We start from the raw sequence: 57,104 nt of genomic DNA on the forward strand, positions 1-57,104 counted from the left end.
GCAGGATTGTCCGGGTGCAGAATTTTATAGTCAGGACTGGAACCCACCCGCTCCACCCGGTAGTACGCGTTGTTTTCTCGCAGGTACAACCCTCCCTCATGCTCAAACAGTCCTTCCTCATTGACCGTGAGCTCATCGGGTATCGCAACCTGTCGCTGGTAGGGCCTTAAGTCCGGTGCGTACAAACGGACAGCGCCGTCAGGGCAACGCACATGGGCCAAACTCTCAACCAATGGCGTCTTGATCATCGGTAGCAACTTGGCGCCAATGACCGCCGACGCCACATTAAAGGCAATCGCCGAAACGTGGGCCCATGCCGCTTTTGTATCCCCGTCTTCCCAAGCCTCGATTCCCGATACGACCTCTTGCAGCATTTGCGCCGCCCCGATCAGCAACATGACGGGAGCCAACTGAGGAACGACAAAGGCGGCAACGTTCAATACATTCAAGGCGATACTGCCCAAGGAAGCCAGCCACTCGTTGCGCGCACGCTCATCCGCCGCCTCTGTGGAAACCGCCATCGCCTGCGCATTACTGAGCATCAGATCGATTTTTTGCCGTGTGTGGTCGCGCCACAACAACGAAAAACGAGTGCCATAACTAGCGGTGAGCGGTCTTATATTTTTTTTGGCGGAATCATAGTTTTCAGATTCAGCCAACTTGCCAGAGGGATCAAGGTGCCGCTTGAGCTTGGCAAAAAAATGACCTTGCTGCGCGTAGGGTATGAACTGACTGAAAAACTGCCGATAACTGGCCAGGCACAATCGCTCCAACAAATCTAACTTGAGCGCCGCCAAGTCTGCATACTCCTTCAACATACACACCGGGTCTCCCGGAATGAATGCCAAACACGGCTCGCTCAAATACACCACATTGCCACGCGTAGGGTAGTGAATGTTGATATGCCCGATAACAATAATTTGCTCCAGCGGCTGCCCCAGAAAGTTCAAATGCGAAAAGCTCACTAACTTATCGCGCCACTTCAACTCCGGCTGGTTAGCCGCCAATTGTTGTATCAACTGGTAGGCATCTTGATGGATATCCTTACGCCCAACTGCCACCTCGGCGGTAAATAGCAACTGATGCCTGGTCGCCCCCGTCATCACATTGCGCACGGCTGTTGCCATTGTGCCCATGTTGGCCTTGGGAGGGTCGGCAGGGCTGACAAACGACTCGACATGCGCCAGATAGCGCGCCCCCAGGTCCAATGTTCGGCACAGCCTGGCGAACACATGGGGCTCTATCGAGACTTTACGGTTGACAACTTCTACTTGATTAGGCCTCTCGGAAGAGGGGTACTGATGAAAATCATAGCGCGTGACAAGACTGGCATTTTTATTCGCAACCTCAAGGGTGTCTTCGATTGGAAAGTTATTTAATGCCGCCTCTATCAGACTGAGGCCTTTGTAGTAGCAATAACCAGAAGCCTGCTGCCCGAAGACCTCTGAACGGTCAGCCGGCATAAAGGCCTCACGCGCAAAAAACAGGCGCTTGACGTCGTAGTCTTCACCAAACTCTTCTTTCATTGCCGCCACTAAAAGCGGCTCGGAAAACGCCACGGCGCCTTTTAAGTCGTTAAAAATATCATCCAGTCTATTCAACGACTCGACACTACGTTCATAAGCTGCATTGAGGAAAGATTTTCTCTCGGACGATAAATCTTTATACCATTGAGGTATGACCAATAACGTTTCAGAAAACTCCTTTTTGCGCTTCAGGTCGGCGGCGTGAAACCAGGATGGCAACCGGTCCTTTATCACGCGTGCATGAACGCTCTGCAGCGCCGTTGATCGGTTACCGCTCAGTTGAATAAGATCACTCATTTGCCGAATACTCTTTGATAGAACAAACAATCACTATGAATCGTTCGTTCATCAAACAGCGATATTCACTTACCCCACGCCATAAGGTTAGTACTGACTGGCACACCGCGGACGCGCTTTCCCTCAGTCGTTGCGGGACGCCAACTCCTCGATACTGATCTCGCGCATGCGAAATTTCTGGACCTTGCCCGTCACCGTCATCGGAAACTCATCCACGAACTTGAAGTACTTGGGCGTCTTGAAGTGCGCGATACGTCCCTTGCACCACGTCTGGAGTTCCAGCTCACTGGCCACATGGCCCGGATGGAACTTGATCCACGCAACGATCGCTTCACCGTAGCGCTCATCCGGAATGCCGATGACCTGCACATCCGCTACCGCCGGATGGGTGAAGAAAAATTCTTCCAGCTCACGCGGGTACACGTTCTCGCCGCCACGAATGATCATGTCCTTGTTGCGCCCGGCGATGCACACGTAGCCATGGGCGTCCATGCTCGCCAGGTCGCCGGTGTGCATCCAGCCGGCGGCGTCGATGGCCTCGCGGGTGGCGTCGGGGTTGTTCCAGTAGCCGAGCATCACACTGTAGCCACGGGTACAAAGTTCGCCGATCTCGCCGCGCACAACGGTGTTGCCGTCGGCGTCGATGATCTTGTTTTCAAGTTGCGGCTGAGTGCGGCCAACCGTGGTCACGCGGCGCTCCAGATCGTCATCCGCGCCGGTCTGCAAGGACACCGGGCTGGTTTCCGTCATGCCATAGGCAATTTGCACTTCACTCATGTGCATCTCGCTGATCACGCGGCGCATGACTTCGATAGGGCATGTGGCGCCGGCCATGATGCCGGTGCGCAAGGTGGACAGGTCGAACTCACCAAGGCGCGGGTGATCGAGCATGGCGATGAACATGGTGGGCACGCCGTACAGACCGGTGGCGCGTTCTTCGGCGACGGCAGTGAGTGTCAGCAGTGGGTCGAAACCATCATTGGGATAAATCATGGTGGTGCCGTGGGTGATGCAACCCAGGTTGCCCATGACCATGCCAAAGCAGTGGTACAGCGGCACCGGGATCACCAGTCGGTCCTGCGCGGTCAGGCCCAGGCTTTCGCCGACCATGTAGCCGTTATTGAGGATGTTGTGGTGGCTGAGGGTGGCGCCCTTGGGGAAGCCGGTGGTGCCGGAGGTGTACTGGATATTCACGGGTTGGTCGAGATGCAGGCTGGCCTGGCGGCTGTGCAACTGTTCGGGAGGGACGCCTGCACCGAGGGCCAATAGCTGCGACCAAGGCATGAATCCTGGGGGAGGACTGGGGTCGAGGCTGATCATGCCGCGCAGGTCGGGTTTCAATTCCTGCAACATCGCATGGTAATCGGACGTCTTGAACGACCCGGCGCACACCAGCCACTGACAGCCGGATTGCTTGAGCACGTAGTCCAATTCACTGCTGCGGTAGGCCGGGTTGATATTCACCAGGATCACGCCGAGCTTGGCACTGGCAATCTGGCTGATGCACCACTCGGCGCAATTGGGTGCCCAGATGCCCAGACGATCGCCGGTCTGCATGCCCAGAGCGAGAAACGCACGGGCGTGCACATCGACCGCTTCGGCCAATTGCCGCCAGGTGTAGCGGTGCTGCTGATGACGCACCACCAAGGCCTCACCCTCGGGGAATTGCGCGACGGTTCGGTCAAAGGCTTGGCCAATAGTCATGGCCAGCAAGGTCTTGTCCTGGGAGCCACGGCTGTAGCTCTGGTTTGGTTGATCCATAACGACCCCTGTTGTCTTTTTTGTAGGTTGACGTAAACGTAAACTACGATTGACAGCGCCGCAACGCAAGCTTACGTTAACGTAAAGGTGAGCGCCCTCCCCTGGCGCACCCTCCACACAAAAACAACGCTCACATTAAGGTGCCTGTCCATGAGTTACCCGTCCCTGAACTTCGCCCTCGGTGAAACCATCGACATGCTGCGCGACCAGGTGCAGTCCTTCGTGAGCAAGGAAATAGCGCCGCGCGCGGCACAGATCGACAGTGACAACCTGTTCCCCGCCGACCTGTGGCAGAAATTCGGCGACATGGGCCTGTTGGGCATCACCGTCCCGGAAGAATACGGCGGCGCCGGCCTGGGTTACCTGGCCCACGTGGTGGCGATGGAAGAGATCAGCCGTGGCTCGGCCTCGGTGGCGTTGTCCTACGGCGCACACTCGAACCTATGTGTGAACCAGATCAATCGCAACGGTAACCACGCACAGAAACTCAAGTACCTTCCCAAACTCATCAGCGGCGAACACGTCGGCGCCCTGGCCATGAGCGAGCCGAATGCCGGTTCCGATGTGGTCTCGATGAAACTGCGCGCCGACAAACGCGGCGATCATTATGTGCTCAACGGCAGCAAGACCTGGATCACCAATGGCCCCGACGCCAGCACCTACGTGATCTATGCCAAGACCGACCTGGAGAAAGGCCCTCACGGCATCACCGCCTTCATCGTCGAGCGTGACTGGAAAGGCTTCAGCCGCAGCAACAAGTTCGACAAGCTGGGCATGCGCGGCTCCAACACCTGCGAGCTGTTTTTCGATGACGTTGAAGTACCCGAAGAAAACATCCTCGGCGTGCTCAATGGCGGCGTGAAAGTGCTGATGAGCGGCCTGGACTACGAACGCGTGGTGCTGTCCGGCGGCCCCACCGGGATCATGCAAGCCTGCATGGACCTGATCGTGCCCTATATCCACGACCGCAAGCAGTTCGGCCAGAGCATTGGCGAATTCCAGCTGATCCAGGGAAAGGTGGCCGACATGTACACCCAGCTCAACGCCAGTCGCGCCTATCTGTACGCGGTGGCCCAGGCTTGCGAGCGTGGCGAAACCACGCGCAAGGATGCGGCCGGGGTGATCCTTTACAGCGCCGAACGCGCCACGCAGATGGCACTCGACGCGATCCAGATCCTGGGCGGTAACGGCTATATCAATGAATTCCCTGCCGGTCGGCTGCTGCGGGACGCCAAGCTGTATGAAATCGGCGCCGGCACCAGTGAGATACGCCGGATGCTGATCGGTCGCGAACTCTTCAACGAAACCCGCTGAAGGAGCGCACCATGGCCACCTTGCATACCCAACTCAACCCACGTTCGGCGGAGTTCGCCGCTAACAGCGCGGCGATGCGCCAACAGGTCGACGCGCTGCACAGCCTGCTCGCTCACGTGCAGCAAGGCGGCGGCGCCAAGGCCCAGGAGCGGCACACCTCACGCGGCAAACTGTTGCCCCGCGAGCGCATCAACCGTTTGCTCGACCCCGGCTCGCCGTTCCTTGAACTCAGCCAACTGGCCGCCCATCAGGTGTATGGCGAAGACGTGCCTGCCGCCGGGGTGATTGCCGGGATCGGCCGGGTGGAAGGCGTCGAATGCATGATCGTCGCCAACGACGCGACGGTGAAAGGCGGCTCCTACTACCCGCTCACCGTTAAAAAACACCTGCGCGCCCAGACGATCGCCGAGCAGAACCGCCTGCCGTGCATCTACCTGGTGGACTCCGGCGGCGCCAACTTGCCGCGTCAGGATGAAGTGTTCCCCGACCGCGAACACTTCGGGCGGATCTTCTTCAACCAGGCCAACATGAGCGCCCGAGGTATCCCGCAGATCGCAGTGGTAATGGGCTCGTGTACCGCCGGTGGCGCCTATGTGCCGGCCATGGCCGACGAAGCGATCATGGTGCGCAACCAGGCCACCATCTTCCTTGCCGGCCCGCCGCTGGTGAAAGCCGCGACGGGTGAAGTGGTCAGCGCCGAAGACCTCGGCGGTGCCGATGTGCACTGCAAGATCTCTGGCGTGGCCGACCACTATGCCGACAGCGACGAACACGCGCTGGCACTGGCCCGGCGCAGCGTGGCCAACCTCAATTGGCGCAAACAGGGCGAGTTGCTGCAACGCCCGCCCGTGGCGCCGTTGTACAGCAGTGAGGAGCTGTATGGCGTGATCCCGGCCGATGCCAAGCAGCCCTTTGATGTGCGTGAAGTGATCACGCGGCTGGTGGACGGTTCAGTGTTCGATGAGTTCAAGGCGCTGTTCGGGACCACGCTTGTGTGCGGCTTTGCACACCTGCATGGTTACCCGATTGCGATCCTGGCCAACAACGGCATCCTGTTTGCCGAAGCCGCGCAAAAAGGCGCGCACTTTATCGAACTGGCCTGCCAGCGCGGCATTCCGCTGTTGTTCCTGCAGAACATCACCGGGTTCATGGTCGGCCAGAAATACGAAGCCGGTGGCATCGCCAAGCACGGTGCCAAGCTGGTCACCGCAGTGGCCTGCGCCAAGGTACCGAAGTTCACGGTGATCATCGGCGGCAGCTTTGGCGCCGGTAACTATGGCATGTGCGGCCGCGCCTATGACCCGCGCTTCCTGTGGATGTGGCCGAATGCACGCATCGGCGTGATGGGCGCCGAACAGGCGGCCGGCGTGCTGGTGCAGGTCAAGCGCGAGCAGGCTGAACGCGCCGGCGTGGGGTTCAGCGCCGAAGAAGAGTCCGCCATCAAGCAGCCGATCCTCGACCAGTACGAAACCCAGGGCCACCCCTACTACTCCAGCGCGCGCCTGTGGGACGACGGTGTGATTGACCCGTTGCAGACCCGTGACGTGCTGGCCCTGGCCTTGTCCGCTTCGCTGAATGCCCCCATCGAGCCGAGCCGCTTCGGCGTGTTCCGCATGTAAATGGAGCTGTATCCCATGAGCGACTTCAACACCCTCGAACTGATCACCGACCGCCGTGGCTTTGCCACGCTGTGGCTCAGTCGTGAAGCCAAGAACAACGCGTTCAACGCAGAGATGATCCGCGAACTGATCATCGCCCTCGACCACGTACAGGGTGATCCATCCCTGCGCTTTCTGGTGCTGCGCGGGCGCGGCAAGCATTTCAGCGCCGGGGCCGACCTGGCCTGGATGCAGCAATCGGCCGAGCTGGATTACCACACCAATCTGGACGATGCCCGTGAGTTGGCCGAGTTGATGTACAACCTGGCCAAGTTGAAAATCCCGACCCTGGCGGTGGTGCAAGGTGCGGCCTACGGCGGTGCGCTGGGCTTGATCAGTTGCTGTGACATGGCGATTGGTGCGGACGATGCGCAGTTCTGTCTGTCAGAAGTGCGCATTGGCCTGGCGCCGGCGGTGATCAGTCCGTTCGTGGTGCAAGCCATCGGCGAGCGTGCAGCACGGCGCTATGCGTTGACCGCTGAGCGCTTTGGTGGCCAACGGGCACGGGAGATCGGTTTGTTGGCGGAAAGCTATCCGATCAGCGAGTTGGATCAACAGGTCGAACAGTGGATTGCCAACCTCCTGCAAAACAGCCCGGCGGCCATGCGCGCCAGCAAGGACTTGCTGCGCGAAGTGGGCCACGGTGCCCTCACCCCGGCCCTGCGCCGCTATTGCGAAAACGCCATTGCGCGCATCCGTGTCAGCGCCGAAGGCCAGGAAGGCCTGCGCGCCTTCCTGCAAAAACGTCCACCCAGCTGGCAATCGCAGGAGCCGCGTTCATGAGCATGTTGACGACCCTACTGGTGGCCAACCGTGGCGAGATTGCTTGCCGAGTGATGCGCACCGCCAAGGCCATGGGCCTGACCACCGTGGCGGTGCACAGCGCCACTGACCGCGATGCGCGCCACAGCCGTGAGGCGGATATCCGCGTCGACCTGGGCGGCAGCAAGGCCACTGACAGCTACCTGCAAATCGACAAACTGATCGCTGCAGCCCAGGCCAGCGGTGCCCAGGCGATCCATCCGGGTTACGGTTTTTTGTCGGAGAACGCAGGTTTTGCCCGCGCGATTGAAGCGGCCGGATTGATCTTTCTCGGCCCGCCCGCCTCGGCCATCGATGCCATGGGCAGCAAGTCGGCCGCCAAGGCCTTGATGGAAACCGCCGGGGTCCCCTTGGTACCGGGTTACCACGGCGAAGCCCAGGACCTGGAGACCTTCCGCGCAGCCTGCGAGCGCATCGGCTATCCCGTGCTGCTCAAGGCTACGGCGGGTGGAGGCGGCAAGGGCATGAAGGTGGTCGAGGATGTCAGCCAGTTGGCCGAAGCCCTGGCCTCGGCACAGCGCGAGGCACTGTCGTCCTTCAGCAATGGGCAGATGTTGGTGGAAAAGTACCTGCTCAAGCCACGCCATGTGGAGATCCAGGTGTTTGCCGATCAGCATGGACATTGCCTGTACCTCAATGAACGTGACTGCTCGATCCAGCGTCGTCACCAGAAGGTCGTCGAAGAGGCGCCAGCACCGGGACTGAGTGTTGAACAGCGCAAGGCCATGGGCGAAGCCGCCGTGCGCGCCGCCCAGGCCATCGGCTATGTCGGCGCAGGCACCGTGGAGTTCTTGCTGGACGCACGCGGTGAGTTCTTCTTCATGGAGATGAACACTCGGCTGCAAGTGGAGCACCCGGTGACCGAGGCGATCACCGGCCTGGACTTGGTGGCCTGGCAAATCCGTGTCGCCCAGGGAGAGGCGTTGCCGATCACCCAGGAGCAGGTGCCGCTGGTCGGCCATGCGATCGAAGTGCGGCTGTATGCCGAAGACCCGGCCAATGACTTCCTGCCTGCCACCGGTCACCTGGCGCTGTACCGCGAATCCGCACCGGGCCCTGGGCGCCGCGTGGACAGCGGTGTGGAGCAAGGCGACAGCGTGTCGCCGTTCTACGATCCCATGCTCGGCAAGCTGATTGCCTGGGGTGAAGACCGTGAACAGGCGCGATTGCGATTGTTGGCCATGCTGGAGGAGTTTGCCATCGGCGGGCTCAAGACCAACCTGGGCTTCTTACGGCGGATTATCGGACACTCGGCATTTGCGGCAGCCGAGTTGGATACCGGGTTCATTCCGCGCTATCAGGAACAGTTGCTGCCGGCGCCTGGGGAATTGAGTGATGAATTCTGGCAAGCGGCGGGCGCGGCCTTCATTCAGAGCTTGCCGAAGGGTGATGGACCTTGGGGGGAGACGCGAGGGTTTCGTGCCGGGTTGCCTGCCGAAGTTTCGCTGCATCTGAGCTGCAATGGCCAGGATCGGTTAGTCACGCTGGCCGCGGATGCGCCGAACTTGCGAGGCGAACAGTTGCTGATCGAGCAACAAGGCGTGCGTCGCAGCCATCTGGCAGTTCGCAGCGGCACCCGCGTATTTTTGCGCTGGGACGGCGAGATGCAGGGCGTGACAGTGTCCGACCCGATTGCGGCGGTTGAGGCCAACCAGTCCCATCAAGGCGGCCTGACGGCGCCGATGAACGGCAGTATCGTGCGGGTGCTGGTGGAGGTCGGCCAAAACGTTGAGGCCGGCACGCAACTGGTGGTGCTGGAGGCCATGAAGATGGAACACAGCATCCGCGCGCCTCAAGCCGGGGTGATCAAGGCGCTGTTCTGCCAGGAAGGTGAAATGGTCGCAGAAGGTTGCGCGTTGGTGGAACTCGAACCGGCCGGCTAGAACTTTGCCGTGGCTTGCACAACGACGCCCAGGATATGGCAGTCATCAGTGAATGGCTGCTTTGGGTAGGTGGGATTGAGCGGCACCAGGTAGAGCTGGCCGCTTTCTTCCAGCAATTGGCGGAAGGTCGCCTGGGGGCACGCGGCCCATTGGGCGACCACCAGCTTGCCAGGCTCGGCCTGAATGGCCGGGTCGACCAGGATCAGCATGCCCGCGCTGATGCTCAGTCCGCTGGGCGCGGTCATAGCGTCGCCGCTGACCGGCAGCCAGAACGCTTCGCCCTGGGCATGGTAATCGGTAAGTTCAAAGCGGGCAGCGCCATAGGCCGCACGCTCTTCACGGACCTCGCACAGCCCGCTCCAATCGCTGACCGGGTAGCGGAAATACGGGGTGTAGTGCTTCTGCACAGGCACTTCCTCGGCCCGCTCGCGAATGTCCAGCGCGACTTCCAGATACCCCAACCCCAACGCCGCCAACACCCGGTTCATATCCACGACGCTAGGCGCACGGCGTTTATTGAGCCAATGCCCCACGCCGCCTTGAGACATGCCCAGGCGCTCAGCCAATTCACCCTGCGTGACCCTGCGGTCTTCCATGTTGGCCTTGACCAACGCTATCCAGTTATCCATGGGCGCTGACAATACGTCACGCAGTTTTCAGGGCAATAAACAGTTTGTAGTAATCCATAAAACGACATTAATACGATACGTACTATCATCGGACATAAGGTTTTTGACACCCACAACAGAGTACCGCCCCTTATGACGACCAGCCCGTATCCCCTACCCGAAACCTCTGAAGACCACGACCTGCGTAGCAGCGGTGCCGTCCGGCGCGCATTGGACTTTTACTTGAAAGAAGATATGTCGACGACAGCCCCTGACGACGCCCTGTTCGCCATCAAACCAGGCATCAGCCAGGAGGAAGCCCTGGTGCACGCCTCGGACCTGTTGCGCAGTGCCGCAGCCACGGCCTATGAATCTGCGAGCAGCCACCAGGGCAATCATCGCGACCTGGCGTTTTCGGTGGTGTACTTGATTGATATGGCGAAGGCGATGGTGGAGCGGTCGTTGCAGGCGCCAGCGGCTCGAGCGAACGGATAACAGGCGCAGAAGAAAAATATTTCTATCTAACGGATAAAAACATTTGACTTGCAAATGATAATGATTATTATTGGACCTAGCTGATCGCGAGATCAGTCGATAGACCAAGGGACCTTAGGTCGGACTCTTGGAATATCTCCTCATCAGGCTAATCACGGTTTTTGACCCGGCTCTTTGGCCGGGTCTTTTTTTTGCCAGTTTCCCTGGCATGGCTTCAGGCTAATGAAGACTGTGTGTTGCTCGATGGCACGCATGGTAGCAAAAGACCATCGTCAAAAGAAAGCCAGTCGAACGCTCTAGTCCAAACCTTTGCGAAATAGCGCTTGAGAATCAATCTCATAGATTCTAAGCTGCTGCGGCGTCAAGGATGACGCCCCCTCCCCCGTGCAATAATTTTGCGTCCAGTCTTTACCAGACTCCTGTGTAATATAGCCGCCACAACACTCATATTCAGGCAACCAGACTATGACCGTGGCCTTGACCTCCATTAAGATCAGCACCGACTTCGACAGTGGCAATATCCAGGTACTGGATGCCCACGATTCCCACCAGTTGTTGCTGGCGATCAAACCCGACACCCGTAGCCAGCATTTCCAATGGTTCCACTTCAAGGCCGAAGGCATGCACGTGGGCCACACCCACACTTTTCGCCTGAGTAACGCGGGTAAGTCTTCCTACCCACACGCGTGGAGCGGCTACAACGCCGTGGCGTCATACGACCATATCAACTGGTTTCGGGTGCCCTCGCGCTTTGATGGGGAAATCCTGCATATCAGCCTTGAGACCCGTGAGAGGCACGCCTGGATCGCCTATTTCGAACCCTACAGCCGTGAGCGTCACGACTGGCTGATCGAGCAAGCCTTGAACCGCGCCGGTACCCAACTGCTGGCCACCGGTAAAAGTGTCGAAGGCCGTGATATCCAACTGCTGCGTCGCGGCAAAGGCGGCGCCGGTCGACGCAAGGTCTGGATCATCGCCCAACAGCATCCTGGCGAACACATGGCCGAATGGTTTATGGAAGGCATCATCGAACGCCTGCAACAGGACGGTGATGACGAGTTGAAAAACCTGCTGAAAGTCGCCGACCTGTACCTGGTGCCCAACATGAACCCGGACGGCGCGTTCCACGGCCATCTGCGCACCAACGCCATGGGCCAGGACCTCAACCGCGCATGGCAGAGCGCCAGCCAAGCGATCAGCCCAGAAGTGTTGTTCGTGCAACAACAGATGGAAAAATACGGCGTCGACCTGTTCCTCGATATCCATGGCGACGAAGAAATCCCCTACGTCTTTACCGCCGGCTGCGAAGGCAATCCCGGCTACACCCCACGCATCGAGAGGCTGGAAAAACACTTCCGCAGCCACTTGAGCGGCCTGACCCGCGACTTCCAGACCACCTACGGCTACACCCGCGACCTGCCCGGCGAGGCCAATATGACCCTGGCGTGCAACGCGGTAGGCCAGCAATACGACTGCCTGTCACTGACCCTGGAGATGCCCTTCAAGGACAACGACGACGCCCCCAACGTTACAACCGGCTGGTCCGGTGAACGCTCCAAGCAACTGGGCAAGGACGTATTGAGCACGGTCGCCGATATCGTGACAGCCCTACGCTAACCCCAAGGAGCCGGCATGCCGGCTCCTACACACTCAGCGTTTACTGCCAGTCATGCTTTGCAACACACCATCGCGGCGGATGAACCCATGGAACAGCGCCGCCGCCAAGTGCAACAGCACCGTCAGGAACAGCAGGTACGCCAGAAATCCATGGGCCCTGCGCAGCACCGCGAACAACGGCGCATTCGCCCCCACCAGCGCCGGCAACTGCACCGAACTGCTGAGCATCACAGGGTCGCCCGCCGCCGAAATCATCGCCCAGCCCAGCAGCGGCAACACCAGCATCAGCGCATACAACACCAGATGGGACGCCTTGGCCGCCAGTACTTGCCACAGCGGCAAGTCGGCAGGCAACGGCGGTTGGCGCGTGGCGAAGCGCACGACCAAGCGCACGATCACCAAGGCCAGGATCGCGATCCCCAACGGCTTGTGCAGGTGGATCAACCATTCATGGCGCTCCGAAACAGAAGCCGCCAGGCCCGCGCCGATAAACAGCATGGCGATGACCATCAGCGCCATCAGCCAGTGCAGCAGGCGCGCCAGGGGTGCGAAAAACCGCGGTTGGGCATTCATGGTTTCGACTCCTGAGGGGCGTTGTGCAACGGGCTGACTTCACCGGCACGACGCAGGTACGAACTGGCGTACGCCGCCGACCGAGCTGCCAGCAACGGGTCATTGGAGGCTTCGATGCCGCTGGGCAGAATCAGTGGATCAAAATTGATATCGCGGCAATCGCCATCAGCCTGCGGCTGGCTGCTTTGCAGCACCAAGGTGCCGGCGTTGATGACTTTATGCTCGCCAGTCCAGGCCTTGCTTGCATCGTCCACCGGGTCGCCGGGGTTGGCCAGGGTCATGTTCAATTGCCAGCGCAACGGCCCGATCGCCAGGCGCTGGACCAGGTCCTTCTCCAGGAAATCACTGCCGGCGGCGGCGAGATCGCCCGCCGCATCCTGACGCTGCGGCACCACGCCCCAACGCACGGCCTGGCGCTTGCCATCGGCCCCTACCAGGAAGAACGCGTTGATACCGTTGTAGGTTTCGGTGGCATAACTGGCCGAAGGCTTGGCGGTCTTGACCCACGCCAGGAACGGCGCAGTCTCGGGATGGGCGGCAAAAAATGCCGGCATGCTCGCAGGGTCCGGCTTGCCGGTGGCAGGCTGCGGCGCACCGGCCTTGAGCATTTGGTAGAACGCCTCGGGCGTGCCCACCGGAAACACTGGCATGCTGTTCATGCCGGTGCGCCACTGCTGGCCGTTGGCCTGGCTGAATTGCACGGCAAAACTGCGGATCGGCACACTGCTGTCCGGCGCGTAGGGGTTACCGCTCGGCAAGGCGAACCGACCGATCAACGGCGTCCTGGGCTCGCTGAATACCTGGGCGCTGGAATAGGCACGAACTTGGGCACTACTCTCGAAATACCCGGCCACGCACACACCCTTGGCGTGGTTACGCCGGAAGCCAGGGTGCACGCCGTTGTTGGTTTCCAGGGCATTGACCAGGGTTTTAGGACGCAGGCGCTGTGGGTCGAGGGTGCCATTGACGTAGGCGAAAGCCCCCGCCACAACCGCAACCACGGCACCGATACCTGCCAGGCGCGCGATCAGGCTCGCAGTGCTCAGCGGAGGACGGGGCGGTGATGAGTGATCTACCATGAAGGAACTCCAGGGCCGAAGGCCTTAGGGGTGAACATAATGAGAGGTGAACATAAGGTCGGAGCATTAAGACGAACGTCGATCGGCTCTATTCCCTGGCCTTTGATTTATTTCCCAGGATCGGGAATAACCGTACACGCCGCACGTCTCTCTAGTCCCAGCGTAGTGACCAGCCAGATTCCCATGCATGAACTCGACGAACAGTTACGTGAACTCATCCCCAGGCTGCGGCGTTTTGCCGTGTCCCTGACCCGTAACGCCAGCAGCGCCGACGACCTGGTGCAGTCGACCCTGGAGCGGGCGATCATCAGCTGGGCCGACAAACGCGTTGAAGGCGACTTGCGCGCCTGGCTGTTTTCGATCCTCTACCGGCAGTTCCTCGATGCCCACCGTCGCACCCGGCGCTATGCGCGCATGCTGGAATTCTTCACCGGACGCGACGATGCGCAGCCGTCGGTGGAACGTACGGTGATCGCCCAAGCGACCCTGCAAGCCTTCGACCAACTCAACACCGAGCAGCGCGCGGTGCTGTTGTGGGTTTCGGTCGAAGGCCTGAGCTACAAGGAAATCGCCGAGATTCTTGAGGTGCCCATCGGCACCGTGATGTCGCGCCTGTCACGGGCGCGCCAAGCCTTGCGTCAACTCAGTGATGGCGAAATTGCCAGCCCTTCCCTGCGGATACTCAAATGATCAGCCTGCCCCCCAGCGAACGCGATTTGCATGCCTACGTCGATCACCAACTGCTGGAGAGTGATCGCCGCATGCTTGAAACCTACTTGGCCGCCCACCCGGATGTCGCCGCCCAGGTCCACGCCTGGCAACACGACGCGCAGTTGCTGCGTGCCGCGCTGGGCGGTGCCCTGCAACAGCCGGCCAACCCGGACCTGGACCCGGCGCTGATCCGCCAGCGCATCAAGCGTCAATCACAGCGCTATTTTGCTACGGCCGCCGTGCTGCTGATCGCTATCAGCCTCGGCGGTATCGGTGGCTGGCACGCCCGTGAAGCCACCCAGCCCGCCCAACTGCCCATGGCCGATGCGATGCAGGCGTTCCGCTTATTCGCCCAGGACGGCATCATGCCCGCCGACTACAAAGTGCAAGGCAGTGGCACGATGCAGGCCTGGCTCGACCGCTACTTCAACCAGGCACACCGCCTGCCGGACCTGAGTGCTTCCGGGTTCACACCGGTCAGCGGGCGCCTGCTCACCACCGAGCAAGGCGCCGCGGCCATGGTGCTATATGAGGACCCGCAAGGCCGGCGCATCAGTTTCTATATCCGCCCACCGGGACCGGAAAACGGTTTCCTGCCAAGGGGCAGCCGCAGTGCCGATGGTTTGCAGGCCCAATATTGGTCCGGTGCCGGCTACAACTATGCGGTGGTCAGCCCGGCAGACCAGCCCACTCCGGCGATGCTGAAGTTCTAGAAGCCCACGTCGAGTACCACGTTGTCGAGGTAGGTGCCGGCCGGCGGAGTGGTTTGATCGCTATAGATCCTGGCGTTGTAGTTGAACACCTGGCTGCCGGTGCCCAGGCCATTGCCGGGGTTGACCTCGGCGGTGGAGCTGTCGCGACGCGCCGCGCCCACACTGCCCCAACGGGTGGTGCCGGCGCTTTTGAAGATGTCGTAGGCCAGGTAGTTGCTGCCTGAGATCATCCGCCGCCGCCCGCCCGCGCTGACGGAATTCTGGCCGTCGCTCAACCCTACGCTGTACGCACTGCCCTTGGTGCAGGAAATGCTCGCCTGCCCGGTCACCGTGGTGAAACCACTGATCACCGGGGCGCTGCCGAAACTGATATTGGGCGCGGTGATCTGGCAGTCATTGGTGACGGTCATGCTCACCGTCAAAGCGGCGGTACCACTGCCGATGTCACGGCCCAGGCAGACACCGCCAATGCCAATCCCCGAGCAGTAGTTCCAGTTCCAGGCAATGTTCAAGGTCTCGGTGTACAAGCCAGCGGCGACGTTGCTGCCGGTGATGCTGCTCACGTACAGCGGCACGGTTTTCGAGCCAGGCCCCGCGATCAACCCGATGCTCTGGGCAATGCCCCCCGCCCCGCCAAAATCGAATTGCGCCCCACGGGTTATCGGAAAGCTGGTGCTGTTGTTGGCGTAGATCGTATAGCCGATGACGTCACCGGTAGGCCCGACCATGCCGGTCTTGGAGGAGGTGATCGTCGCGTAGAAATGGTCGGAGGACACCAGCAGCGAGATCAATGCCGAGGTGCAGCTCAACCCTGAGTTGGCTGTCGACGTGGCCTGCGCCGCCGTGCGTACCGTCATCGAGCTGATCGACCCGAAGCTCGCCGGCAGCGTGGTCACCACCGAACACGCTGCCATGGCCTGGCCCGAGAACACTACGCCTACGACAGACAGCCACCCCAGCCCCCTCATTGGCACACCAACGGCCCGATCAGCGGCACGCCTTGTTGCTGTTCGTCCATGTCGAATCGCGCCTGGCACGTACGCCCTTCACCCAACGTGACCTGCAAGGTGTTATGCGCCGAGAGGTTTTCCAGGTACACCAGGCCATCCCAGCCGACCACCGCCTGCTGGTTGCTCTGCTCGTGCACCACCAGGCTGCCCAGGGGCAGTTCCTGATGCTCGGTGTCCACCAGGGTGACGCTGGCTGCGAGCACCCGACGCAGCGGGAACTCCAGCAGGTAGCCACTGCCACGGCGCACCGACACACGCTGCTCCACATTCGGGCTCTGCACGTTGAGCGGCAGGTTCAGCGGATCGATTTCATATTTGGCGCGGTAGTACGCGCTGCTCCATGGCACCAGCAAGTGGCCATTACGGTCGGTTTCACCCACCAGTTGGTTTTCATAGCGCACCGGAATCCCGGCGAAGCCCTGAGTACTCACCACCACAAACGCATCATTGATACGGTTGGCGGCAAACATATCGCCGCCCATCCACACCAGCGAGCCACTGGCATCCGCCCAACGCGTCTCGGCGTCACTGCTGCCGTACACGCCGGCCTGCAACTGCACCGACTGCAAGCGCCAGGTCAGGTCAGCCTGCCGGTACGCCGCGCCATCGCCCTGGGCATAACCGAGGTTGTAGCCCACCCCGCCCTCGCTCGGCACCGCGCTGCTGTAATTGAGGCGCTGGCGACTGGCGCCATCCTTGCTGCGCTCGGTGCTCACGGCCAGGCTGCCGTTGAGGTCGAACGGGATAACCAACTGCGCCTGCATCGCCCAGTTACTGTCGCCGGTCTCACGGTTGGCCGACAGGTAGAAACTGGTGTTGTGCCACAGGGGTTTGCTCCAGCTCAGGTTGAGCAAGCGCGTGCGCGAATCGTCCGCTGCCTGCACGTCGAAGTAACCTACGCCCAGGCTGCCGAAGCGCTCAAGGTTGAGGCTCAAGGTCACTTGCTCGCTGCGTTTGCTGAGGCTGGCATAGGGGGTGTCGACCAGAGTCAGGTCGGCGTACTCGTCGCGCCGTTCGACCCGCTGGTACGACAGGCTGTAGCGCGTGCTGTTGTATGAATACCCCAGGCTCAGTTGCTGGCCGCTGCGCCCTTCGAACTGGCTTTGGCTGACGGCAGTGTTGAGCACGCCGAAGTTGCCTAGCCGCAGGTTGCCACCCAGGCCGCCGAGGGTCAGGTCACTGGAGGCTTCGGCGTGGCTTTCCAGAGTCAGGTTGTCGGAATAACCATAACGAAAGGTGCCGCTGGCAACGCCAGGCCCGTAGGCGAAATCCTTCAAGGTGTATTCCCGGCGCAAGGAACCGGCGGCCACCGAGAAATCCGTCAGGCCTTTTTGCAGCAGCGAACTCGTCACATAAAACGGCACCGTGGTCGACACCTGGCGACCCAGCGCGTCGGTGGTCACCACCACCGCCTCACCGGCACCATTGATAAATGGCACGTTGGTCAGGGTGTAAGGCCCTGGTTGCAGCAACGCGCTGTCGGATTTGTAGCCGTTGATAAACAGGTCCACCGACGACGGCACCGCGGCCTCACCGGCAAATTGCGGCAAGGGGTAGGTCACCAGGTCCGGGCGCACGGCGAAGTCCCGTGAAAACTGCACCCCACCCAGACGCACCGAGCTGCTCCAGGGCAAGGCGCCGCTGATCACGTCACCGGCCTCGTAGGTCAGCAGTCGTTCGTCATCGGAGAAACGCCAGGTAGTGTCATAGCGCCGGTAGCCGTTGTTGAAGGTACTGCTGCTGACGCCATCGGCCAGGGTCTGGCGGTATTGCCCGGTATTGGACAAGGTGCCCCAGGTATCGAACAGCCGCACTTCGTTCCAGGCGGCGAGGTAGCTGCCGCCTTCGTCGGTATCGTTGAAGTACAGGTCATAGTTGAGCAAGGCGCCGAAACTGCTCATCGCCTGGGTGCGCGGGTAGGTGTTGCGGTTGCCGATGAACTGTTCCTTCAGCCAGGCAGGCGGCACATCCAGCAGCAGGCGTTGACCATTGCTGTCGTAGTCACTGTGCAGGCCTGGGATGGTGTCCAACGCCACGCTGCCACTCAGGTCACCGGGTAGTTTCATGCCCACATCCTGCAACGCGCTGGCGGGGACAAAGAGCTTCCCGGCACGTTGATCGACCGCGATGACGCGACCGGTGTCCATCTGGTTGACCACCAGCTCCAGAAACAACTGTGCATCGGCGACAGCCTCCATACTGCTCGGCGGCGGTGGCAGGTCGCCAGCCACGCCCTGGGGCGCAACCATGGCGGCCCATAGCCCGCTTACCACTGCCACCGACGGCCATAGACGACGAGCCCGACCACGACTCACACATGGCGTTGTGTCCTTCAATGGACATCTCCATCCGTTTAAATCCCGGAGCGTCCCGCCCCGCTACACTCGGTTACCGCTTCGGCGCCAGGTTCTCCAACTGTTGCGCACCGTTGACCCTGACTTGCAGGGGCTGATCAGCCGACAGCGCATCCGGCACTGGCCAACGCATGGTCGCGCCCGGTAGCACGTAGCCCAACAGGCCATCCACCAGGGGTTTGGTCTGGCCGCCCTGTTTGAATGAGGCATCGGTGAGGCGCGCATGCACGGCGCCCTGGTTACGCACCTCGATGTAGTTGCGCCCCGCCACCGTAACCTTGTGCCAGCTCAAGTCTGGCTTGCCTGCTCCCTTGGGGTCGCGCTGGCGTGTGCTGTCTTCCTTGCTCCACAGGCCGGCGCCATAGGCAAACAGCGGCACCGAGTAACGCATCTGGAAGCGAATCGCCGCCGCAGTGTTCTTGCCCTCCGGCGGTGTCGGCACCTGCAAGGGCGAAGGGATTTCATCGATGATGATGCGGTAGGCCAACTCTTGTCCCGGCGGGACTTCGCGGGTGCGGGTCAGGCGTACCAGTTGTTTCTGCCCAGGCTCGATTCGCGCAACCGGCGGGCTGCCAATCACATCGCGCTGGTTCTGGTATTGCTCGTCAAAGCCGCTCTGGCTCCAGGCAAATACACGAATCTGCAGGCTCGCGGTTTCGCTTCCACGGTTTTCCAACCACAACGCACTGGCCTGTTGATCGGCCTCCAGCACCGGGTCGATGGGCCAGATCAGCACCGAACTGGCTGCCTGTACGAACCCCGCCGTGCACACCGCACTCAAGGCAATACCCGCGGCCCACAGCCGCCGGGAAGGTGAACGCATAACCCCACTCCTTATACCGATTGCCTTACCACGTCAGCTGCACCTGCAGCGTGTCGCTGTATGTCCCCCCAGGCTGATTGCCCGGCAATTGCACCCGCCCGTAGATCGGCAGGCTGATGTTGTTCGCATCGCTGTACGCCACATTGACGCTCTGGCCGATCCCCAGGCTCTGGCTGAACGCCGCATCCCGAAACAACTGGTAAGCCACCCGCGCGCTGCCGCTGTTGAGCTGCAGATTGCGCCCGGTGCTGCTGTGCAGGCCGCCGTCGACACTCATGCTCAATGTCACCCCCGGCGTGCATTGCAAGGTGACACCCCCGGTCAACGCCGCCGTGACCGTACTGGTGGCCAGGGCCGAGTAACTGCCGTAGGTCAACGCGCCGTAATTGGAGCCCCCGCCCACAATCAGACAACCCGGCGTGATAGTCGCGCTCACCTGGAAGCTCTGGCTGGTCACCGCCGACAACGGCAGCGGCACCGCCAGCCCACAGGCCAGCAACACTCTGAGCCACATCGCTAGAACGTCAGTTCCACGGCCACGGTGTCGGTGTAGGTGCCGGCTGGCAGACCCGCCTTGCCCACCGCCCGACCGTAGAGGTTGACGGTTTGCGCCACGCCGGTACTGGTGGCGAGCGTGATCACGCCGTCAATCGCCAACAGCGCGGAGTGGCCGCTGTCAGTGTAGAAGTCGTAGGGCACGAAGTTGCCTGCACCGTCGGCCAACGCACGACTGCCACCCGGGGACGCACCGTCATGGGCACCGGCACGCACCTTGACCGCTGGCGTGGTGCCGCTGGAACACAGGATCGACAGCGCCCCGCCGGTGCCGGTGCCGCCAAGCAACTGGGCATCGGCGTTGGTGAACAGGCTGTTGGTGGTGCCGAAGTTCAAGCTACCGAAGTTCAGCCCGGTCGCCGCACCGGAACCGTTGACCTGGCAACTGGCGATCAATATCAGGCTCGATGTGATCTGGCCGGTGACCGTGGTTGCCGCATTGAGGTTGGAGGCCATTGCCAGCCCCAGCGCGCAAGCGCCTAAACGCGAAACAAGTACATGCATGGTGTTCATCCTCTTGAGTTACCAGTCCAGTGTCACCGTCAACGTGTCGGTGTAGATCCCTGCCGGTAAGGCACTGGTATTTGCCACCACGGAGCCAAACACCGGGATCGGTATCTGGGTGCCCTTGGCCACGACAAAATTGCGTTGCTGGCCGATGCTGTAGGTGCTGCGGCCCTGTGGATCGGCGGACAGCCGATACGGAATCATCTGACGCCCATTGCTCAGGCGCCGCGTAGTGCCATCGCCGTTGGTACCGCCGTCGATAGTCACGGTGAAGCTTGAGACCGAGGGGTTGCACGACACCGCCAGCGGCGCCTTGTCGCCGTCGGAGACCGCTGCGCCCAGCGTGTTGTTCCAAGTCGGTCCCTGGCTGCCGAAGTCGAGCATCGCCGTACCGCCCGTGGGGTTGACCGGCGCGCTCTCGACGCCTTTGCTCACTTCGCAACTGGCGGTGATCACCAGTCGCGCCTGGATAAACCCGGTGGCGACAGCCGCCTGCACGTCATCCGCCAGCACCAGCAGGCCTCCCATGGCCATCACGGCCAGATAGCGGCTTACCATGTGACAGTAACCTTGAGCAGGTCGGTGTAGCGGCCGACGGCGGGGATGTCCTTGAGCGGCTCGATGCGGCCATACAGCGGCAAGTCGACGAAGCCTGCGTCCGGCACGCGACCACTGATCGGCACATCCACCGGCAACGGCACGCGCCGCGCGGCGTCGGCATAAATTCGATAGGGAATAGGTTTGATCAAAGGGGTAGCGCTGAGGTAACGCACTTCACCGGTGCCGCCATGCAGGCCGCCATCCACACGCACCTGATACGGTGTGTCCGGGTTGCATTCCAGCCGTGGCTGGCGCTGACTGATCAGTGCCGCACTCAGGGGCCCGGCCGGGTCATCCAGACGCGCGCCGCTGCCGAAATCCAATACGCCAAGCTGCTCGATGCCAGCACTGCGGGTGGTGCCCACCAACTGGCAGCCCCGCTGCACGTCTATACGCACCTCCACCTGGAGTTGCGCCCCGAAAGCCGTGCTGCAGAGCATCGCGCCCATGACTGCCAATACTGCTCGTCCCTTCACTGCCCCAAATCCTTGTACAGGGGTGACTGCTGTGTAGAAGGTTAGTCACTCAACGAGAAACTGCCAGTCGGGGCAGGCTTGCAAGCGTGACATGCCTTTTCGAGATAGCACGCAACGCCCTTCTCTATTGGTCAAAACGCAGCAGTCGCCCTAAAGTGAGCGACCACTGAAATACAGAGTGACTCGCATTGGCCGCGCTTTCCCTGATCCGTCGCCTGCTCGGCAAGAAAACCGACGCCCTCGACGCCTCACCTATCCCCGCGTTCTTCCAGCAAAAAGCCGAGCAACAGGGTTACACCCTCAGTGCCGGACAAACCCGAGCCATTGCTGCCCTGGCCCGAGAAACCCAGCACCTGCTCGCCGGCCGGCACACCCGTAGCCTGTACCTGCACGGGCCGGTTGGGCGCGGCAAAAGCTGGCTGCTGGATGGTTTTTTCCAAGCGTTGCCGATTACCGAGAAGCAGCGCGTGCATTTCCATGACTTTTTCGCGCGCCTGCATCGCGGCATGTTCACTCACCGTGAGCAAGACGATGCGCTGGCCGTGACCCTCGACGAACTGCTGACGGACTGCCGGGTGTTGTGTTTCGACGAATTTCACGTCCACGACATCGGCGACGCGATGCTGATCACGCGGCTGTTCAAAGCCTTGTTCCAACGCGGTGTGCTGGTGCTGGTGACGTCCAATTATGCGCCACAGGGGCTGCTGCCCAACCCGCTGTACCACGAGCGTTTCAAGCCGGTGATCGACCTGATCGATGCGCGCATGGAGGTATTGGAAGTCAGTTCGCCCCAGGACTTTCGCAGCCTGCCCCAGGCCCAAAGCACACAACGCTTTACCAGCGGTCAGTACGTTTGGCCGGGGACTGCGCGTCAGCGCGAAGCCTTGGGTCTTCCCGCTGCCGACTGCCCACCACAGCCCCTGGCCGTCGGCAATCGGACGTTGATCTGCCGTCACCGCGCAGGCCGCTCCATCGCCTTCACCTTCAGCGATCTTTGCGAGCAGTTGACCGCAGTAATGGACTACCTGCTGCTGTGCCAGGACTACGATCACTGGACCATCGACGGCCTGCCTCAACTGGCAGACTGCCCAATCGCCGTACAGCAACGTTTTATCAACTTGGTGGACGTGCTCTACGACCGGGACAAGCACCTGATCCTGATCGGCGCGCAGCCCCTAGACCTTGCCCTGAGCGGCCAGGCCATCGACCTGGCCCGCACCGCCAGCCGTTTGGGACAATTGCAACAGGCTGACCCGCAACTGGCACCTGACCCGGTATCATGAGCGCCATTGATGCCCCTTTGCCGAGTGACCACCCCGTTCATGCATACCCTCGACCAACTCAAGGCCGGCCAACTGGCCGGTATCGCCCGCCTGGACCTGTCCTGCGGGCTGACCGAATTCCCCCGGGAAATCTTCGAACTGGCCGACTCCCTGGAGATCCTCAACCTCAGCGGTAACGCCCTGAGCAGCCTGCCAGACGACCTGCACCGGCTGCCCCATCTGCGCGTGCTGTTCTGCTCGGACAACCGGTTCACCGAGTTGCCGGCAAGCCTTGGCCAATGCGCCAAATTGAGCATGATCGGCTTCAAGGCCAACCAGATCAGCCACGTGCCTGCCGCCGCGCTGCCGCCGTTGTTGCGCTGGTTGATCCTCACCGATAACCGGATCAGCCAGTTGCCCGACGAACTGGGCAAGCGACCGCTCTTGCAAAAGCTGATGCTGGCCGGCAACCAACTGGCGCACCTGCCAGAAAGCCTGGCCAACTGCCATAACCTCGAATTGCTGCGCATCGCCTCCAACCGCTTCTCCCAACTGCCGGAATGGTTACTGACACTGCCAAGCCTGGCTTGGCTGGCCTATGCCGGCAACCCTGTGGAAATGGCCGTGGACGTAGCGGGTGATGACGCTACGCCGAACATTCCCTGGCCAGAGCTGGAACTGGCCGAAGTCCTTGGCGAAGGCGCTTCCGGCATTATCCGCAAGGCCCTGTGGAAACCGTCAGGCCAGCCCGTCGCGGTCAAACTCTACAAAGGCACCATCACCAGCGATGGCTCGCCGCTGCACGAAATGCAGGCCTGCATCGCTGCCGGGCTGCACCCCAACCTGATCAAGGTAGAGGGCCGCGTGGTCGGCCACCCGGATGACCAAGCCGCACTGGTCATGGACCTGATCGACCCGAGCTACCGCAACCTCGCGGCCTTGCCGAGCCTGGCGTCGTGCACCCGCGACATTTATGAATCGGGAACTCGCTTCAGCCTGGAAGTGGCGCTGCGCATGGCGCGGGGCATCGCTTCGGTCGCCGCGCACCTGCACCGGCACGGCATCACCCACGGTGACCTGTATGGCCACAATATTCTGTGGAATGCAGCCGGCGACTGCTTGCTGGGGGATTTTGGCGCGGCATCGTTCCATGCGACGGCGGATAGCGTGGAAACCAGGGCATTGCAGCGGATTGAAGTGCGGGCGTTCGGGATTTTGCTGGGGGAACTGCTGGAGCGGGTTGAAGGACAGGCCAGTGATGAGTTGGTTAGGCTGGAAAAAAGCTGCTGTCAGCCAGATGTGCTGGCGCGGCCGGGGTTCGACGAAATCGAAACCATGCTGGGTTCTATACAACACCACTAAACCAATGTGGGAGCGGGCTTGCTCGCGAATGCGGTGTATCAGTCAATCAATATGTTGACTGACTCTGCGCATTCGCGAGCAAGCCCGCTCCCACATTTAGATCACATGTATCCTGCTAAAAATCAGCCAGCCAACCCGACAAACATATCCTGCACGTCGTCATGGTTGTCCAAGCCCTCGAGGAAGGCTTCAACCTCAGCCATCTGCTCATCGCTCAAACCGCTCACCGGGTTCTTCGAGAGGTAGCCCAGCTTGGCTGACAGCACGGTGAAACCTTGCTCCGGCAAGGCTTTCTGTACGGCGTCGAGGTCGGTGGTCTCGGTGATGAACAAGGTGGTGCCCTCTTCTTCGCCGTCTTCGAAATCCTGGGCGCCAGCTTCAATGGCGGCCATTTCCGGATCGGCGTCCGGGCTGTCCGGCGAGGCTTCGATCAGGCCGACGTGGTTGAAGTCCCAGGCCACGGAACCGGAAGCGCCCAGTTGGCCTTTGCGGAAAGCCACGCGGATTTCCGCCACCGTGCGGTTGATGTTGTCGGTCACGCACTCGACGATCAGTGGCACTTGGTGCGGCGCAAAGCCTTCGTAGGTGACGCGGTGGTATTGCACGGTTTCGCCGAGCAGACCGGCGCCTTTCTTGATGGCGCGGTCCAGGGTTTCCTTGGGCATCGAGGCCTTTTTGGCCTGTTCCACCACCAGACGCAGGTGGGCGTTGGTGGAGGTGTCGGCGCCGTTGCGGGCGGCGATGGTGATTTCTTTCACCAGCTTGCCGAAGATCTTGCCCTTGGCATTGGCTGCCGCTTCTTTATGTTTGACTTTCCACTGTGCGCCCATGACTCACTCTCTTCTGTCCATCGCGCCCAAACGTCTACTGGCCGGCGCTTTGGGGGCAGAGTTTATAGCGCAAAAACGCAACGTTCCACCAAAAAACCCTCAGGACGCCAACTCGAAAAACGCCTGAATCAAGCGCAACGACCGACGCCGCTCCATGCAACCGAGCATGTGCCGGTTAACCAGCCCGTTGCCCTGGATCGGCACGGCGCGCACGCGCGGGTCCGGGCTGACCTCCATCGACGACACCACGCCTACGCCCAATTCAGCGGCAACGGCTTCGGTCACCGCCTCGCGGCTGTCCAGTTCCAGCAGCACCTTGGGCTGTACACCGACAGCCAGGCAAGCGTCATCGAACGTACGCCGGGTGATGGAACTCGGCTCGCGCAGCACCATGATCACCTCATTGAGTTGCTCCAGGCGGATCCCCTTGGGCAGCGCGGCCCACGGGTGACTGGCCGGCACCAGCGCGCAAATCCGTGATTCGCTCAAAGGCTGCAGATGCAGGCCGTTGCGCGGTTCCACCTCCGTCAGCACCGCCACATCCGCATGCTCAGACAGCAACGCAGCCAGGGTTTCCTGGGCATTGCCCAAGCGCAGGTTGACGGTGATGCCGGGGTAGCGCGCACGCAGACTGGCGATCATCGGCATCACCAAGTGCGGGCCGTCGGCCGCGACTTCCAGGCGCCCAATGAGCAATTGGCGGTTGGCCTCGAGCATCGTCTGCGCTTCGTCCACCAGGCCGAAGATGGCCCGGGTGATAGCCGCCAACCGCGCGCCCTCCTCCGTCAATTCCACGCGCCTGGCGGTGCGGCGTAACAACGGAATCTGATAGTGCTCTTCCAGCGCCTTGATATGCCCGGTCACCGCCGGCTGGCTGATAAACAACCGCGCCGCCGCACGGGTAAAACTGCCCTCGCGGGCCACGGCATCGAATGCACGCAGTTGAAACAGGTTCATAGCTATCGGCCTCACTGATAGCTCGCATAACAACAAACAATTTGATTGATGACAAGCCAAACTGCAATTTAGGCGCCGTAGATTCATCCGATGCTTCGCAAGGACTTGTAATGACGACGCCCATCCTGCTCACGCCCGGCCCGCTGACCACCTCCGCCCGCACCCGCCAGGCCATGATGGTGGACTGGGGTTCATGGGACGACCGCTTCAACCGCCTCACCGCCAGCGTCTGCGAACAATTACTGGCAATCATCGACGGTGTGGCCAGCCACCATTGCGTGCCGTTGCAAGGCAGCGGCACCTTCGCCGTCGAAGCCGCCATCGGCACCCTTGTGCCGCGTAACGGCAAGGTGCTGGTGCTGATCAACGGCGCCTACGGCAAGCGCCTGGCAAAAATCTGTGAAGTGCTCGGCCGCGACTTCAGCACCTTTGAAACCGCCGAGGACGAACCCACCACCGCCGCCGATGTGGACGGTCTGCTGCAAGCCGACCCGGCCATCACCCACGTCGCACTGATCCACTGCGAAACCAGCACCGGCATTCTCAACCCCCTGGCCGAGATCGCCCAAGTCGTGAAAACCCACGGCAAGCGCCTGATCATCGACGCCATGAGTTCGTTTGGAGCGCTGCCGATCGATGCCCGCGAAGTACCATTCGATGCGCTGATCGCCGCGTCAGGCAAGTGCCTGGAAGGCGTGCCGGGAATGGGTTTTGTCTTCACCGATAAACAGGCGCTGGCCGCGGCCCAAGGCAATTGCCACTCCCTGGCGTTGGACCTGTTCGACCAGAACGCCTACATGGCCAAAACCGGCCAATGGCGTTTCACCCCGCCGACCCATGTAGTCGCAGCCCTGCACGAAGCGCTGCTGCAATACGTCGAGGAAGGCGGTTTGCCCGCCCGCCATCAACGCTATGCACGCAACTGCCAGGCACTGCTCGACGGTATGGCCGAACTGGGCCTGCGCAGCTTCCTACCGACTGAAATCCAGGCGCCGATCATTGTCACTTTCCACGCCCCCCAGGACCCGCGCTACCAGTTCAAGGACTTCTACGAACGGGTCAAGGCCAAGGGTTTCATCCTTTATCCGGGCAAGTTGACCCAGGTGGAAACCTTCCGTGTGGGCTGCATCGGGCATGTGGATGCGAGGGACATGCAAGCAGCCGTCGCCGCGATCGCGCAAGTACTGCAAGACATGAATGTGCTCCAACCTGTGGGAGCCGGCTTGCCGGCGATCACCGGCGACGCGGTCATTCTGTAAAACCTCATTTTCGTTCATCGCTGGCACGCCAGCGCCTACAGGATTTGTGTATGAACTATCAGAACCCCAACACCCTTCAGGCGGTGATCCTCGACTGGGCCGGCACCGTGGTCGACTTCGGCTCCTTCGCCCCCACGCAGATCTTTGTCGAAGCCTTCGCCGAATTCGACGTGCAAGTCTCCATCGAAGAAGCCCGTGGCCCAATGGGCATGGGCAAGTGGGACCACATCCGCACCCTTTGCGACCAGCCGCAGGTCGCCGAGCGCTACCGCAAGGCTTTTGGCCGTACGCCGACCGATGACGACGTGACAGCTATCTACCAGCGCTTCATGCCCTTGCAGATCGAGAAGATCGCCGAACACTCGGCGCTGATCCCTGGCGCCCTCGACACCATCGCCCGGTTGCGTGTGCAAGGCATCAAGATCGGTTCCTGCTCCGGCTACCCCAAGCAAGTCATGGATAAAGTCGTCGCCCTGGCCGCCACCAACGGCTATATCGCCGACCATGTGGTCGCCACAGACGAAGTGCCCAACGGTCGCCCATGGCCGGCCCAGGCCCTGGCCAACGTCATCGCCCTGGGCATTGACGATGTGGCGGCGTGCGTGAAGGTCGACGACACCGTGCCGGGCATCCTCGAAGGGCGGCGCGCCGGCATGTGGACCGTGGCCCTGACCTGCTCCGGCAATGCGCTGGGCCTGACCTACGAGCAATTCCGCGCCTTGGATGCTAGGACCCTGGCCAGCGAGCGCAAACGGATCGAGGCGATGTTCGAAGGCTCGCGCCCGCACTACTTGATCGACACCATCAATGACCTGCCTGCAGTGATCGCTGACATCAACCGGCGCCTGGCTGAAGGCGAGATGCCTCAGAGCATTAATGGCTCACCTTGTTCGATGAGGTGAGCTATTAGCACCTGATGGCTCCAACACAGGGCTTGGATTAGTGGAGTTACACCACAACGCCCCCGCTATTCTACGTATATGCACTGATTACTAACGCAGTGCATGTACGGTAATATCACCAGCCTCCTCACCGAAAAAATCCCGTTGTATTCTAACCGAACCCTCTAGCTTCTGCGGCCCAGACAAATCGACATTGCCGTCTGTCATAAGCAGACTTTGATAGTTAACACTCACTACCCCCACCACGCCTTCTGACTCTGCTTGCGAATACGGCATCTCGTGCATGTAGTCGGAGAGGCCCAAATTCACCAAGGCCTTGCTCCCCCAAAAATAGTTGTTCAGCGAATCCATTGCAGCCTCGAACGGCTCGTCGCTATACTGGATTACCCCGCCGTTGCGAATTTCAATCGATCTATTATGTTGTTCGCGCTTGGCAGCCACCGCATACATAAAAGTAGCATCTTTGACCATCCCCGCATCAGCACCGTTAAAGTCTGCCCACTGGCGAGCCTTGTCAACTTCTTCTCGGGCAAGATATGCCTTATAGCCATCCTTCATTACAACTTCATAGCCCCCCCTTTCTTCTCTGACTGAAGTAAACACTTCTGTGGGGCTCTGACCAAACCTCATCATTGCAGCCTTGATCCCCGCCACCATACCAGTGTTATTGAATTCTCCCTCAGTGAGTCCAAACCAAATATCCTTGGGAATCCCGACGGCTTTCTCATTGAAGATAGCCACACTTTTCTTATCTATTAACGGCTTCACGGGAGAATCATTCACAACAGGACTGATGTCTTTCTTATCATGCGATACATTTAAAGAATTGGATTTCTCGTCTCGACGATCATCACTTGATTTCATCCGCAGCAATAACTCAACCGCCGCCGTTAATTCAGCAACAAGGGACATCAAACTTCCAATAGCGCCTCCCACCTCATCAAGACTCGACATTTTGACAGACGGAAGCAATGAAGTGTTTTTCGTAGCAACAGAAAATCCCGAGCGGATTGCTTCTCGCTCCACAGGTTTGGGCGTGATACTCTTATCCGAATATATACCGACATCTCCTGAAAACCCGGTAACACCTGACACATGGCAGCAGTTCATTTCACACCCTCTAAAATATAATAGACGCCTGCGCAAACTGATGCAGAAAAATCAGTCACCCAAGCAATGGAAACCACCCAATAAAATCCAATCAAACAAGCCTATAAACAGATCGGCAATCACTGGCTGACGGCATTCTTTTCGTCCTATTGCACCCATCCAGCAATCCCTCACGTGCGAAGTTTGTATTCCCCCCGTGTTCCACAACACCTATAGCTCCAGTTTCAACGAGCTCTTGGGCCGTTGAGGAGCGGACATATTCAATAATCCCCAACCGCTTCAGACTCTCGTACGCCCCTGGATGAGAGACAAGCACCTTGAGAGCCTCGTCATAAGTCAACAGTTTATCTTCCCGACGCTCCAACTGAACTCTCTTAGCACTTGCCGCATACATAAACACAACATCTTTAAACATTTTCCCGTTTCCCCTGCCACTCTCATATTGGAACCCACACAATAATTTTGCTTTGGCTATTTCCCCGAGAGTAATACTGACCTTCACACCGTCCCTCATGACGATATCGTAACCTTTACCGGACCGTGTCACACTTGCATAGACACTCAGAGGGCTCTGACCAAACCTTTCCATTGCCGCCTTTATCGATGAAAGTACTGGTTCGTTCTTGTAATCGGAAAATTTTACGCCTCTATAAACATCATCTGGTTTTTCGCCAACTTTCTTTGTAGAAAATGCCGAATAGGCCTTAGTGCTCTCACTGAGGGCTAAAGGTGCCTGGCCAACCGGCTTAGTCAGAGCTGGCGAGATTAAAACACTATTAATTGGCTTGTATGAGGGTGCACTTTTATGTTCCAGCATCGTATTAAGTTTCATGACGAGAGCCCCCATTGCCGGCAACAAAGCATCCAGTTGTTCTTGAATATTTTTAGCGTTCGGCGCACTAGACCGATGCACGTCAACCTCTGGCACTCTCAGTTTCGCCCCCGCAACCGCAACCGAAGCCGAAGCCGAAGCCGAAGCCAATTCTTGTTGATTTGACTTCAAACTCAAACCTTGCATATTTGGCCACGCATTGCAACTTCCGACGGATTCACACGACATAAAACCCATATCAAACACCTCATGACATTAAAGCCTAAGAATCATTAAGAGGCCGCACTTGCAAACATAAACATCTACGTAGGCGGTATTCCTTTCGCTCGAGATCAATTCAGTTATTGACCCTAGCAAGTCCACATTCTCACGTCCCCCGGGAACCTGCCACACGTATATGCCGACAAAGTATGTCATTGCACAACCCGCAGGTTAAACATCGCAACCATGACTTCCACTGCTCGCTCGCAAACACCAAACAATATTTACACCCTCTTATAATTAGTAAAAATTATTTACTTGCAACAAAGGAAAACCCACCTGCGCCGCCCCAAAAACAAAAACACATCTAAAAACCTATAAAGTGTTATGCACTGAACACCGGACCGACCTAACTTTTATTATCAATAATTCAACAATCCCACTCTTGACGACATTGTTCACAAAAAAGTTGATCGCGGTCAGGCAAACCGCTCAAAACCGGCATACAGTTAAAGGACTCCATCACCAAAGAATGGAGGTTTGCCCTGATAAGTGAGGAACCCAGCGATGCCGTGGAAAAACTCCGATACGCGCTACAGCACTATGTCAATCGCGTTGCACTGGTTGATGGTGGTGCTGCTGGCGGTGGTCTACGCCTGCATTGAGTTACGCGGCCAATTTCCCAAAGGCAGCGGTGCGCGGACGTTGATCGTCGAGATGCACTTTATGTTCGGCCTCACCGTGTTTGTGCTGGTGTGGCTGCGGTTGTTCGCACGCAGCCTGGGGGTGGCACCGAAGATCGTACCGGCGCCGCCGCAATGGCAAAGCCTGTTGGCGACCCTGATGCACTTCGCACTCTACGCGTTGATGATCGGCATGCCGATTGCCGGTTGGCTGATCGTCAGTGCCGAGGGGCATTCGGTGATGTTCTACGGGATGGAATTGCCGCCGTTGATCGGCGAGAACAAGGCATTGGCCAAGGAGATCGAAGGCTGGCATGTGTGGTTCGGCAAGGTCGGTTATTGGCTGATCGGGCTGCATGCGCTGGCGGGGATTGCCCACCATTACATCCTGCGGGACAACACGGCGTTGCGCATGATGCCGGGCAAGCGCGCTAACCCGTGAAGCCCCGGTTGCCCTGCAGGCCGCCGGTGTGGACGAAAATCAGGCGAGCGCCGGGGGAAAAACGCCCGGCCTCGATCTGTTGCTTCAATGCGAGTAAAGCCTTACCGGTGTAGAGCGGCTCCAGAGGCAATCCACAAGCCTGTTGCGTGGCGTCGATGAAGTCGAGCAGCACCGGGTCGACTTTGGCGAAGCCACCTCGGCTGGCGTTCAGCAGCTCATAGCCGCCCTGCACAAGGGCGTCGACGTTCTGTGCCACGCCGTGATCATCCGGCACCGCCATGGCGCCATACACCCGGTGTGCGCCCGCCTCTGCCAGCACCAACCCCGCCAAGGTGGTCCCCGTACCCGCCGCCAACCACCACGCGTCGTAATCCGCCCAGCCCAGTGCGGGCAACTGCGCGCGAGCCTGATTGACCAGCACACCACAGCCAATCGCACCGGCGAGTCCGCCACCGCCTTCGGGCACGGGATGAAGATGCGGGTATCGCTCGCGCCAAGGTTGCCAAAACCCCGGCGCATGCCGCGCACGATAACCGCCATAACCCAACCAATGCAGCTGCATGCCGAAGGCTTTCAGGTCTTGGATTGTGGGGTTGTCTTGAGAATGCCCACGCAGCAGGCCCACCGTGGGAAAACCGAAACGCTTCCCCGCCGCCGCCAGCGCATGCAGATGGTTGGAGTAGGCACCGCCCAGGCTGATGATGCCCCGCGCATCCTGCGTCTGCGCCAAGTGCCCGGTGAGCTTGAACCACTTGTTGCCGCTGATCAGCGGGTCGATGCGGTCCAGGCGCAACACGGCCAGCTCGACACCTTTCAGCCAATCCAGGCGCAAAGGTTCAAGCGGTGCATGGGGAAGCCAATCGAAGGGGCCCATCGGAGGGAGTCTGCGTGAAAAACGGGGCGGTAGTCTAACACCGCCCCGTTCCGGGTCTTACAGCTCGGCGGCGAGGCGCGAGCCTTGGTTGATGGCGCGCTTGGCGTCCAGCTCGGCCGCCACATCGGCACCGCCGATCAGGTGCACGTTCTGGCCGGCCGCGACCAACCCGTCCTGCAATTCGCGCAGCGGGTCCTGGCCGGCGCAAATGACGATGTTGTCCACCGCCAGCACCTGCGGTTCGCCCTCGGCACCTATGCGGATGTGCAGACCTTCATCGTCGATCTTCAGGTATTCGACGCTGTTGAGCATCTGCACCTGTTTGTTCTTCAAGCCGGTACGGTGGATCCAGCCGGTGGTCTTGCCCAGGCCATCGCCGACCTTGGAGGTCTTGCGCTGCAGCAGGAACACGTCACGCGCCGGGGCATGCACCTGGGCCTTGATCCCAGCCACACCACCACGGGCTTGCAGCTGGGTGTCGATGCCCCACTCTTTCCAGAACGCTTCGCGGTCAAGGCTGGTGGACACGCCCTGGTGCACGAGGAATTCCGACACGTCAAAACCGATACCGCCCGCGCCGATCACCGCAACGCGCTTGCCCACGGGCTTGCGTTCCAGGATCACGTCCAGGTAGCTCAGCACCTTGGCGTTGTCGACGCCTGGAATCGCCGGGGTACGCGGCGCAATGCCGGTGGCGAGGATGATCTCGTCGTAACCGCCTGCCGTCAGTTGCGCCACATCGACGCGGGTGTTGAGGCACAGCTCGACGTGGGTGGTCTGCAATTTGCGCTTGAAGTAGCGCAGGGTTTCGAAAAACTCTTCCTTGCCCGGCACACGCTTGGCGATGTTGAACTGGCCGCCGATTTCGTTGGCGGAATCGAACAGGGTCACTTGATGCCCGCGCTCTGCTGCCACTGTGGCAGCCGCCAGGCCCGCAGGACCGGCGCCCACCACGGCGATCTTCTTGATCTGTTTGACCGGCAGGTAATTGAGTTCAGTCTCGTAGCACGCCCGCGGGTTGACCAGGCAGGTGGTCAACTTGCCGCCGAAGGTGTGGTCCAGGCACGCCTGGTTACAGCCGATGCAGGTGTTGATCTCATCGGCACGCCCGGCGGCAGCCTTGTTGACGAAGTCCGGGTCGGCCAGGAATGGCCGCGCCATGGAGACCATGTCGGCATCGCCTTCGGCGAGGATCTGCTCGGCGATTTCCGGGGTGTTGATACGGTTGGTGGTGATCAGCGGAATTTGCACCGCACCGCGCAGCTTGGCGGTGACTTTGCTGAACGCCCCACGGGGCACCTTGGTGGCGATGGTCGGGATGCGCGCTTCGTGCCAGCCGATCCCGGTGTTGATGATCGTCGCGCCAGCACCTTCGATGGCCTTGGCCAACTGCACGATTTCTTCCCAGGTGCTACCGCCTTCCACCAGGTCCAGCATCGACAGGCGGAAGATGATAATGAAGTTCGGGCCCACGGCCTCGCGCACACGGCGCACGATTTCCACGGCCAGGCGCATACGGTTTTCGTAGCTGCCGCCCCAGCGGTCGGTACGGTGGTTGGTGTGAGCGGCGAGGAATTGGTTAATGAAATAACCTTCGGAGCCCATGATTTCCACGCCGTCGTACTCGGCGACCTGGGCCAGCAACGAGCAGGTGACGAAATCCTGGATCTGCTTTTCGATGCCCTCTTCGTCCAGCTCCTTGGGTTTGAACGGGTTGATCGGCGCCTGGATCGCACTCGGTGCTACCTGCTTGGGGCTGTAGGCATACCGGCCGGCGTGGAGGATCTGCATGCAGATCTTGCCGCCGGCTTCGTGCACGGCCTGGGTCACGATCTTATGTTTCTGCGCTTCTTCGTCAGAGGTCAGCTTGGCCGCACCGGCATACACACCGCCCTCATCATTCGGGCCGATGCCGCCAGTGACCATCAAGCCCACGCCACCACGGGCGCGCTCGGCAAAGTAAGCCGCCATGCGTTCGAAACCGCCGGGCTTTTCTTCCAGGCCGGTGTGCATCGAACCCATCAGGGTACGGTTGCGCAAGGTGGTAAAACCCAGGTCCAACGGGGCCAGCAGGTGCGGGTAGGCAGCAGCGGTCATGGTCAAGCTCCACAACGGATCATCACGGGACGTGGAAGGCTCGAATGGCCTGCCATCGGTTTATGCCCCACAGACTAAGAGGCGGTGGACGACGGCTCAATGACCGAAACTGACAAGTTATTGATCCAAATGCACAGCGCCCCTTGGCAATCCCGTCCATGGGCCCTACCCTAGTCGCGAACCCTGCACACGGTCTGTTGTCTGTTCCCCCATGCGTAAACTTCTAGCTTTTACTGTCACCATGGCCCTGGTTGCCGCCGTCGCCGCGTATCTGGTCTGGACCCAGGAGCGCCCCGTGGCGCATTACCTGTCGGACCTGCGCATCACCCTCGCCGTCAACGAAGGCCTGCCAGCCGACCGTGGCAACTTGCTGGGCATCCAGCCGGAGCTGTTCCCGGCCGACTACCAGAGCCTGGAACGCCTGCACTTGAAGCTCGCGGCCTACCTGCAAAAAGCCAGCGACCAAGGGCTGATCAACGACAAGACCATCGTGGTGCTGCCCGAACACATCGGTACATGGTTGATGCTCACTGGCGAAAAGAACGAGGTGTACCAGGCCCTCCACGCCAAAGATGCGATGAATTGGTTGTCGGTCAGCAACCCGCTGCTGTTCGCCCGTGCCTGGATCAGCGCCACCGGTGACAACCGCACCGATGACGCCTACCTGCGCATGAAAGCCGACGGCATGGCGCGGGACTACCAAGTGCTGTTCGGCGGCCTGGCCAAGGAGTTCGGCGTCACGTTGGTCGCCGGCTCCATCACCTTGCCCAACCCGAGTGTCAGCCAGGGCCAACTGCGGGTTGGCCATGGCGCCTTGTACAACGCCAGCGTGGTGTTTGCCGCCGATGGCTTGCCGATCGGCAGCCCGCAACGCCAGCTTTACCCGATCTACGACGAACGTGGCTTTATCGAGCCCGGTGACGAAAATGTCGTCAGCGTGGTCGACACTCCGGCTGGCCGCTTGGGCGTACTGGTAGGCAGCGACAGCTGGTACCCGGACAACTACCGCAAGCTCAATGAACAAGGCGCGCAGTTGATCGCAGTGCCCGCCTTGGTGCTGGGTCGCGATACCTGGGATCGCCCTTGGCGCGGCTTCAAAAGCGTGTCGACCCCGACCGAAATCAGCCTCAAGCCCGAAGAACTCAGTGAGGGCGAAGCCTGGCGTCGCCTCACGTTGATCAGCCAGCAACCCATCAGCCAGGCCAGCGCCGGAATGAGCGTGTTCCTGCGCGGGCAATTCTGGGACCTGGGCACTGCCGGGCACAGCTTTCTCAGCAGCAACGGGCAAATCAACGCCGATGGCGAAGCCCGTGGCGCGCGCCTGTTGAATATCTGGCTGTGAAGCCCGTACGGTTGGGGGATTTGTCGGTGGGCTTCGTGCACGCCCTGGCCGACGCCATCCACAGCCATGGCTTGGACCCGCAGCCACTGCTGCTGCAATACGGCCTCGACCCGGCACGTCTCGCCGAAGCGGGTGCCCGTTTGTCGATCCCGCGCTACATGCGCCTTGGCCATGCGGCCATCCAACTCACCGGCGACCCGGGCCTGGGACTGCGCATGGGCCAACTCAGCCGCCTGAGCCAAGGCGGACTGGCGGGTGTCACCGCCGCCCAGGCCCCCAACGTGCGCGAAGCGGCGCGTGCACTCACCCGCTTCGAAGCGCTGTACGGCTCCAATTATCGCGGGCAGTCGAGCTTTGTAGAAGATGCTGAAGGCGCCTGGCTGCGCTTCTATTCCATCAGCCCCTATAACGCCTACAACCGCTTTGTGGTGGACTCGATCATCGCCGGCTGGCTGCATCAACTGTCGAGCCTGGCCCAGCAGCCGGTGCAGGCACAACGCATCGACATCGAATTTGAAGCGCCGGAATACAGCGATCAGTACAGCGTGCTGGGAGACATCCACTTCGGCGCCGAGGCCAACCAATTACGCCTCAACCAGCAAACCCTGGCCCTACGCAACCCACAGCATTGCCCCAGCACCTGGAACCTGTTGTTACAACTGTGTGAGCGAGAGTTGGAGCAATTGACCCGCACCCGCAGCCTGCGCGAGCGCATTACCCGGTTGCTCGGGCCGATGCTCAATGGCGGCCGGGAACCCGACCTGGAAGAAGTGGCGGCACGCTTGAAGCTGCCTACCTGGACGCTGCGCCGCAAACTGGCCGACGAAGGCACTCAATTCCGCGCGATTCTCAACGACACCCGCCGCGACCTGGCCATGACCTACATCCGCGATACGGAACTGGCGTTCGGCGAGATCGCCTACTTGCTCGGTTTTGCCTCGGCCCAAGCGTTTCAACGGGCCTTCAGGCGCTGGAACAACCAGACCCCAGGGGAATTTCGCCGCAGTCAGCGGCATTCCGCCTGAAGCCGGTGTTACAGCTCTGTTGCATCGTCTGCGGGTTCCAGCGGGTCCAACTCGATCGCGTGGTACTCAAGCAGTTCTTCCTGGTAATCGTCCATGGTGGACTCCTTCTTGACGTTAAAAGCGGCTGTGAATAAATGACCTGCACAGCCAGCCTAAAGTGCCGTCATGACGAAAAAATGTCTACGCCATGACGTTCCTGCACTCAAGGATTAAACGTAGCAGCGTTACCGGGATTTAGTACTTGGGCTTTTAGGAACTATTGCAATGATTGCAATTGCAATCATATACAAATGTCCTTTAGGGTAATGGCATTCGTCGCCAGGTGAACCTCCCGATGACCGCCACTACTGCACACGCCGCGCAACTCTGTATCGATGCATTGAACACCACCGCCACCGTCGACAGCTCACGGCTGTATACCGTGATGAGCATGGGTGATTCGCGGCCAGTCACACTCCCGGCGCGTGAGTAACTGGCCCAGTTGGTTTGCACGCAATACTGCCGAAAAACCCTTGCTGTACCTGCACAACGCGCACTCGTGCGCTGTCGGTGCAGGTGGCGGCGCCGAGTTGGTATTGGATCGCGATATCGGCGCTCAGGGCATTGGCGGATGAAGGGCGGATCGACGCACGCCAGGTGCAGGCCGCGATGAATCGCTATGCAATGGACCGCACTGGACTGTGGGAGACGGCTTGCCGGCTCCTACAATTCTCGTGGGGCTTTAGGTTTTGCGGCGGCTGCGGGTCTGGACGCCCGCGTCCATCGCCAGCCCGGCGGTGCGTTCCAGTGCGTCGGCAAAGCACTGGCGCTGCTCGGGCTCGATCTGTGACAGGAACAGCTCATCCACCGTGCTTTCGTAGATCTTCCACATCTTTTTGCGCAGCACCCGACCGGCCTCGGTGATCGAGGCGAATGCCGCCCGGCCATCGCCATCGGAGCGCGAGCGTACCACCAGGCCGTCTTTTTCCAGGCGGTCGACCAGACGCGTGAGGTTGTAGCGTTCGATGGCCAGCACATCAGCCAATTCGTGCATGCGGCGAGTGCCGTCGGGGCCGCTTTCCAAGCCCCACAGAGCGTCATACCAGGCATACGGCGGCAGGTCCGCCTCGGCCAGGCGACGCTCGATTTCACGGATGACCGTCCTGTGAGCCCTGACAAAACGGAACCATACATCAGGCTCTTTCGACGACATGCAACACCATCCGGGACATTTCAAGAAGGTTGCAATAGTAGCTCATCTCGCGCTAGATTCGGTCATGTAGTTGCAATTGCAATTACTTTAGCCGGCACTCCCACAAGGAGCCCGCCACTTGAAATCCGCCTACCCTGGAGCCTCATATGACCCCGAACAACGCAGTCATACGCGACGATGATCCACAGGAAACCCGCGAATGGCTCGAGTCCATCGAATCGGTGCTGTCCACTGAAGGCCGCCCGCGCGCGCACTACCTGATCGATCAGTTGCTGGATTTCGACGTGGCGCGGCATGGCGACTTCTACGGGCGGGTCACCACCCCTTACGTCAACACCCTCCGGGTGGACCGGCAACTGCCCTACCCCGGCAACCTGGCCATCGAACGTCGCACCAACGCCTATATCCGCTGGAATGCCATGGCGATGGTGCTCCGCGCAGGTAAACACTCTGGTGTCGGCGGGCATATTGCGACCTATGCGTCAGCCGCGGTGCTGTATGACGTAGGCTTCGATCACTTCTTCCGTGGGCGTACCGATACCTTTGACGGCGACCTGGTGTACATCCAGGGCCACTCCTGCCCCGGCATCTATGGCCGCGCCTACCTGGAAGGCCGCATCAGCGAAACGCAACTCGACAACTTCCGTCGCGAGGCCGGTGGCGAGGGCATCTCATCCTACCCGCACCCACGACTGATGCCGGACTTCTGGCAATTTCCCACCGTGTCCATGGGGCTCGGGCCCATCACCGCCGCTTACCAGGCGCGTTTTATGCGCTACCTGGAATTGCGTGGCCTCAAGCAACATCAGGGGCGCAAGGTCTGGGCCTTCCTCGGTGATGGCGAAATGGACCAACCGGAATCACTGGCGGCCATCTCCCTGGCCGGACGCGAGAAACTCGACAACCTGATCTTCGTGGTCAACTGCAACCTGCAACGCCTGGACGGCCCCGTGCGCGGCAATGCCAAGGTGATCCAAGAGTTTGAAAGCCTGTACCGCGCCGCCGGCTGGAACGTGATCAAAGTAATCTGGGGCGGTGGTTGGGATGCACTCTTGGACAAAGACACGACCGGGCTGCTGCGCCAACGCATGATGGAATGCGTGGATGGCGACTATCAGAACTACAAATCACAGAACGGCGCTTACGTACGCGAACATTTCTTTGGCAAATACCCGGAATTACTAGCGTTGGTTGCAGATATGTCCGACGACGAAATATGGAAACTCTCACGAGGCGGGCACGATCCGGACAAGGTCTACAACGCCTACGCCGCTGCCGTACGCCACACTGGCCAGCCCACCGTGATCCTGGCGAAAACCGTGAAGGGTTTCGGCATGGGTGAAGCCGGCGAAGGCCAGAACATCAACCACCAGCTCAAGAAGATGGGCGCAGAGGCTGTAAGAGCTTTCCGCGACCGCTTCGGCCTGGAAGTGGCCGACGACCAGCTTGCCGACATTCCGTACATCAAACCCGCCGCTGACAGTGAAGAAGCCCGCTACTTCGCTGCACGCCGCCAGGCCTTGGGCGGTTATGTACCAGCACGACACAGTGCGGTCGAATCGTTGCAAATCCCTGAGCTGAGCGCCTTTTCTACCCAGCTCAAGGACACGGGCGAGCGCTCGATCTCCACCACCATGGCCTTTGTGCGTATCCTCGGCACTCTGCTCAAAAATCCGCATCTGGGCAAACTGATCGTGCCCATCGTGCCAGACGAGTCACGCACCTTTGGTATGGAAAGCCTATTCCGTCAGATCGGTATCCACTCCGCCGTGGGCCAGCTCTATACCCCACAAGATGCAGGGCAACTGAGCTACTACAAGGAAAGCAAAGACGGGCAGATCATGCAGGAAGGCCTGAATGAGTCCGGCGCCATTTCCTCCTGGATTGCGGCCAGTACGTCCTACAGCAACCACGGCCTGATGACGGTGCCGTTCTATATTTTCTATTCGATGTTCGGCTTCCAGCGGGTCGGTGACCTCGCCTGGGCGGCAGGCGATGCGCGTGCGCGTGGCTTCCTGCTGGGCGCTACGGCCGGACGCACCACGCTGATGGGTGAAGGCTTGCAGCACGACGATGGGCACAGTCACATCCTGTCGTCGGTTATCCCGTGCTGCGTGTCCTACGACCCGACGTTTGCCTACGAATTGGCAGTGATCATTCACGAGGGCATGCGGCGCATGTATGTGCAACAGGAGGACATCTACTACTACATCACCCTGCTCAACGAAAACTACCCGCACCCGGCAATGCCAGAAGGGGTGGAAGACGGCATTCTCAAGGGGATGTACCGGCTGAGTGGAAGCAACCAGGCGCAGGTGCAACTGATGGGCAGTGGCTCAATCCTGCGCGAGGTGATGGCTGCGGCCGACCTGCTGGAAAAGGACTTCGGCGTGCGCAGCAATGTATGGAGCGCAACCAGCCTCACCGAATTGCGCCGTGAGGGGCAAGAGGTGGAGCGCTGGAACCTGCTACACCCGGATAGCGACCCACGAATGAGCTATGTGGAGCAATGCCTGGCCGGGCAAACCGGGCCGGTGGTGGTGGCGACCGACTACATGAAGCTCTTCGCCGATCAGATCCGCGCCTTCATTCCCGGTCGGCGTTTTGTAGCGCTGGGCACGGACGGCTTCGGGCAATCGGATACCCGTGAAACCCTGCGGGCGTTCTTTGAAGTGGACCGGCACTTCATCGTACTGGCGGCCTTGAAGGCATTGGCGGATGACGGCGTGATGGGGCGTGAAAAAGTCAGTGAAGCCATCAGCCGCTACGGGATCAACGTCGACAAGGCGAATCCCGTAGCGGTCTGAGTTACTGCGCAGGCGTCGGCAGCGGCGGAATGGCTTCTGTCGGCGGTGGCAGCTCGGGATTGGTTGGCGCAGGTGCAGGCTCGGCCTGCGGTGCAATCGGTGCAGCCTCGACAGGCGGTGCCACCGGCTGTGACACAGTGGGCTCTTCCTTCGGCGGCTCGACTTTCTCGGCGACGGGCTCGGCGACGGGTGCGGCTTTAGGTTCCGGCACGCCAAGCTCAGCCTTGGGCTTCTCAGGAATGTTCTCGGCCTTTTTCACCTCTTGCGGCAGGAACACATCCACCAGCGCAAAGTAACGCTCGTAGAACTTCGGCGCGGACACGGTCTCACTCGCCACTTTCACCATGGAGTCATCGGTGGAGCCGATCGGCATCGACACCGAGCCCAGCACGCCCACCCCCAGGCTCGCGGAGTTGTTGACCTTCTTCAGCGCGTAGCGATCCTGCAAGGCGTTGGCGAACATCGTCGAATGGTTGGTGCCTTTGCCATCATCGGCACACACCACATTGAAGCTGATCTGCAAGTGGGTCTCACCGGTCTGCTGGAAGCTCTTGTTGCCCACCACCAGTTTCGGATCGCTGCTGGTGATGATGTAGCCCTGGCTCAGCAAGGCACGCCGCGCGGCTTCACACGCTGCGACGTCCGTGACCGGGTAATCCCTTGAAAACGTGCCGGAGTCGTCGAAATTCTCATGTTCATAAATGGCGGTCTTGGGTGACGAGCAGCCCGTGGCGCCCGCCAGCACCAGCGCCAGCCCGAGGCTACGCAAGTGAAATGATGTCGACATTGAAAATCCTGAGGAAAACAGTCCGGGCGGTATTGTGCAACAGAACACGGCCTTGGCGCGCACATTCCTGTCGGTAAAACGTCACTGCCTTACACGACACTGCCCGTAGGAAACAGCCCAGCACACATATGATCAATAAACACGCGCAGTTTGGCCGAGGCGTGGCGACTGGATGGCCAGAGCATCCAGAAACTGCCGCGGTGCTCCACGTAATCATCCAGCACCCTTTGCAGGCGTCCCTCGCGCACGGCTTGGTTGACCATGTAGTCCGGCAAGCAGGCAATGCCCAAGCCTTCGTGCACCACGTGGTTGAGGGACTCTATGGTGGTACTTACCAACGGCGCACGCAAGATGGGCTCGGCGGCATCCGGTGCAAGCCGCAAAGGCCAAGGTTCCAGCTTGCCGGTCGCGCAGAACTTGTGGCGCAGGCAGGCATGCTCGCGCAAGTGCTGCGGCTGTAGCGGAGTGCCATATTCGCGAAAATAGCCTGGCGTGCCCACCAGCACCAACTGGTAATGCCCCAGATGACGGGCCATCAGCCGCGAATCTTCTGGCTTGCCGGTGCGAATCACCGCGTCGAACCCTTCCTCGATCACGTCCACCATGCGGTCGGAAAAATCCACATCCAGCTCGATGTCCGGGTAGGCGCGCATGAAATCGCTGAGCACCGGCATCAGCAAGCCACGCACTTGCGGCAGGCTGATACGCAACTTGCCCCGAGGGGTGGCGCTGGCTTCGCTCAACTCCCGCTCGGCGGCTTCGACCTCGGCCAGGATGCGTCGCGAGCGCTCAAGGAACAGCGCGCCTTCGCTGGTCAAAGTGATGCTGCGGGTGCTGCGGTGAAACAACCGCACCCCCAGGCGCTCTTCCATCCGCGCGATGCTTTTGCCGATGGCCGAAGACGATACGCCCAATACCCGCCCGGCGGCGGTGAAACTGCGGGTCTCCGCGACCTGCACGAATACGGAAAGACGGCCCAGGCTGTCCATGAAAGCGTCCTTGATGATTGCGGACATTCAAGTCCGATAAGTTCGGAACCTTAGCCTGTTTTTCCGCCAGACACAGCCCCCTACTCTAGTCCCTTGCCCTCTTGCATGGACAGAGCACGATGACTGCCCTCACCGATTCCCCCGTAAACGCCCGACCCGAAACACTGCCGCTGGGCGGTCTGCTTGCGCTGGCCAGCGCCGGCTTCATCACCATCCTCACCGAAGCCATGCCCGCCGGGCTCCTACCGCAAATAGGCGAAGGACTGGCCGTATCGCCCGCGCTGGTCGGTCAAATGGTCACGCTGTACGCACTGGGCTCACTGCTGGCGGCCATTCCACTGACGCTGTTGACCCGGGGCTGGCGACGTCGCCCCTTGCTACTGCTGGCCATTGGCGGCTTCGCCTTGGTCAACAGCGTGACCGCCGTTTCCAGTCACTACGGGCTGACCTTGGTGGCGCGCTTTTTTGCCGGTGTATTTGCCGGCCTGCTGTGGGCGCTGCTGGCCGGTTATGCCAGCCGGATGGTTGCGCCACACCTGCAAGGCCGGGCAATTGCAGTGGCCATGCTTGGCGCACCGCTGGCGCTGTCGCTGGGTGTACCTGCAGGCACCTTCCTCGGGGCCGCCGTTGGCTGGCGCCTGAACTTTGCGATCATGACGGGACTGACGCTGGTGCTGTTGGCATGGGCGCGCTGGCAACTCCCAGACTTCGCAGGCGAACCGGCAGGAAAACGCTTGGGATTGCATCAAGTGTTGACGTTGCCGGGCATTCGTCCGGTGCTATGGGTGACATTTACCTACGTACTGGCCCATAACATTCTCTACACCTACATTGCGCCGCTGCTGGCGCCAGCAGGAATGGCTGCCGATATCGACCAGGTGCTGCTGGTGTTCGGCCTTGCGGCCTTATTGAGCATATGGCTGGCTGGCGTGCTGATTGATCGATGGCTGCGCGTGCTGCTGCTGATCAGTTGCGCGATGTTTGGCCTGATTGCCTTGGCGCTGGCGTTCTGGATCCACCTGCCAGCGGTCATCTACGTCGCCGTGGCGTTATGGGGCCTGGCATTCGGCGGGTTACCTGCATTGTTGCAAACGGCACTGGCCCAATCGGCGGGCGAATCGGCCGATGCCGCGCAATCGATGCTGGTGACCTTCTGGAACCTGGGCATAGCGGGCGGGGGCGTGGCAGGCGGGGTGTTGCTGCAGGGTTGGGGCGTCGGCGCATTTGCCTGGGCGGTCACGCTGCTGATGTTGCTGGCCTTTGCCGGTGCGCTAAAGACTGCGCCCCAATAACTGGCCCGGCCACCCGTCCACGTCGAACGTTGAGAGGCGCTCATACCCACAAGACTCATAAAACCGCACCAGGTCGCCGCTCCCACCACCGTAGCAATCTACCCGCAAACGCTGCACTCCCAAGGCACGGGCGCGCTCATCGGCGAAAGCCATGAGACGCCGGCCCAGGCCACGCACACCGCTATCGCGCGCGGCGATCAGCAGACGCACGTACACCTCCGGCTCAGTTGCCGCAGGCACATACGGCATAGGCTCACCCAGGACCAAGACTGCGTGAATGCGCCCGTCAGGGCCTTCCACGACCCACGCACCAGGCAATGCGCAAGCTTCAGTCACCTGCACGACCCGCCGGGGCGACATCGACCAGGGCTCAGTGCCCCATTGGCCATGGTTGCCGATGGCGACAAACCAGGCAATTACCTCGTCGAACACCTGCAATACGGCCACAGCGTCCTTCGCGCTGGCACGGCGGATCGCCAAACTGTCGCTTCCTTGAGTCCACATGTTTGAACACTCCTTCGTCAGTGGCTCTCCAGCATCCCTGTTAAACACAACTGGACACAAGTCTTCATCGCACGGTACTGCTGCCTTACCTAACCCACTGTTTGCGCAAGCGTCGCAGCCGAAAGGTACAAACCGCCACCAAACACGCCATGGGACAGCAAGCTTCGCAGGCGATTTCTCCAAGGCGTAGCCGTGCGAGACGCCGCCACACCTGCGCCCATGGCCGGCTGCAGGACGAAGTAAGGAATCACCACCGTTACCGTGCCCACTATCAGCGCAGGCCATCCCGTAGGGACATGCAACCATTGCACGCCGTAGAGGCCCACCAGCAGCGCCGCAAAGGCGATGCCGACGGCATAGTGAATCACCCACCCCAAGGAGGCTTCCCCACGTACCGGCGTCGCCTTGCCGATACTGGCATGGGCGAACGTGCCACGACAAAGGTGGCCCGCCCATCGACCCACCATGGCGTAGTCCAGCGTCGCAACCCCCAAGGTTTTCAGAAGCAGCGACCACACGTCCATCACGACGGTCGCACCCACTCCGACCAATACCAACCTGACGCCTTCCGCCATCGACAACATTGCCTGCCCTCTGATTGATGAGACTCTCGTTCACAGGCAGGATAGAAGTTGAAGTCAACTTTAAGTCAAGGGATGCATCATGGATATCTCAGAAGTGGCTCGACGTACCGGACTACCCTCTTCCACCGTGCGGTTCTATGAAAAGATCGGGTTGATCGCCGCGACCAGCGCACCCGGCGAACGACGGCACTTCAAACCCGATGTGCTCGATCAGTTGGCGCTGATTGCCCTTGGGCAAGCTGGCGGCCTGTCCCTGGACGAGATCCGCAGCATGCTCCCCTTCGAGGGCCCATTGCAGGTGGACAGGCAGCTGTTGCTGGACAAGGCAGACAGCATAGACGCGACCATCAAGCGCCTGAAAGCGATGAGCCTCGGGTTGCGCCACGCTGCAGAGTGCCCCGCGACTGACCATGGCCAATGCCCGAACTTCCAGCGTCTACTCAAAGTCGCCGCAGGCAAACTGAAAAGGAGCAGGACGACGGGGGCCTCACAACCGAGCAGCCCACTCCAGCGCCCATAAAAAAGCCCCCGGTCTTTTCAGGCCGGGGGCTTCTTGTTCAAACCGACATCAGAACTTCTTGATGTCAGCCTTGGTTTCCAACTGCTTGCGGTACGCCGCGAAGTCCTGCTGACCGACACGGGAGGCGAGGAAGCGGCGGTATTGCGCCTTTTCTTCGTCCGTTGGAGCCGCGGCTTCGTTGACGCCGTTCAAGCGCACGATCACCAGGCTACCATCCGCCAGGCTCACAGTGGTGAAGGTCGGCTTGTCCTTGGCCGCAGGCTTGGGCATGCGGAACAGGGCTTGCAGCACGGCAGGGTCGATCGCTTCCTGGCTACGGGTAGCCGCTTCAGTGACCTTCCACGCCTGGCCGTCGACCGGCTGGTTCAGCGGGGTCTTGCCATCACGCAGGCTGGCGATCAGCTCGTCAGCATGAGCCTTGGCAGCCGCGCTGGCGCGCTCCTTGGCCATCTGCGTGCGAATCGCCGCATTGACGCTTTCCAGCGGCAATTGCGCAGGCTTCAGGTGCTCTTTGGCACGCAGCACGATGATGGTTTCCGGGTCCAGCTCGATGGCGGTGCTGTTGGCACCCTCATCCAACACCTCCGGGCTGAACGCAGCAGTGACCACGGCACGGTTGGTCGCAATACCTTCGCCACCGTCACGGCCAAACGGCGCGGAGGTGTGAACAGTCAGCTTCAGGTCGGACGCCGGCTGGGCCAGGTCGGAGGCTTCGAATGCTGCGTCTTCCAATTGCTTGGTCGCTTCAACAAAACGCTGCTCAACCTGTTGGGTTTTCAGCTCTTTGGTCAGCTTGTCTTTCAGGCTGGCAAACGTCGGCACTTGCGGTGCCTCAACGCCCAACAGCTTGATCAGATGCCAACCGAAGGTGCTGCGCACCGGTGCCGAGACCTGGTCTTTGTTCAACGCGTACAAGGCGGTTTCGAAGTCCGGGTCGTAGACGCCTGGGCCGGCAAAGCCGAGGTCGCCGCCACTGTTGGCCGAACCCGGATCCTGGGAGAACTCCTTGGCCAGGGCTTCGAACTTCTCACCCTTGGCCAGGCGTGCCTGGATTTCCTCGATCTTGGCCTTGGCTTGCGCGTCGGTGACCTTGTCGTTGACTTCAATCAGGATATGCGCGGCACGACGCTGTTCAGCGAGGTTGGCGGTTTCTTTCTGATAGGCAGCCTGCAGCTCATCGTCCTTCACGGCAACCTGGTCGAAGAAGGAAGACTTCTTCAGTTCCAGATAGTCGATAACCACTTGGTCAGGGGTCATGAACTCTTTGGCGTGCTGGTCGTAGTAAGCCTTGACCTCGTCGTCGGTAAGTTTCACCGCGGCAGGGTTGGCCTTAATGTTGACGGTGGCGAAGTCGCGGGTCTGTTTTTCCAGACGCGCAAATGCCAGCACTTCGGAATCGGTGACGAAACCGCTGCCGGCAATACCTGCGCGAACCTGGCCGATCAGCATTTCCTGGGTCAGCATCTGACGGAATTGCATACGGCTGTAGCCCAATTGACGGATCACCTGGTCAAAGCGTTCGGCGTTGAACTTGCCGTCTACCTGGAATTCCGGCGTCTGCAGGATCACCTGGTCCAATGCAGCTTCAGAGAAGCCAAACTTGGAGTCGGCCGCACCTTGCAGCAACAGCTTGCGATCGATCAGACCCTTGAGGGCCGCTTCGCGCAATAGTTTTTCGTCCAGCAGGGAAGCATCGAAATCCTTGCCCAGCTGTTGCATCAGCTGGCGACGTTGCATGTCGACGGCCTGGCTCAGCTCGGTCTGGGTGATTTCTTCACCGTTGACCTTGGCCACGTCCTGCTTACTGTTACCCGAAGCCTGGAAAATGGCCTCGATACCGGTGAACGCCATCAATGCGACGATGATCCCGATAATGGTCTTGGCAATCCAGCCTTGTGAATTGTCCCTGATATTTTGCAGCATGCGTCCCCCAGAAACGGTTGAACTTCAGAAATTGGCAACCGTGGAGCGTGGGTAGAGTACGGATATAAGAAAGGCGCATCCAAGGATGCGCCTTCTCGCAACTGGCGGAGCGGACGAGGGCTTTGGTTCTCCCCCCGGCTTGGCGACCCGATGCATACACGGGTCTGCTGCCGCTCCGCTCCCAGGTTGAACCTGGGTTCGACCTGGGTAGGTAAAGGCTGGATCGAAGCTTAGTTAACGGCTTCTTTCAGGGCTTTACCGGCTTTGAAACCTGGTTTCTTGGCAGCAGCAATCTGCAGTGCTTTGCCAGTCTGTGGGTTACGGCCAGTGCGAGCTGGGCGGTCAGTCACAGAGAAAGTACCGAAGCCTACCAGTACCACGGAGTCGCCGGCCTTCAGAGCGCCAGTGACGGATTCGATTACTGCATCCAGCGCACGGCCAGCAGCAGCTTTCGGGATATCAGCGGATGCAGCGATAGCATCAATCAGTTCCGACTTGTTCACTCTAAGTCCCCTTATATATCTATTGAGTATGATTCTAAGTTTTTTGGTGAAAGCAAAAACCAGTGCTGAATGCCCTACAGACACTTAAGAGCCGCTTTATAACAAGGGCTCTAAAAAGCTGTCAAGGAAGCCCCCAGGCTTTAACACATTAATGCGTGCTAATTCTTTCCTTGGAATCAGACTCACGTTTTTCGTCCTTGGAAACTATCTCCGGAGCCACATCCGGCAAGGGCTCCGGCGCGTATTGCAGCGCAATTTGCAGGACCTCGTCAATCCATTTAACCGGTTTAATCTGCAGATCTTGCTTGATGTTGTCTGGAATTTCCTTCAAGTCGCGAACATTCTCTTCAGGAATGATCACCGTCTTGATACCACCCCGGTGTGCAGCAAGCAATTTCTCTTTCAGACCACCGATGGCCAATACCTGACCACGCAGGGTGATTTCCCCCGTCATGGCGACATCGGCGCGCACCGGAATGCCAGTCAATGCCGACACCAAGGCCGTGCACATACCTACGCCAGCGCTAGGGCCGTCTTTCGGGGTCGCCCCTTCCGGCATGTGGATATGGGTGTCGTGCTTCTCATGGAAGTCCAGGGGGATCCCCAGGCTCTTGGCGCGGCTGCGCACCACGGTCTGCGCGGCAGTGATGGATTCAACCATCACGTCACCCAGGGAACCAGTCTTGATCAGTTGGCCTTTGCCAGGGATCACCGCGGCTTCGATGGTCAGCAATTCGCCGCCCACCTGAGTCCACGCCAGGCCAGTCACCTGCCCTACCTGATCCTGCTGCTCGGCCAGGCCATAGCGGAATTTCTTCACGCCCAGGAAGTGCTCCAGGGAATCGGCCGTGACCTTCACCGAGAAGCGTTTTTCCAGTGCATGCTCTTTGACCGCCTTACGACAGATCTTCGCGATCTGGCGCTCCAGGCCCCGCACACCGGCCTCGCGGGTGTAGTAGCGCACGATATCGCGGATCGTCTCGACCTCAAATTCGATCTCGCCCTTCTTCAGGCCGTTGGCCGAAATCTGCTTGGGCGCGAGGTATTTGACGGCGATGTTGATCTTCTCGTCTTCGGTGTAACCCGGCAGACGAATCACTTCCATCCGGTCCAGCAGCGCCGGCGGGATGTTCATGGAGTTGGAGGTGCACAGGAACATTACGTCGGACAGGTCGTAGTCGACTTCCAGGTAATGGTCGTTGAAATTGTGGTTCTGCTCGGGGTCGAGCACTTCGAGCAACGCCGACGCCGGATCGCCACGCATGTCGCTGCCCATTTTGTCGATTTCGTCGAGCAGGAACAGCGGGTTGCGCACGCCCACCTTTGTCATCTTTTGAATCAATCTTCCTGGCATCGAACCGATGTAAGTGCGGCGATGACCACGGATTTCCGCTTCATCACGCACACCACCGAGGGCCATGCGCACGAATTTACGGTTGGTGGCGTTGGCAATCGATTCAGCCAGCGAGGTTTTACCCACGCCAGGCGGACCCACCAGGCACAACACCGGACCCCGAATCTTCTTCACGCGCTTTTGCACGGCAAGGTATTCGAGGATGCGTTCTTTGACTTCTTCGAGGCCATAGTGGTCGGCGTCAAGGATGTCCTCAGCGCGCGCCAGGTCCAGGCGCACTTTGGTCTGGGCCTTCCACGGCACTTGCACCAGCCAGTCGATGTAGGAGCGCACCACGGTGGCTTCGGCCGACATCGGCGACATCTGCTTGAGCTTGTTCAACTCGGCAGTGGCTTTGGTCAAGGCGTCTTTCGGCAGACCGGCGGCGTCGATGCGCTTTTTCAGCTCTTCGATTTCGTTGTGGCCTTCCTCGCTGTCGCCGAGTTCTTTCTGAATGGCCTTCATCTGCTCATTCAGGTAGTACTCGCGCTGGCTGCGCTCCATTTGTTTCTTCACGCGACCACGGATGCGCTTCTCAACCTGCAACAGGTCGATTTCGGCATCCAGCAGCGCCAGCACGTGCTCGACACGCGCCGACAGGTCGATAATTTCGAGGATGTCTTGCTTCTGCTCGATCTTCAGCGCCATGTGCGCGGCCATGGTGTCGACCAGGCGGCTTGGCTCATCGATGCTGTTGAGGGAAGACAGGACTTCAGCCGGGACTTTCTTGCCCAACTGCACATACTGCTCGAATTGCGAGAGCAGGCTGCGTACAAACACTTCGGATTCGCGCTCAGGGGCCTCGACTTCGTCGATCAGCGCCACTTCGGCGCGCAGGTGGCCGTCCACCTCCATAAAGCGCTCGACCGCACCACGCTGCTCACCTTCCACTAGCACCTTGACGGTGCCATCAGGCAGCTTGAGCAGTTGCAGTACGGTAGCAATGGTGCCGACACGATACAGGGCGTCTTCGCCTGGATCATCGTCAGCAGGATTCTTCTGGGCCAACAGCAGGATTTGCTTGTCGCCCGTCATCGCGGCCTCGAGGGCTTCGATAGACTTCTCGCGCCCCACGAACAGCGGGATAACCATGTGCGGATAGACGACAACATCACGCAACGGCAGGAGAGGCAATTCGATGGTGGTCTTCATGATTTCGCCTCTATGACAGATGAAAAATAAGCTTGAAACCAAGATGGGGGCTGCATGCAAAAAAAACAAGCTTATTGCCAGCAGTTAAACGCAGTAAACGCTTTGGGGTAAAAAACGCCGCAAAAACAAAGGGGCCCCTGGAGGCCCCTTGTTTATACCGAAACTGCGAAACGCTTACGCGTCGGGCGCAGCCTTGGCAGCCGGCTCACTGTTTTCGTAGATATACAGTGGCTTGGACTTACCTTCTATGACGCTTTCGTCGATCACCACTTTACTCACCTCGGACTGCGAGGGGATTTCGTACATGGTGTCGAGCAGGACGCCTTCCAGAATCGAACGCAGGCCACGTGCACCGGTCTTGCGCTCCAGTGCCCGCTTGGCCACCGATTTGAGGGCGTCGGTGCGGAACTCGAGGTCTACACCTTCCATCTCGAACAGCTTGGCGTATTGCTTGGTCAGGGCGTTTTTCGGCTCGGTGAGGATCTGGATCAAAGCAGCCTCATCCAACTCGTCCAACGTGGCCAGAACCGGCAGACGGCCCACGAATTCCGGGATCAGACCGAACTTGACCAGATCGTCAGGCTCGACTTCACGCAGGGACTCTCCAACCTTCTTGCCTTCTTCCTTGCTGCGCACTTCGGCACTGAAGCCGATGCCGCCGCGGGTCGAACGCTGCTGGATGACTTTTTCCAGACCGGAGAACGCACCACCGCAGATGAACAGGATGTTACGCGTATCAACCTGAAGGAATTCCTGCTGCGGATGCTTGCGACCACCTTGTGGCGGTACGGAAGCGACCGTGCCTTCGATCAGTTTCAACAGGGCCTGCTGCACGCCTTCACCGGAAACGTCCCGGGTGATCGACGGGTTGTCCGACTTGCGTGAAATCTTGTCGATTTCGTCGATGTAGACAATACCCATCTGGGCTTTCTCTACGTCGTAGTCGCACTTCTGGAGCAGTTTCTGAATGATGTTCTCGACATCTTCACCCACGTAGCCAGCCTCGGTGAGGGTGGTAGCGTCGGCGATGGTGAACGGAACGTTCAGCAGGCGAGCGAGGGTTTCTGCAAGCAGGGTCTTACCCGAGCCTGTAGGACCGATCAGCAAGATGTTGCTCTTGCCGAGTTCAACTTCGTCGCCTTTCTTGTCACGCTGGTTCAAGCGCTTGTAGTGGTTGTATACCGCTACGGCCAGAACCTTCTTTGCACGCTCTTGACCAATCACGTACTGGTCAAGGATGCCGCTGATTTCTTTGGGCGAAGGCAATTTATGCGCGCTGCTTTCGGCCTGGGCTTCCTGCACCTCCTCACGGATGATGTCATTGCACAGGTCGACGCACTCGTCGCAGATAAAGACCGAGGGGCCGGCAATCAATTTGCGCACTTCATGCTGGCTTTTGCCACAGAAGGAGCAATAGAGCAGCTTGCCGTTGTCCTCGCCGTTGCGGGTGTCAGTCATTCGTTCGATCCAAATCCGATAGGCTTGCAACACAAGATGAAGGCTTATGCGGGCTTTTTCAAGCCCGCCAGTGGTCGGACATGCCGACCAGCCCTATTTTGAGCAGCTTATATTAAGCGGGGCGCTGGCTGATCACGTCGTCGATCAACCCGTATGCTTTCGCAGCTTCGGCACTCATGAAGTTGTCGCGGTTGGTATCGCGCTCGATTTCTTCCAAGGTGTGCCCGCTGTGCTTGGCCATCAACGTATTGAGGCGCTCACGAATAAACAGGATTTCCTTGGCGTGGATTTCGATGTCCGACGCCTGGCCCTGGAAACCGCCCAGTGGCTGGTGAATCATCACACGCGAGTTCGGCAGGCAGAAACGCTTGCCTTCGGCACCGGCGGTCAGCAGGAATGCGCCCATGCTGCAGGCTTGGCCAATGCAGGTGGTCGACACGTTCGGCTTGATGAACTGCATGGTGTCGTAGATCGACATGCCTGCAGTGACCGAGCCGCCTGGGGAGTTGATGTAGAGATGGATGTCCTTGTCCGGGTTTTCCGCTTCAAGGAACAGCAGCTGCGCACAGATCAGGTTGGCCATGTAGTCCTCTACCGGGCCCACCAGAAAGATCACTCGCTCCTTGAGCAGGCGCGAGTAGATGTCGTAGGCACGTTCGCCACGAGCGGACTGCTCGACAACCATCGGGACCAGGCCGCCAGCGGCCTGGATATCAGAGTTCTGCTGAATATAGGAATTACGGAACATGCTCTGCAGTTACTCCCAAATAGTCATGTCTTGAAAACGCATAAGCCAGCGCGAGGCTGGCTTATGGTTGTATTTCCAACGAGTTGGACAATCAGTCGGCTTGTGCTGCTTCCGCCGGTTTGACTGCTTCTTCGTAAGAGACCGCTTTATCGGTCACCTTAGCCTTCTGCAGAACAGTATCCACAACTTGTTCTTCCAGCACAACCGAACGCACTTCGTTCAGTTGCTGATCGTTCTTGTAGTACCAAGCCACGACCTGCTCAGGCTCCTGGTAGGCCGAAGCCATTTCCTGGATCATTTCGCGAACGCGATCTTCGTCAGGCTTGAGGTCGAACTGCTTGACCACTTCAGCCACGATCAGGCCCAGCACGACGCGGCGCTTGGCTTGTTCTTCGAACAGCTCGGCCGGCAGTTGGTCAGGCTTGATGTTGCCACCAAACTGCTGAACAGCTTGTACGCGCAGGCGATCCACTTCGTTGGACAGCAGGGCCTTGGGCACTTCGATCGGGTTGGCGGCCAGCAGACCGTCCATGACCTGGTTCTTGACCTTGGACTTGATGGCCTGACGCAGCTCGCGCTCCATGTTCTTGCGAACTTCGGTGCGGAAGCCTTCGATGCCGGATTCCTTGATGCCGAATTGAGCGAAGAACTCTTCGTTCAGCTCTGGCAGCTTAGGCTCGGAAACGCTGTTGACGGTCACGGTGAACTCGGCGGCTTTGCCGGCCAGGTCCAGGTTCTGGTAGTCAGCAGGGAAAGTCAGGTTCAGAACGCGCTCTTCGCCGGCTTTGGCGCCAACCAGGCCGTCTTCGAAACCAGGGATCATGCGGTTGGAGCCCAGCACCAGCTGGGTACCCTTGGCGGAGCCGCCAGCGAAGACTTCGCCGTCAACCTTGCCAACGAAATCGATGTTCAGCTGGTCTTCGTTCTGGGCAGCACGGTCGGCCACTTCGAAACGGGTGTTCTGCTTGCGCAGGATTTCCAGCATGTTGTCCAGGTCCGAATCAGCCACTTCGGCGCTCAGACGCTCGATGGCAATACCGTCGAAACCGGCCACTTCAAATTCAGGGAACACTTCGAATACGGCGACGTATTCCAGGTCCTTGCCAGCTTCCAGGGACTTAGGCTCGATCGACGGCGAACCTGCTGGGTTCAGCTTGTGCTCAACGACCGCTTCGTAGAAGGAAGCCTGGATCACGTCACCAACAGCTTCCTGGCGCGCATCGGCACCAAAACGGCGCTTGATTTCGCTCATTGGCACTTTGCCTGGACGGAAACCAGCGATCTTGGCCTTTTGGGCAGTCTGCTGCAGACGCTTGTTGACCGCAGTCTCGACGCGCTCAGCCGGCACGGAGATGCTCAGGCGACGCTCGATAGCAGTAGTATTTTCAACAGAAACTTGCATGGATATTCCTCGTTGCACAGACGTTAGCCGGCCATTTCCGACCCCAATCAAGGGCATGCATTCTAGTGGGTCAAACTCAAGAAGTCACCCTACTGCAAATACGCCCGAAAACAGCCGGCAATTTATCGGTACGAAGGCACGGATGCACTTCGCCCCGGTGACAAATACAACCCATCACGCCAGGGCTCTGCGCCGCCCCTTCTATATATAGAAGAAGTCGTCATCCATCGCCCTGACGGCCAACCCCGCAAACAGGGCTGGCTGGCAGCGCAGCATCATCGAGATACACAAATACGATGAAACGCCCCGCCGTCGCACCCCATTACCTGCAGGCGCTGGATATTTCGAACCGCTGAAACCAAAAAAGGCGCCAGACTGTTAAATCTGGCGCCTTTCGAATATGGGGTGGACGAAGGGGATCGAACCCTCGACAACGGGAGTCACAATCCCGTGCTCTACCAACTGAGCTACGCCCACCATATTGCGTTAACAAAGAAACCAAACCACTTCTTTGTTGAGCTCTGCCCTGCCTTTCGACGGGACCAAGCTTTATTTGGTGCGGATGAAGAGACTCGAACTCTTACGCCTCGCGGCGCTGGAACCTAAATCCAGTGTGTCTACCAATTCCACCACATCCGCGCTTGAAGCTCTTAAAGCAAAGGCGCCAGACGATTAATCTGGCGCCTTTTAAAATATGGGGTGGACGAAGGGGATCGAACCCTCGACAACGGGAGTCACAATCCCGTGCTCTACCAACTGAGCTACGCCCACCATATAGCGCTACTTGTGCCAAAGCTGCCTAATGGCGCACCCGGCAGGACTCGAACCTGCGACCATCCGCTTAGAAGGCGGATGCTCTATCCAGCTGAGCTACGGGCGCCTGATTAATCTGTACTCTTGGAGGATTACAAACTAAGTGCTTCCAACCTTGCAGAACAACACGCTATTCTGCTCGACCTTCTTAACCAGTGCTAGGCTGTGCCCGACAAGTGCGACGAATAGTATAGACGCCCTCGAAACCCGTCAAATCTTTTTTGAAAAAAATTCATTTTATTTAAGGGGTTAGGGCAATTTGCAGACCAAGCGCCTTTGCCCTCACGTCTTGGCATGCGAGAATGCGCGCACTTTTCTTCCCCCTCTCGATGGTTAATCACGCGTAATGACTGCACAACTTATCGACGGCAAATCAATCGCCGCCAGCCTGCGCCAGCAGATCGCCAAACGAGTCACCGAGCGTAGCCAGCAGGGCCTGCGCACGCCTGGCCTCGCGGTGATCCTGGTCGGCAGCGATCCTGCCTCTCAGGTTTATGTCTCGCACAAGCGTAAAGACTGTGAAGAGGTCGGCTTTATTTCCAAGGCCTACGACTTGCCTTCCGAGACCACCCAGCAGGCCCTTACCGACCTGATCGACAGCCTCAACGACGACCCGAAGATCGATGGCATCCTGCTGCAACTGCCATTGCCCGAGCATCTGGACGCCTCGAAACTACTGGAGCGTATTCGCCCCGACAAAGACGTCGACGGTTTCCACCCTTATAACGTCGGCCGCCTGGCCCAGCGTATCCCGCTGCTGCGTCCGTGCACGCCGAAAGGCATCATGACCCTGCTGGAAAGCACCGGTGTCGACCTGTACGGCCTCGACGCCGTGGTCGTCGGCGCCTCCAACATCGTTGGTCGACCGATGGCCATGGAACTGCTGTTGGCCGGCTGCACCGTGACCGTCACCCACCGTTTCACCAAAGACCTCGCCGGCCACGTCGGCCGCGCCGACCTGGTCGTGGTCGCTGCCGGCAAGCCGGGGCTGGTAAAAGGCGAATGGATCAAGGAAGGCGCCATCGTCATCGACGTGGGCATCAACCGTCAGGACGACGGCAAGCTGGTGGGCGATGTGGTGTACGAAACCGCCCTGCCCCGCGCCGGCTGGATCACACCAGTGCCAGGCGGCGTCGGCCCGATGACGCGTGCTTGCCTGTTGGAAAACACGTTATACGCTGCAGAAACCCTGCACAGCTGACAAGCGCTCCAACAAAGAGCCCTGCCATCGGCAGGGCTTTTTATTGGCCAGTTGCCTTCCCCTCCCGATTCGCTTGACCCCGGCGCGTTGATAATGACCAAGAACAGCGTTACGCAGGCAACGCACGATGCTATCCCCGGCCAAGGGCTTACCCTGATTATTTTCGCCGCATTCGTCACGCTTGCTGCCGTTGGGCTGAGTCTGCTGGCAATCTACTTCCAAATAGGAAGCAATGTTCAGGTACCGGTTTTTGCAGCCGAGCGCATAACAACCCCCTCTCAGTTGAATCCCGAGCCAGTTGAGCGCGCGGTTTTCATAGTTCTCGCCGCACTGGCTCCAATTGGCCTGGTTGCCGCGCTCAGGTTCCTGCGAGGCTTCAACCCACCACCCTGGCTCGCGGGCCTGACGCTAGCCCTGCTATCCCTCGCATTGGCAGGCCCATTCATCGCCTCGGACTTCACCAGCGTGATGTTCTTCCCCAAGAGCGTGTCGGGTACCAGCCGGACGATCATGCTGGTGCTGTCCGTAATCCTCTCGATAGCCGTGCTGGTACAGAATTGGACCGGGGGCAAGCCAAGCCGCTCGTCGATGGCGCTTACCATTGCGCTGGCTTGTATAGCGACCTTCATCTTCCAGATAGCCCCTTACAGGTTGGCTTCCATTGACACGGTCACCCTCGCAAGCCAATGGTCTGTCAGCTATGACGCCGCCACCTATGCGCTGACCCAAGTCGTCGCAGGCAAAACGTTACTCAGCGAACTACCTTCGCAATATGGTTTATTCCCGGAACTGATCGCCCCATTTTTCAAACTTGTCGGAGTCAGTGTCTTCTCCGTCAGCACTTTTTTTGCAGTGCTCCAGCTCGTCGGCCTTGTCTGCCTCGCCGTGATCTTGCACCTTCACGTACGCAACCACGGCCTGAGGATATTGACGTTCCTGTGCCTGCTGATACCTACAAGCCTGTTTCTGTACCTGAACGGATTCGCGCAGGAAATCTATCTGCAGTACTACCCTATTCGCTTTATTTGCCCTGCCGTGTCGCTGCTCCTGTTCGCACACTACTGCTCCCGCCCTTCACGCATGCGCCTTGGCGCGCTGGGAATAGCCTCAGGTATCGCGGTTTTCTGGAACATAGATTCCGGAATTCCAGTGCTGATTTCCATAGGCGCAACGCTTTTGGTGAAACCTCTTTTTAGTCAGCGCCCGAAATGGAAAAGTCTGCTGTCCGCGCTCGGCTTTTCACTTTTTGCAGTGCTGAGCCTGTGTATCCTGATGA

51 protein-coding genes and 4 tRNA genes (2 of these 55 cut by a window edge) are annotated in these 57,104 nt (G+C 59.7%); 22 read left to right on the top strand and 33 right to left on the bottom strand.

The window, feature by feature from the left end; all coding sequences use genetic code 11:
* On the bottom strand, positions 1-1,823 hold the 5' end (the start) of the coding sequence (locus ACP7C6_RS02150; RefSeq protein ID WP_426108202.1) for an NEL-type E3 ubiquitin ligase domain-containing protein. The gene continues 2,761 nt to the left of window position 1, outside the view; only the first 1,823 of its 4,584 coding nucleotides appear in the window; it begins with the start codon at positions 1,821-1,823; its stop codon lies beyond the left edge, outside the window.
* A gap of 123 nt (positions 1,824-1,946) precedes the next feature.
* On the bottom strand, positions 1,947-3,584 hold the full coding sequence (locus ACP7C6_RS02155; RefSeq protein WP_426108203.1) for an AMP-binding protein: 1,638 nt from the start codon (positions 3,582-3,584) through the stop codon (positions 1,947-1,949).
* A 150-nt stretch (positions 3,585-3,734) separates the two neighbouring features.
* On the opposite strand from ACP7C6_RS02155, the gene ACP7C6_RS02160 reads away from it, so the two are divergent.
* Genes ACP7C6_RS02160 through ACP7C6_RS02175 form a run of 4 tightly spaced genes read left to right on the top strand, consistent with a single transcriptional unit; the run spans position 3,735 to position 9,261 of the window.
* Positions 3,735-4,898, top strand: coding sequence for an isovaleryl-CoA dehydrogenase (locus tag ACP7C6_RS02160; RefSeq protein WP_028616896.1), 1,164 nt, complete (start codon positions 3,735-3,737; stop codon positions 4,896-4,898).
* Positions 4,899-4,909: 11 nt separating this feature from the next.
* Entirely contained in the window at positions 4,910-6,517 is a 1,608-nt protein-coding gene (locus tag ACP7C6_RS02165; protein WP_028616897.1) for a carboxyl transferase domain-containing protein, read from the top strand.
* A gap of 15 nt (positions 6,518-6,532) precedes the next feature.
* Positions 6,533-7,339, top strand: coding sequence for a gamma-carboxygeranoyl-CoA hydratase (locus ACP7C6_RS02170; protein WP_028616898.1), 807 nt, complete (start codon positions 6,533-6,535; stop codon positions 7,337-7,339).
* The gene (locus tag ACP7C6_RS02175; protein ID WP_426108204.1) at positions 7,336-9,261 is read left to right on the top strand and encodes an acetyl/propionyl/methylcrotonyl-CoA carboxylase subunit alpha; all 1,926 of its coding nucleotides are present in this window, start codon (positions 7,336-7,338) and stop codon (positions 9,259-9,261) included. The genes ACP7C6_RS02170 and ACP7C6_RS02175 overlap by 4 nt, the downstream gene beginning before the upstream one ends.
* On the opposite strand, the gene ACP7C6_RS02180 is transcribed toward ACP7C6_RS02175, so the two are convergent.
* Positions 9,258-9,890 (bottom strand): LexA family protein, encoded by a 633-nt coding sequence (locus tag ACP7C6_RS02180; protein WP_426108205.1) that lies wholly within the window; start codon positions 9,888-9,890, stop codon positions 9,258-9,260. The genes ACP7C6_RS02175 and ACP7C6_RS02180 overlap by 4 nt on opposite strands.
* Positions 9,891-10,022: 132 nt before the next feature.
* Here ACP7C6_RS02180 and ACP7C6_RS02185 point away from each other — a divergent pair, with 132 nt between their 5' ends.
* Together ACP7C6_RS02185 and ACP7C6_RS02190 are read left to right on the top strand one after the other, a co-directional pair.
* On the top strand, positions 10,023-10,364 hold the full coding sequence (locus ACP7C6_RS02185; protein WP_426108206.1) for a DUF6124 family protein: 342 nt from the start codon (positions 10,023-10,025) through the stop codon (positions 10,362-10,364).
* Positions 10,365-10,829: 465 nt separating this feature from the next.
* Positions 10,830-11,981 carry a M14 family metallopeptidase gene (locus ACP7C6_RS02190; RefSeq protein WP_028616902.1) on the top strand — a complete coding sequence of 384 codons (1,152 nt, stop codon included), beginning with the start codon at positions 10,830-10,832 and terminating at the stop codon, positions 11,979-11,981.
* A gap of 33 nt (positions 11,982-12,014) precedes the next feature.
* Here ACP7C6_RS02190 and ACP7C6_RS02195 read toward each other — a convergent pair whose 3' ends face one another.
* Both ACP7C6_RS02195 and ACP7C6_RS02200 read right to left on the bottom strand, forming a co-directional pair.
* On the bottom strand, positions 12,015-12,554 hold the full coding sequence (locus ACP7C6_RS02195; RefSeq protein WP_028616903.1) for a cytochrome b: 540 nt from the start codon (positions 12,552-12,554) through the stop codon (positions 12,015-12,017).
* A complete protein-coding gene (locus ACP7C6_RS02200; RefSeq protein WP_308907698.1) occupies positions 12,551-13,633 on the bottom strand; it encodes a catalase family peroxidase in 1,083 nt (360 codons plus the stop codon). The genes ACP7C6_RS02195 and ACP7C6_RS02200 overlap by 4 nt, the downstream gene beginning before the upstream one ends.
* Before the next feature lie 183 nt (positions 13,634-13,816).
* Between ACP7C6_RS02200 and ACP7C6_RS02205 the strand changes: the two genes are divergently transcribed.
* Both ACP7C6_RS02205 and ACP7C6_RS02210 read left to right on the top strand, forming a co-directional pair.
* Complete coding sequence (locus tag ACP7C6_RS02205; protein WP_068935101.1) at positions 13,817-14,323, top strand: RNA polymerase sigma factor; 507 nt, start codon at positions 13,817-13,819, stop codon at positions 14,321-14,323.
* Positions 14,320-15,057 (top strand): anti-sigma factor family protein, encoded by a 738-nt coding sequence (locus ACP7C6_RS02210; RefSeq protein ID WP_426108207.1) that lies wholly within the window; start codon positions 14,320-14,322, stop codon positions 15,055-15,057. The genes ACP7C6_RS02205 and ACP7C6_RS02210 overlap by 4 nt, the downstream gene beginning before the upstream one ends.
* Here the strand turns inward: ACP7C6_RS02210 and ACP7C6_RS02215 are convergent.
* The 7 genes from ACP7C6_RS02215 to ACP7C6_RS02245 form a co-directional block, all read right to left on the bottom strand.
* On the bottom strand, positions 15,054-15,971 hold the full coding sequence (locus ACP7C6_RS02215) for a Csu type fimbrial protein (protein ID WP_050587889.1): 918 nt from the start codon (positions 15,969-15,971) through the stop codon (positions 15,054-15,056). The genes ACP7C6_RS02210 and ACP7C6_RS02215 overlap by 4 nt on opposite strands.
* 50 nt (positions 15,972-16,021) lie before the next feature.
* Positions 16,022-18,316 carry a fimbria/pilus outer membrane usher protein gene (locus ACP7C6_RS02220; RefSeq protein ID WP_426108319.1) on the bottom strand — a complete coding sequence of 765 codons (2,295 nt, stop codon included), beginning with the start codon at positions 18,314-18,316 and terminating at the stop codon, positions 16,022-16,024.
* Between the two features lie 139 nt (positions 18,317-18,455).
* The gene (locus ACP7C6_RS02225) at positions 18,456-19,244 is read right to left on the bottom strand and encodes a fimbrial biogenesis chaperone (protein ID WP_122729167.1); all 789 of its coding nucleotides are present in this window, start codon (positions 19,242-19,244) and stop codon (positions 18,456-18,458) included.
* 25 nt (positions 19,245-19,269) lie between these two features.
* Positions 19,270-19,758, bottom strand: coding sequence for a Csu type fimbrial protein (locus tag ACP7C6_RS02230; protein ID WP_028616910.1), 489 nt, complete (start codon positions 19,756-19,758; stop codon positions 19,270-19,272).
* A gap of 2 nt (positions 19,759-19,760) precedes the next feature.
* Complete coding sequence (locus ACP7C6_RS02235) at positions 19,761-20,303, bottom strand: Csu type fimbrial protein (RefSeq protein ID WP_025999725.1); 543 nt, start codon at positions 20,301-20,303, stop codon at positions 19,761-19,763.
* An 18-nt stretch (positions 20,304-20,321) separates the two neighbouring features.
* Positions 20,322-20,864, bottom strand: coding sequence for a Csu type fimbrial protein (locus tag ACP7C6_RS02240; protein WP_028616911.1), 543 nt, complete (start codon positions 20,862-20,864; stop codon positions 20,322-20,324).
* Positions 20,858-21,355, bottom strand: coding sequence for a Csu type fimbrial protein (locus tag ACP7C6_RS02245; protein WP_068935093.1), 498 nt, complete (start codon positions 21,353-21,355; stop codon positions 20,858-20,860). Before ACP7C6_RS02245 ends, ACP7C6_RS02240 begins: the two co-directional genes overlap by 7 nt.
* 215 nt (positions 21,356-21,570) lie before the next feature.
* Between ACP7C6_RS02245 and zapE the strand changes: the two genes are divergently transcribed.
* The gene (gene zapE, locus ACP7C6_RS02250) at positions 21,571-22,665 is read left to right on the top strand and encodes a cell division protein ZapE (RefSeq protein ID WP_068935091.1); all 1,095 of its coding nucleotides are present in this window, start codon (positions 21,571-21,573) and stop codon (positions 22,663-22,665) included.
* Positions 22,666-22,704: 39 nt separating this feature from the next.
* Positions 22,705-24,006, top strand: coding sequence for a protein kinase (locus ACP7C6_RS02255; protein WP_028616914.1), 1,302 nt, complete (start codon positions 22,705-22,707; stop codon positions 24,004-24,006).
* A gap of 122 nt (positions 24,007-24,128) precedes the next feature.
* On the opposite strand, the gene ACP7C6_RS02260 is transcribed toward ACP7C6_RS02255, so the two are convergent.
* Positions 24,129-24,836 carry a YebC/PmpR family DNA-binding transcriptional regulator gene (locus ACP7C6_RS02260; protein WP_028616915.1) on the bottom strand — a complete coding sequence of 236 codons (708 nt, stop codon included), beginning with the start codon at positions 24,834-24,836 and terminating at the stop codon, positions 24,129-24,131.
* A gap of 99 nt (positions 24,837-24,935) precedes the next feature.
* Complete coding sequence (locus ACP7C6_RS02265) at positions 24,936-25,793, bottom strand: LysR substrate-binding domain-containing protein (RefSeq protein WP_311892979.1); 858 nt, start codon at positions 25,791-25,793, stop codon at positions 24,936-24,938.
* 110 nt (positions 25,794-25,903) lie between these two features.
* Here ACP7C6_RS02265 and ACP7C6_RS02270 point away from each other — a divergent pair, with 110 nt between their 5' ends.
* A complete protein-coding gene (locus tag ACP7C6_RS02270) occupies positions 25,904-27,052 on the top strand; it encodes a 2-aminoethylphosphonate--pyruvate transaminase (protein ID WP_311892981.1) in 1,149 nt (382 codons plus the stop codon).
* Between the two features lie 50 nt (positions 27,053-27,102).
* Entirely contained in the window at positions 27,103-27,954 is an 852-nt protein-coding gene (phnX, locus tag ACP7C6_RS02275; RefSeq protein WP_028616917.1) for a phosphonoacetaldehyde hydrolase, read from the top strand.
* A 90-nt stretch (positions 27,955-28,044) separates the two neighbouring features.
* Here the strand turns inward: phnX and ACP7C6_RS02280 are convergent, their stop codons facing one another.
* Complete coding sequence (locus ACP7C6_RS02280; protein ID WP_426108208.1) at positions 28,045-29,049, bottom strand: hypothetical protein; 1,005 nt, start codon at positions 29,047-29,049, stop codon at positions 28,045-28,047.
* Positions 29,050-29,155: 106 nt separating this feature from the next.
* Positions 29,156-30,133 (bottom strand): hypothetical protein, encoded by a 978-nt coding sequence (locus tag ACP7C6_RS02285; protein ID WP_426108209.1) that lies wholly within the window; start codon positions 30,131-30,133, stop codon positions 29,156-29,158.
* A 531-nt stretch (positions 30,134-30,664) separates the two neighbouring features.
* On the opposite strand from ACP7C6_RS02285, the gene ACP7C6_RS02290 reads away from it, so the two are divergent.
* A complete protein-coding gene (locus tag ACP7C6_RS02290) occupies positions 30,665-31,222 on the top strand; it encodes a cytochrome b (RefSeq protein ID WP_028616919.1) in 558 nt (185 codons plus the stop codon).
* Here the strand turns inward: ACP7C6_RS02290 and ACP7C6_RS02295 are convergent.
* A complete protein-coding gene (locus ACP7C6_RS02295; protein WP_028616920.1) occupies positions 31,212-32,096 on the bottom strand; it encodes a 1-aminocyclopropane-1-carboxylate deaminase/D-cysteine desulfhydrase in 885 nt (294 codons plus the stop codon). The genes ACP7C6_RS02290 and ACP7C6_RS02295 overlap by 11 nt on opposite strands.
* A 57-nt stretch (positions 32,097-32,153) precedes the next feature.
* Positions 32,154-34,193 carry an NADPH-dependent 2,4-dienoyl-CoA reductase gene (locus ACP7C6_RS02300; RefSeq protein ID WP_068935077.1) on the bottom strand — a complete coding sequence of 680 codons (2,040 nt, stop codon included), beginning with the start codon at positions 34,191-34,193 and terminating at the stop codon, positions 32,154-32,156.
* 211 nt (positions 34,194-34,404) lie between these two features.
* On the opposite strand from ACP7C6_RS02300, the gene ACP7C6_RS02305 reads away from it, so the two are divergent.
* From ACP7C6_RS02305 to ACP7C6_RS02320, 4 genes are all read left to right on the top strand, one after another.
* Positions 34,405-35,535: a carbon-nitrogen hydrolase family protein gene (locus ACP7C6_RS02305; RefSeq protein WP_068935076.1), complete on the top strand. Its 1,131-nt coding sequence runs from the start codon at positions 34,405-34,407 to the stop codon at positions 35,533-35,535.
* A complete protein-coding gene (locus ACP7C6_RS02310) occupies positions 35,532-36,560 on the top strand; it encodes an AraC family transcriptional regulator (protein WP_068935074.1) in 1,029 nt (342 codons plus the stop codon). Before ACP7C6_RS02305 ends, ACP7C6_RS02310 begins: the two co-directional genes overlap by 4 nt.
* Positions 36,561-36,894: 334 nt before the next feature.
* On the top strand, positions 36,895-37,032 hold the full coding sequence (locus ACP7C6_RS02315) for a hypothetical protein (protein WP_376713223.1): 138 nt from the start codon (positions 36,895-36,897) through the stop codon (positions 37,030-37,032).
* Complete coding sequence (locus tag ACP7C6_RS02320) at positions 37,025-37,174, top strand: hypothetical protein (protein ID WP_353632387.1); 150 nt, start codon at positions 37,025-37,027, stop codon at positions 37,172-37,174. The genes ACP7C6_RS02315 and ACP7C6_RS02320 overlap by 8 nt, the downstream gene beginning before the upstream one ends.
* A 107-nt stretch (positions 37,175-37,281) precedes the next feature.
* Here ACP7C6_RS02320 and ACP7C6_RS02325 read toward each other — a convergent pair whose 3' ends face one another.
* Positions 37,282-37,752, bottom strand: a complete 471-nt coding sequence (locus ACP7C6_RS02325; RefSeq protein ID WP_016978026.1) for a MarR family winged helix-turn-helix transcriptional regulator — start codon at positions 37,750-37,752, stop codon at positions 37,282-37,284.
* A gap of 146 nt (positions 37,753-37,898) precedes the next feature.
* Here ACP7C6_RS02325 and aceE point away from each other — a divergent pair, with 146 nt between their 5' ends.
* Positions 37,899-40,559 carry a pyruvate dehydrogenase (acetyl-transferring), homodimeric type gene (gene aceE / locus ACP7C6_RS02330; protein WP_426108210.1) on the top strand — a complete coding sequence of 887 codons (2,661 nt, stop codon included), beginning with the start codon at positions 37,899-37,901 and terminating at the stop codon, positions 40,557-40,559.
* Between the two features lies 1 nt (position 40,560).
* Here aceE and ACP7C6_RS02335 read toward each other — a convergent pair whose 3' ends face one another.
* Together ACP7C6_RS02335 and ACP7C6_RS02340 are read right to left on the bottom strand one after the other, a co-directional pair.
* Positions 40,561-41,346, bottom strand: coding sequence for a DUF2242 domain-containing protein (locus tag ACP7C6_RS02335; protein ID WP_311892994.1), 786 nt, complete (start codon positions 41,344-41,346; stop codon positions 40,561-40,563).
* A gap of 89 nt (positions 41,347-41,435) precedes the next feature.
* Positions 41,436-42,335 (bottom strand): LysR family transcriptional regulator, encoded by a 900-nt coding sequence (locus ACP7C6_RS02340; protein WP_236320998.1) that lies wholly within the window; start codon positions 42,333-42,335, stop codon positions 41,436-41,438.
* A 119-nt stretch (positions 42,336-42,454) separates the two neighbouring features.
* Between ACP7C6_RS02340 and ACP7C6_RS02345 the strand changes: the two genes are divergently transcribed.
* Complete coding sequence (locus tag ACP7C6_RS02345; RefSeq protein ID WP_426108211.1) at positions 42,455-43,627, top strand: MFS transporter; 1,173 nt, start codon at positions 42,455-42,457, stop codon at positions 43,625-43,627.
* Here the strand turns inward: ACP7C6_RS02345 and ACP7C6_RS02350 are convergent.
* Positions 43,607-44,131, bottom strand: coding sequence for a GNAT family N-acetyltransferase (locus ACP7C6_RS02350; protein WP_028616930.1), 525 nt, complete (start codon positions 44,129-44,131; stop codon positions 43,607-43,609). The two genes, ACP7C6_RS02345 and ACP7C6_RS02350, sit on opposite strands and share 21 nt — an antisense overlap.
* Positions 44,132-44,220: 89 nt before the next feature.
* Positions 44,221-44,715 (bottom strand): DUF2938 domain-containing protein, encoded by a 495-nt coding sequence (locus ACP7C6_RS02355; protein ID WP_426108212.1) that lies wholly within the window; start codon positions 44,713-44,715, stop codon positions 44,221-44,223.
* A 79-nt stretch (positions 44,716-44,794) separates the two neighbouring features.
* Between ACP7C6_RS02355 and ACP7C6_RS02360 the strand changes: the two genes are divergently transcribed.
* Positions 44,795-45,235, top strand: a complete 441-nt coding sequence (locus ACP7C6_RS02360) for a helix-turn-helix domain-containing protein (RefSeq protein ID WP_311892997.1) — start codon at positions 44,795-44,797, stop codon at positions 45,233-45,235.
* A 48-nt stretch (positions 45,236-45,283) separates the two neighbouring features.
* Here the strand turns inward: ACP7C6_RS02360 and ACP7C6_RS02365 are convergent, their stop codons facing one another.
* The 10 genes from ACP7C6_RS02365 to ACP7C6_RS02410 all read right to left on the bottom strand — a co-directional run bounded on the left by ACP7C6_RS02365 (position 45,284) and on the right by ACP7C6_RS02410 (position 54,694).
* Complete coding sequence (locus ACP7C6_RS02365) at positions 45,284-47,158, bottom strand: SurA N-terminal domain-containing protein (protein WP_426108213.1); 1,875 nt, start codon at positions 47,156-47,158, stop codon at positions 45,284-45,286.
* Between the two features lie 230 nt (positions 47,159-47,388).
* Entirely contained in the window at positions 47,389-47,661 is a 273-nt protein-coding gene (locus ACP7C6_RS02370) for an HU family DNA-binding protein (RefSeq protein ID WP_003174819.1), read from the bottom strand.
* Positions 47,662-47,809: 148 nt separating this feature from the next.
* A complete protein-coding gene (lon, locus tag ACP7C6_RS02375) occupies positions 47,810-50,206 on the bottom strand; it encodes an endopeptidase La (RefSeq protein WP_028616934.1) in 2,397 nt (798 codons plus the stop codon).
* Positions 50,207-50,380: 174 nt separating this feature from the next.
* Positions 50,381-51,664, bottom strand: a complete 1,284-nt coding sequence (gene clpX / locus ACP7C6_RS02380) for an ATP-dependent Clp protease ATP-binding subunit ClpX (protein ID WP_010209414.1) — start codon at positions 51,662-51,664, stop codon at positions 50,381-50,383.
* Between the two features lie 112 nt (positions 51,665-51,776).
* The gene (gene clpP / locus ACP7C6_RS02385) at positions 51,777-52,412 is read right to left on the bottom strand and encodes an ATP-dependent Clp endopeptidase proteolytic subunit ClpP (protein WP_028616935.1); all 636 of its coding nucleotides are present in this window, start codon (positions 52,410-52,412) and stop codon (positions 51,777-51,779) included.
* A 91-nt stretch (positions 52,413-52,503) separates the two neighbouring features.
* Entirely contained in the window at positions 52,504-53,814 is a 1,311-nt protein-coding gene (tig, locus tag ACP7C6_RS02390; protein WP_311893001.1) for a trigger factor, read from the bottom strand.
* Positions 53,815-54,215: 401 nt separating this feature from the next.
* Positions 54,216-54,291: transfer RNA gene (locus ACP7C6_RS02395), tRNA-His, on the bottom strand.
* Positions 54,292-54,368: 77 nt separating this feature from the next.
* A tRNA-Leu gene (locus ACP7C6_RS02400) sits at positions 54,369-54,453 on the bottom strand.
* Positions 54,454-54,509: 56 nt separating this feature from the next.
* Positions 54,510-54,585 (bottom strand) — tRNA-His (locus ACP7C6_RS02405).
* Between the two features lie 32 nt (positions 54,586-54,617).
* A tRNA-Arg gene (locus tag ACP7C6_RS02410) sits at positions 54,618-54,694 on the bottom strand.
* A 279-nt stretch (positions 54,695-54,973) separates the two neighbouring features.
* Here ACP7C6_RS02410 and folD point away from each other — a divergent pair.
* Both folD and ACP7C6_RS02420 read left to right on the top strand, forming a co-directional pair.
* Complete coding sequence (folD, locus tag ACP7C6_RS02415; protein ID WP_028616937.1) at positions 54,974-55,828, top strand: bifunctional methylenetetrahydrofolate dehydrogenase/methenyltetrahydrofolate cyclohydrolase FolD; 855 nt, start codon at positions 54,974-54,976, stop codon at positions 55,826-55,828.
* 93 nt (positions 55,829-55,921) lie between these two features.
* Positions 55,922-57,104, top strand: the 5' portion of a protein-coding gene (locus ACP7C6_RS02420) for a hypothetical protein (protein WP_426108214.1). It continues 848 nt past the right edge of the window; only the first 1,183 of its 2,031 coding nucleotides appear in the window; it begins with the start codon at positions 55,922-55,924; the stop codon falls past the right edge of the window.

The sequence above is a fragment of the Pseudomonas sp. TWR1-1-4 genome (genome assembly GCF_049897165.1).
Lineage (GTDB): Bacteria > Pseudomonadota > Gammaproteobacteria > Pseudomonadales > Pseudomonadaceae > Aquipseudomonas > Aquipseudomonas canadensis.

Bases quoted from the DNA above. Each gene is read 5' to 3' on its own strand.
- ACP7C6_RS02240 (WP_028616911.1), bottom strand. From the start codon at position 20,864: ATGGTAAGCCGCTATCTGGCCGTGATGGCCATGGGAGGCCTGCTGGTG.
- ACP7C6_RS02325 (WP_016978026.1), bottom strand. From the start codon at position 37,752: ATGTCGTCGAAAGAGCCTGATGTATGGTTCCGTTTTGTCAGGGCTCAC.
- ACP7C6_RS02185 (WP_426108206.1), top strand. From the start codon at position 10,023: ATGACGACCAGCCCGTATCCCCTACCCGAAACCTCTGAAGACCACGAC.
- ACP7C6_RS02355 (WP_426108212.1), bottom strand. From the start codon at position 44,715: ATGTTGTCGATGGCGGAAGGCGTCAGGTTGGTATTGGTCGGAGTGGGT.
- ACP7C6_RS02170 (WP_028616898.1), top strand. From the start codon at position 6,533: ATGAGCGACTTCAACACCCTCGAACTGATCACCGACCGCCGTGGCTTT.
- ACP7C6_RS02300 (WP_068935077.1), bottom strand. From the start codon at position 34,193: ATGACCGCTGCTGCCTACCCGCACCTGCTGGCCCCGTTGGACCTGGGT.
- ACP7C6_RS02295 (WP_028616920.1), bottom strand. From the start codon at position 32,096: ATGGGCCCCTTCGATTGGCTTCCCCATGCACCGCTTGAACCTTTGCGC.
- ACP7C6_RS02160 (WP_028616896.1), top strand. From the start codon at position 3,735: ATGAGTTACCCGTCCCTGAACTTCGCCCTCGGTGAAACCATCGACATG.
- ACP7C6_RS02195 (WP_028616903.1), bottom strand. From the start codon at position 12,554: ATGAATGCCCAACCGCGGTTTTTCGCACCCCTGGCGCGCCTGCTGCAC.
- ACP7C6_RS02215 (WP_050587889.1), bottom strand. From the start codon at position 15,971: ATGGCAGCGTGTTCGGTGGTGACCACGCTGCCGGCGAGCTTCGGGTCG.
- ACP7C6_RS02260 (WP_028616915.1), bottom strand. From the start codon at position 24,836: ATGGGCGCACAGTGGAAAGTCAAACATAAAGAAGCGGCAGCCAATGCC.
- lon (WP_028616934.1), bottom strand. From the start codon at position 50,206: ATGAAGACCACCATCGAATTGCCTCTCCTGCCGTTGCGTGATGTTGTC.
- ACP7C6_RS02270 (WP_311892981.1), top strand. From the start codon at position 25,904: ATGACGACGCCCATCCTGCTCACGCCCGGCCCGCTGACCACCTCCGCC.
- ACP7C6_RS02180 (WP_426108205.1), bottom strand. From the start codon at position 9,890: ATGGATAACTGGATAGCGTTGGTCAAGGCCAACATGGAAGACCGCAGG.
- ACP7C6_RS02255 (WP_028616914.1), top strand. From the start codon at position 22,705: ATGCATACCCTCGACCAACTCAAGGCCGGCCAACTGGCCGGTATCGCC.
- folD (WP_028616937.1), top strand. From the start codon at position 54,974: ATGACTGCACAACTTATCGACGGCAAATCAATCGCCGCCAGCCTGCGC.
- ACP7C6_RS02230 (WP_028616910.1), bottom strand. From the start codon at position 19,758: ATGTGGCTCAGAGTGTTGCTGGCCTGTGGGCTGGCGGTGCCGCTGCCG.
- ACP7C6_RS02340 (WP_236320998.1), bottom strand. From the start codon at position 42,335: ATGGACAGCCTGGGCCGTCTTTCCGTATTCGTGCAGGTCGCGGAGACC.
- phnX (WP_028616917.1), top strand. From the start codon at position 27,103: ATGAACTATCAGAACCCCAACACCCTTCAGGCGGTGATCCTCGACTGG.
- ACP7C6_RS02165 (WP_028616897.1), top strand. From the start codon at position 4,910: ATGGCCACCTTGCATACCCAACTCAACCCACGTTCGGCGGAGTTCGCC.
- ACP7C6_RS02335 (WP_311892994.1), bottom strand. From the start codon at position 41,346: ATGTCGACATCATTTCACTTGCGTAGCCTCGGGCTGGCGCTGGTGCTG.
- ACP7C6_RS02315 (WP_376713223.1), top strand. From the start codon at position 36,895: ATGACCGCCACTACTGCACACGCCGCGCAACTCTGTATCGATGCATTG.
- ACP7C6_RS02350 (WP_028616930.1), bottom strand. From the start codon at position 44,131: ATGTGGACTCAAGGAAGCGACAGTTTGGCGATCCGCCGTGCCAGCGCG.
- ACP7C6_RS02155 (WP_426108203.1), bottom strand. From the start codon at position 3,584: ATGGATCAACCAAACCAGAGCTACAGCCGTGGCTCCCAGGACAAGACC.
- ACP7C6_RS02365 (WP_426108213.1), bottom strand. From the start codon at position 47,158: ATGCTGCAAAATATCAGGGACAATTCACAAGGCTGGATTGCCAAGACC.
- ACP7C6_RS02285 (WP_426108209.1), bottom strand. From the start codon at position 30,133: ATGGGTTTTATGTCGTGTGAATCCGTCGGAAGTTGCAATGCGTGGCCA.
- ACP7C6_RS02345 (WP_426108211.1), top strand. From the start codon at position 42,455: ATGACTGCCCTCACCGATTCCCCCGTAAACGCCCGACCCGAAACACTG.
- ACP7C6_RS02305 (WP_068935076.1), top strand. From the start codon at position 34,405: ATGCGTAAACTTCTAGCTTTTACTGTCACCATGGCCCTGGTTGCCGCC.
- ACP7C6_RS02235 (WP_025999725.1), bottom strand. From the start codon at position 20,303: ATGCATGTACTTGTTTCGCGTTTAGGCGCTTGCGCGCTGGGGCTGGCA.
- clpP (WP_028616935.1), bottom strand. From the start codon at position 52,412: ATGTTCCGTAATTCCTATATTCAGCAGAACTCTGATATCCAGGCCGCT.
- ACP7C6_RS02210 (WP_426108207.1), top strand. From the start codon at position 14,320: ATGATCAGCCTGCCCCCCAGCGAACGCGATTTGCATGCCTACGTCGAT.
- ACP7C6_RS02205 (WP_068935101.1), top strand. From the start codon at position 13,817: ATGCATGAACTCGACGAACAGTTACGTGAACTCATCCCCAGGCTGCGG.
- tig (WP_311893001.1), bottom strand. From the start codon at position 53,814: ATGCAAGTTTCTGTTGAAAATACTACTGCTATCGAGCGTCGCCTGAGC.
- aceE (WP_426108210.1), top strand. From the start codon at position 37,899: ATGACCCCGAACAACGCAGTCATACGCGACGATGATCCACAGGAAACC.
- ACP7C6_RS02200 (WP_308907698.1), bottom strand. From the start codon at position 13,633: ATGGTAGATCACTCATCACCGCCCCGTCCTCCGCTGAGCACTGCGAGC.
- ACP7C6_RS02220 (WP_426108319.1), bottom strand. From the start codon at position 18,316: ATGGTTGCGCCCCAGGGCGTGGCTGGCGACCTGCCACCGCCGCCGAGC.
- ACP7C6_RS02265 (WP_311892979.1), bottom strand. From the start codon at position 25,793: ATGAACCTGTTTCAACTGCGTGCATTCGATGCCGTGGCCCGCGAGGGC.
- clpX (WP_010209414.1), bottom strand. From the start codon at position 51,664: ATGACTGACACCCGCAACGGCGAGGACAACGGCAAGCTGCTCTATTGC.
- ACP7C6_RS02175 (WP_426108204.1), top strand. From the start codon at position 7,336: ATGAGCATGTTGACGACCCTACTGGTGGCCAACCGTGGCGAGATTGCT.
- ACP7C6_RS02245 (WP_068935093.1), bottom strand. From the start codon at position 21,355: ATGGGCGCGATGCTCTGCAGCACGGCTTTCGGGGCGCAACTCCAGGTG.
- ACP7C6_RS02360 (WP_311892997.1), top strand. From the start codon at position 44,795: ATGGATATCTCAGAAGTGGCTCGACGTACCGGACTACCCTCTTCCACC.
- ACP7C6_RS02225 (WP_122729167.1), bottom strand. From the start codon at position 19,244: ATGCGTTCACCTTCCCGGCGGCTGTGGGCCGCGGGTATTGCCTTGAGT.
- ACP7C6_RS02290 (WP_028616919.1), top strand. From the start codon at position 30,665: ATGCCGTGGAAAAACTCCGATACGCGCTACAGCACTATGTCAATCGCG.
- ACP7C6_RS02190 (WP_028616902.1), top strand. From the start codon at position 10,830: ATGACCGTGGCCTTGACCTCCATTAAGATCAGCACCGACTTCGACAGT.